Origin of the sequence: Pantoea sp. Nvir, from assembly GCF_009829915.1 — a bacterium.
GTDB lineage: Bacteria > Pseudomonadota > Gammaproteobacteria > Enterobacterales > Enterobacteriaceae > Pantoea.
Map to the genome: position 1 here is coordinate 173,014 of NZ_SZZW01000001.1, position 57,671 is coordinate 230,684.

The 57,671-nt window shown below is 38.5% G+C and carries 34 protein-coding genes and 2 pseudogenes; 9 read left to right on the forward strand and 27 right to left on the reverse strand.

What is annotated here, in order from left to right; genetic code table 11:
* Positions 1–471 precede the first annotated feature (471 nt).
* The 3 genes and pseudogenes from lolA to lrp all read right to left on the reverse strand — a co-directional run bounded on the left by lolA (position 472) and on the right by lrp (position 3,325).
* Positions 472–1,083: an outer membrane lipoprotein chaperone LolA gene (lolA, locus tag FD729_RS00655; RefSeq protein ID WP_159931374.1), complete on the reverse strand. Its 612-nt coding sequence runs from the start codon at positions 1,081–1,083 to the stop codon at positions 472–474.
* A gap of 1,022 nt (positions 1,084–2,105) precedes the next feature.
* A pseudogene (locus tag FD729_RS00660) lies at positions 2,106–2,702 on the reverse strand (DNA translocase FtsK 4TM domain-containing protein); the annotation flags it as partial.
* Positions 2,703–2,821: 119 nt separating this feature from the next.
* Positions 2,822–3,325 (reverse strand): leucine-responsive transcriptional regulator Lrp, encoded by a 504-nt coding sequence (gene lrp / locus FD729_RS00665; RefSeq protein WP_159931376.1) that lies wholly within the window; start codon positions 3,323–3,325, stop codon positions 2,822–2,824.
* Between the two features lie 606 nt (positions 3,326–3,931).
* On the opposite strand from lrp, the gene trxB reads away from it, so the two are divergent.
* Positions 3,932–4,900, forward strand: a complete 969-nt coding sequence (gene trxB, locus FD729_RS00670) for a thioredoxin-disulfide reductase (RefSeq protein WP_159931377.1) — start codon at positions 3,932–3,934, stop codon at positions 4,898–4,900.
* A gap of 1,902 nt (positions 4,901–6,802) precedes the next feature.
* The gene (gene infA, locus FD729_RS00675; RefSeq protein WP_159931378.1) at positions 6,803–7,021 is read left to right on the forward strand and encodes a translation initiation factor IF-1; all 219 of its coding nucleotides are present in this window, start codon (positions 6,803–6,805) and stop codon (positions 7,019–7,021) included.
* Between the two features lie 89 nt (positions 7,022–7,110).
* Here the strand turns inward: infA and clpA are convergent, their stop codons facing one another.
* The 3 genes from clpA to FD729_RS00690 form a co-directional block, all read right to left on the reverse strand.
* Positions 7,111–9,387 carry an ATP-dependent Clp protease ATP-binding subunit ClpA gene (clpA, locus tag FD729_RS00680; protein WP_159931379.1) on the reverse strand — a complete coding sequence of 759 codons (2,277 nt, stop codon included), beginning with the start codon at positions 9,385–9,387 and terminating at the stop codon, positions 7,111–7,113.
* A gap of 57 nt (positions 9,388–9,444) precedes the next feature.
* Positions 9,445–9,765, reverse strand: a complete 321-nt coding sequence (gene clpS, locus FD729_RS00685) for an ATP-dependent Clp protease adapter ClpS (RefSeq protein ID WP_159931380.1) — start codon at positions 9,763–9,765, stop codon at positions 9,445–9,447.
* Positions 9,766–10,856: 1,091 nt separating this feature from the next.
* Positions 10,857–12,056, reverse strand: a complete 1,200-nt coding sequence (locus tag FD729_RS00690; protein WP_159931381.1) for a serine hydrolase — start codon at positions 12,054–12,056, stop codon at positions 10,857–10,859.
* A gap of 1,575 nt (positions 12,057–13,631) precedes the next feature.
* On the opposite strand from FD729_RS00690, the gene moeA reads away from it, so the two are divergent.
* Positions 13,632–14,867, forward strand: a complete 1,236-nt coding sequence (gene moeA / locus FD729_RS00695) for a molybdopterin molybdotransferase MoeA (RefSeq protein WP_159931382.1) — start codon at positions 13,632–13,634, stop codon at positions 14,865–14,867.
* A complete protein-coding gene (gene moeB / locus FD729_RS00700) occupies positions 14,868–15,695 on the forward strand; it encodes a molybdopterin-synthase adenylyltransferase MoeB (protein WP_159931383.1) in 828 nt (275 codons plus the stop codon). It begins immediately after the preceding gene.
* Positions 15,696–16,631: 936 nt separating this feature from the next.
* On the opposite strand, the gene FD729_RS00705 is transcribed toward moeB, so the two are convergent.
* The 5 genes from FD729_RS00705 to FD729_RS00725 all read right to left on the reverse strand — a co-directional run bounded on the left by FD729_RS00705 (position 16,632) and on the right by FD729_RS00725 (position 25,010).
* A complete protein-coding gene (locus FD729_RS00705) occupies positions 16,632–17,033 on the reverse strand; it encodes an H-NS family nucleoid-associated regulatory protein (RefSeq protein WP_159931384.1) in 402 nt (133 codons plus the stop codon).
* Between the two features lie 448 nt (positions 17,034–17,481).
* Positions 17,482–18,936, reverse strand: coding sequence for a sugar porter family MFS transporter (locus tag FD729_RS00710; RefSeq protein ID WP_159931385.1), 1,455 nt, complete (start codon positions 18,934–18,936; stop codon positions 17,482–17,484).
* 482 nt (positions 18,937–19,418) lie between these two features.
* Positions 19,419–19,880, reverse strand: coding sequence for a manganese-binding transcriptional regulator MntR (gene mntR, locus FD729_RS00715; RefSeq protein ID WP_159931386.1), 462 nt, complete (start codon positions 19,878–19,880; stop codon positions 19,419–19,421).
* A 634-nt stretch (positions 19,881–20,514) separates the two neighbouring features.
* The gene (gene ompX / locus FD729_RS00720; protein ID WP_159931387.1) at positions 20,515–21,024 is read right to left on the reverse strand and encodes an outer membrane protein OmpX; all 510 of its coding nucleotides are present in this window, start codon (positions 21,022–21,024) and stop codon (positions 20,515–20,517) included.
* A gap of 3,404 nt (positions 21,025–24,428) precedes the next feature.
* Complete coding sequence (locus FD729_RS00725) at positions 24,429–25,010, reverse strand: DedA family protein (protein WP_159931388.1); 582 nt, start codon at positions 25,008–25,010, stop codon at positions 24,429–24,431.
* A gap of 943 nt (positions 25,011–25,953) precedes the next feature.
* Between FD729_RS00725 and FD729_RS00730 the strand changes: the two genes are divergently transcribed.
* Both FD729_RS00730 and FD729_RS00735 read left to right on the forward strand, forming a co-directional pair.
* On the forward strand, positions 25,954–28,341 hold the full coding sequence (locus FD729_RS00730; RefSeq protein ID WP_159931389.1) for a mechanosensitive ion channel domain-containing protein: 2,388 nt from the start codon (positions 25,954–25,956) through the stop codon (positions 28,339–28,341).
* A 2,245-nt stretch (positions 28,342–30,586) separates the two neighbouring features.
* Positions 30,587–31,501: pseudogene (locus FD729_RS00735) on the forward strand (L,D-transpeptidase family protein); the annotation flags it as partial.
* Between the two features lie 834 nt (positions 31,502–32,335).
* Here the strand turns inward: FD729_RS00735 and FD729_RS00740 are convergent.
* The 3 genes from FD729_RS00740 to moaD all read right to left on the reverse strand — a co-directional run bounded on the left by FD729_RS00740 (position 32,336) and on the right by moaD (position 34,967).
* On the reverse strand, positions 32,336–33,043 hold the full coding sequence (locus FD729_RS00740; protein WP_159931391.1) for a Bax inhibitor-1/YccA family protein: 708 nt from the start codon (positions 33,041–33,043) through the stop codon (positions 32,336–32,338).
* 1,233 nt (positions 33,044–34,276) lie between these two features.
* Positions 34,277–34,708 carry a molybdopterin synthase catalytic subunit MoaE gene (gene moaE, locus FD729_RS00745; protein WP_304622072.1) on the reverse strand — a complete coding sequence of 144 codons (432 nt, stop codon included), beginning with the start codon at positions 34,706–34,708 and terminating at the stop codon, positions 34,277–34,279.
* Positions 34,709–34,721: 13 nt separating this feature from the next.
* A complete protein-coding gene (gene moaD / locus FD729_RS00750; RefSeq protein ID WP_159931392.1) occupies positions 34,722–34,967 on the reverse strand; it encodes a molybdopterin synthase sulfur carrier subunit in 246 nt (81 codons plus the stop codon).
* A gap of 1,137 nt (positions 34,968–36,104) precedes the next feature.
* Between moaD and yvcK the strand changes: the two genes are divergently transcribed.
* A complete protein-coding gene (gene yvcK / locus FD729_RS00755) occupies positions 36,105–37,013 on the forward strand; it encodes a uridine diphosphate-N-acetylglucosamine-binding protein YvcK (protein ID WP_159931393.1) in 909 nt (302 codons plus the stop codon).
* 10 nt (positions 37,014–37,023) lie between these two features.
* Here yvcK and uvrB read toward each other — a convergent pair whose 3' ends face one another.
* Together uvrB and FD729_RS00765 are read right to left on the reverse strand one after the other, a co-directional pair.
* Positions 37,024–39,045: an excinuclease ABC subunit UvrB gene (gene uvrB / locus FD729_RS00760; protein WP_159931394.1), complete on the reverse strand. Its 2,022-nt coding sequence runs from the start codon at positions 39,043–39,045 to the stop codon at positions 37,024–37,026.
* An 867-nt stretch (positions 39,046–39,912) separates the two neighbouring features.
* Positions 39,913–40,074, reverse strand: coding sequence for a hypothetical protein (locus FD729_RS00765; RefSeq protein WP_159931395.1), 162 nt, complete (start codon positions 40,072–40,074; stop codon positions 39,913–39,915).
* A 638-nt stretch (positions 40,075–40,712) separates the two neighbouring features.
* On the opposite strand from FD729_RS00765, the gene FD729_RS00770 reads away from it, so the two are divergent.
* The gene (locus FD729_RS00770; protein ID WP_159931396.1) at positions 40,713–41,189 is read left to right on the forward strand and encodes a kinase inhibitor; all 477 of its coding nucleotides are present in this window, start codon (positions 40,713–40,715) and stop codon (positions 41,187–41,189) included.
* A gap of 426 nt (positions 41,190–41,615) precedes the next feature.
* Here FD729_RS00770 and pgl read toward each other — a convergent pair whose 3' ends face one another.
* Positions 41,616–42,608: a 6-phosphogluconolactonase gene (gene pgl / locus FD729_RS00775; RefSeq protein WP_159931397.1), complete on the reverse strand. Its 993-nt coding sequence runs from the start codon at positions 42,606–42,608 to the stop codon at positions 41,616–41,618.
* 2,178 nt (positions 42,609–44,786) lie between these two features.
* Here pgl and gpmA point away from each other — a divergent pair.
* Positions 44,787–45,539: a 2,3-diphosphoglycerate-dependent phosphoglycerate mutase gene (gene gpmA, locus FD729_RS00780; protein ID WP_159931398.1), complete on the forward strand. Its 753-nt coding sequence runs from the start codon at positions 44,787–44,789 to the stop codon at positions 45,537–45,539.
* Positions 45,540–46,053: 514 nt separating this feature from the next.
* On the opposite strand, the gene nadA is transcribed toward gpmA, so the two are convergent.
* The 10 genes from nadA to sucC all read right to left on the reverse strand — a co-directional run bounded on the left by nadA (position 46,054) and on the right by sucC (position 57,670).
* The gene (nadA, locus tag FD729_RS00785) at positions 46,054–47,115 is read right to left on the reverse strand and encodes a quinolinate synthase NadA (RefSeq protein ID WP_159931399.1); all 1,062 of its coding nucleotides are present in this window, start codon (positions 47,113–47,115) and stop codon (positions 46,054–46,056) included.
* Between the two features lie 2,009 nt (positions 47,116–49,124).
* Entirely contained in the window at positions 49,125–49,874 is a 750-nt protein-coding gene (ybgF, locus tag FD729_RS00790) for a tol-pal system protein YbgF (protein ID WP_159931400.1), read from the reverse strand.
* Between the two features lie 9 nt (positions 49,875–49,883).
* Positions 49,884–50,411 (reverse strand): peptidoglycan-associated lipoprotein Pal, encoded by a 528-nt coding sequence (pal, locus tag FD729_RS00795; protein WP_159931401.1) that lies wholly within the window; start codon positions 50,409–50,411, stop codon positions 49,884–49,886.
* A 51-nt stretch (positions 50,412–50,462) separates the two neighbouring features.
* Positions 50,463–51,758, reverse strand: a complete 1,296-nt coding sequence (gene tolB, locus FD729_RS00800) for a Tol-Pal system beta propeller repeat protein TolB (protein WP_159931402.1) — start codon at positions 51,756–51,758, stop codon at positions 50,463–50,465.
* 132 nt (positions 51,759–51,890) lie between these two features.
* Positions 51,891–52,796 (reverse strand): cell envelope integrity protein TolA, encoded by a 906-nt coding sequence (gene tolA / locus FD729_RS00805; RefSeq protein WP_159931403.1) that lies wholly within the window; start codon positions 52,794–52,796, stop codon positions 51,891–51,893.
* A 31-nt stretch (positions 52,797–52,827) separates the two neighbouring features.
* Complete coding sequence (tolR, locus tag FD729_RS00810) at positions 52,828–53,256, reverse strand: colicin uptake protein TolR (RefSeq protein WP_159931404.1); 429 nt, start codon at positions 53,254–53,256, stop codon at positions 52,828–52,830.
* Between the two features lie 19 nt (positions 53,257–53,275).
* Entirely contained in the window at positions 53,276–53,956 is a 681-nt protein-coding gene (gene tolQ / locus FD729_RS00815; protein ID WP_159931601.1) for a Tol-Pal system protein TolQ, read from the reverse strand.
* A gap of 454 nt (positions 53,957–54,410) precedes the next feature.
* Positions 54,411–54,536 (reverse strand): hypothetical protein, encoded by a 126-nt coding sequence (locus FD729_RS05330; RefSeq protein WP_255456210.1) that lies wholly within the window; start codon positions 54,534–54,536, stop codon positions 54,411–54,413.
* A 1,086-nt stretch (positions 54,537–55,622) separates the two neighbouring features.
* Positions 55,623–56,498: a succinate--CoA ligase subunit alpha gene (gene sucD, locus FD729_RS00820; RefSeq protein WP_159931405.1), complete on the reverse strand. Its 876-nt coding sequence runs from the start codon at positions 56,496–56,498 to the stop codon at positions 55,623–55,625.
* Positions 56,486–57,670: an ADP-forming succinate--CoA ligase subunit beta gene (sucC, locus tag FD729_RS00825; RefSeq protein WP_159931406.1), complete on the reverse strand. Its 1,185-nt coding sequence runs from the start codon at positions 57,668–57,670 to the stop codon at positions 56,486–56,488. The genes sucD and sucC overlap by 13 nt, the downstream gene beginning before the upstream one ends.
* Between the last annotated feature and the right edge of the window lies 1 nt (position 57,671).

Sequence of the window (57,671 nt, forward strand, 5' to 3'; positions counted from 1 at the left end):
ATTACTCTTCTCCTTAACTTAGGCATATATATTTCGTCGGGTGAATAGGAGTATTGCGTAGATGCTCTAGTGCATCTCGTAAAAAAAAGGAATTGCGTGTACTTACTGTACACAGTGCATTAAATACTTGGCCACGGACCACGTTATAAACGGCAACTCAGAATCTTTTTAATATATAAAGTCAAGTCTGACAAACACTCCAAAAAATAGATTACTATAGTGTATAGAAACAGTGTATAGCAACTTCCTTCACATAATTTTATCAGTGTCAAATTTGAGTTCATAAAAAAAGAATTAAGTGCAGATGTCCAAATGCAAGAGTGTGTGTTACAGATGTTGACTAACATGCCGGTAAATACAGAATTCTAATTCTGCTTTGCCCGATATACTTCTTAAGTATTTCAGAAAACACACATGCTCTAGGAGATTTAATTATTAAAAAATAAGAGTGATGTCCATAAAGTATGGACGTCACTGACGCTGATCGTCTATCGTAACATTTTTAGGTGGCGTAAAAGTAAACTTATCGGAACTGATTATAATATTTTTTTGATTTTTAAGATGATAATCAGTGTACTGTCCATTATGCTCAGTAGCGCTAAAATGATTGATGATACCGGCAGAAGTAACGGAAATAGTGAATCGTTTCATGTTGCCGTCGCTGTTCTTTGGCGTTAGCTCAAAGGAATCACCATGCTGTTTAATATTGTATTGCTGCCATTCACTCTGCTCGTTGTGCATAACCAGCAGAAATGGCGTACTATTCGTAGTACTTTGCAATAAGCTGACACTTACCTGTTCCACAAATGGATTATAAAACCAGAGATTCTTACCGTCGGAGATGATCACACTTTCGTCAGGTGTCATTAGATGCCAGTTAAATAAATTAGGGCGTTTTACCCACAATTCCCCTTCTCCTTCCTGTAAATTAGAGCCGCTACTGTCGGTAACTTTTTGCGTAAAGCTAGCATAGAAACTGCGCACCTTATTAAGGCGTTGTTGTAGATCAACAGACACATCTGCCATTGCTCTAACAGAGGCAAAAAGAGCAAACACGACAGGGAGAACTGTACTCCATTTCATCAGCTTCAATTATTTATTTGATCTTTATTTAGTTAATATTATTTTAATTTTGCATGCCATTTCTACATCACGCAAGAAGAAAAATAACTGCATGATTTTTAATCATAAAATATGTTATTTTACTTTTCTGGTAATGATGAAGAAAGGCACTTTGCAGTTACCATACCGTCCTTAGCAAATAACCAAAAATGTTACGCGAGTTGATTGCATATGAGAAGGTAAAAACAGCACGCATTGAAGATATTGGTTGTGTCAAACTGGTGGCAAATCCATTGCCAGACTTTAAGTAACAAAAATAAGAAATACCCGTTGCATTTATTTTCTTTTCTCCTAACGTGCCATTAGCTCTTAAATTTCGTATACATACGGTCATAAAAGTGGCAAATTTACCAACTAGTATTAGGGCTTACATTAACTTGCAACGACATGCTACATCGATGCTGATTTGGATCAAAAAGCATCTTACATATCAGATACAATTTTATAAACAAATTAGACAGCCTTATTGTAATATATTGCTTATAGCGAATGGCGGTTCTTTATCTCTACCGTACAGCACTAATATTTCATTAAATTCCTTAATGGTAAAGGCAATAATTAATCATTCAGACCGAGATACGGTTTTTATATTGAGAATTCAACATAATATTGATTCCCTCTATACTTACTTCTGCCTCTGTCATACTATTTAAAAGCAGTTTGATGCCATAAAAGGCTAATTAAAGACAATTGGGTATCACTGAATTAGGGCGCGGCTGTGATGATGCAAAACTTTGTTTTACCTCTGTAGTGAAATCTCTCTTTCAGGTAAAATATCGCATAGTATCTTAGAGGAAGTATTAGTTTCAGCTGGTGTCGAAGCCTAGTTTGTAGTTTCCAGACCGCTCTTTTCATATCTTCTGCTATTTATCCTCAATAAATTCGGTAACTTTAGAGGTAAGATTCGGCGACGTGTTATTCACCACTACAGCTTTCTTCTTATTTTTCGAAAATTCATTGTCACACAAACAATTATCACAATGTAGTATATACACCACCACTCTGCCAATGTGCTCTACAATGGTCATCCATGACCATCCGGTATAAATTGTAATGCCAGCTGCCAATGTGCAGAGCAGTATCAATGTACCAGTCAACGGACTAAAACGAAGTGCGATAATATAGCTCACCAGACTTCCAATAACTCCGCCGGATGCAAAATAAAAAATATCATTAGCATTAAGAGCAGCCAAGCCACAGGTAGTAAAAATTAGCAATAACATACCAATTAAACGCAATCCGATCTCGAAATAGTCGAAGCCACTCTGCTTTTCGTACTGTCGAGAAATAATCCAAAAGAGACTAATGATAACTAACGGAATAACGTAAGCTATAATGCCAAATATGAAGAACAGCGTATCTGCCAACCAAGCTCCGATCCTTCCGCCAAAATTGGAAATTTTTTTGTTCCAAGCAGTTTGCAACCAGCTTGGATCTGAAGGATTAAAACTTACAAGAGATACCATTAGATAGACAGATAAAAGCAAGAAAAAAACAAAAAACAACCCTCGCAGAAAACTTCCACTACCGAGTAATTTTGACAAAATACTTTTCTCGTATTCTGTGTGTTCCTGATTCAAGAGAATTCTCCAGATACTTATAAATTATGCGGAGCTCAACATCGCGCATGCCAAAAGATGGACTTGTACGAATTTAGGAAAGTGTATTAAAATACTCACTGGTTTTCATGTGCACTACTTTATAGATTTTTAATTATTAGCCGATTGCTTTGTTTAACTTCTTCCATCACTACGTAAGTACGAGTGTCATTGACCCCTGGCAAACGCAACAGGGTTTCACCGAGTAACTTACGATAAGCCGACATATCCGACACGCGTGTTTTCAATAGATAATCAAAGTCACCAGAAACTAAGTGACACTCTTGGGTTTCGTCAAGCTTTTGCACAGCGGCATTAAATTGTTCAAATACGTCAGGCATACCACGATTTAAAGTAATCTCAACAAATACCAGTAGTGAAGCATCAAGATAATGGGGGTTTAGTTGAGCAACATAACCAAGAATAAAACCTTGGCGCTCCAAGCGACGTACACGTTCAAGACATGGTGTAGGAGATAATCCTATGCGTTTAGAAAGTTCAACATTAGAAATACGACCATTTTTTTGAAGTTCATTTAGAATATTTCTATCGATTCTATCGATTCTATCGAGATCTTTTCCTGGGCTTTTTTTGTTTTCTACCATTATCACGAGCTCTCTTAACTCTTTTCTTTTACCCGCCATGCCCTCAAACATTCACTTTTAAAAGTATTTTTGTAAAGTGAAGAATCAGAACCTGTGATTTATACTGCATGAGGTGCATGTTGTCTGTCCACGCTAACCGTTATTACTTATGTCAGACTGTACTTTATTTAGGGAAAAGTAGAATGTAGAATAATACCTTGTTTTGTCTTTTCTTCTCCCCTTTCGCTTCTATAAGTTGTTTTCGTAAAAGGGTAGGCAACTGTCAAAAAAAGACCCAGTTCAGTACAAGGTGTCAGAAAAACAACCATTTTAATATTTTTAAGGAGTTATTTTATACTTTTGCACTAATTTGCATCAATAGTAAAGAATGATTATTGTTTCCCATTAGCACTTAAAGCAAAATGAACGCAAGATAACTTTACTTAGTGAATAAAGTACGCAAAATAATTAAAATATTAAATAATAACGTAGGTATTCCTTATTAAAACAACTTATTAAGCCGATTACAGTTTATCATTAACAAAATTTCTCAGCTTTTTAGATTGTGGTAGATTCCCCCCCTACTCTCCTAAATCGTATCTCAGTTAAATGAAAACGAGGATTAGTATGAGTGCAATTAAACATAGTAAATTGCTTATTTTGGGGTCCGGTCCGGCTGGGTATACTGCAGCAGTCTACGCTGCACGTGCTAACCTAAATCCAGTGCTTATTACCGGCTTTGAAAAAGGCGGTCAGTTAATGAATACTACTGAGATAGAAAACTGGCCCGGTGACTCTAAAAATCTTACTGGTCCCTTGCTGATGGAACGGATGCAAGAGCATGCTGAGAAGTTCAATACGGAAATTATCTTTGACTATATCCATCATGTTAATTTGCAAAATATTCCATTTTTATTAACTGGCGACAGTGTTAAATATACCACTGATTCACTAATTATTGCCACTGGTGCTTCTGCGCGCTATCTAGGGCTACCCTCTGAAGAAGAGTTTAAAGGCAAAGGTGTCTCCGCCTGTGCCACCTGTGACGGTTTCTTTTACCGCAATAAAAAAGTTGCAGTAATTGGCGGTGGTAACACCGCAGTAGAAGAGGCACTTTACCTGGCAAATATCGCCGTAGAAGTACATCTAATTCATCGCCGTGACAACTTCCGAGCTGAAAAAATTCTGATTGATCGCCTAATGGGGAAAATACATAGTGGCAATATTTTGCTGCACACTAACCGTATTCTCGAAAAGGTTATTGGCAATCATATGGGTGTCACTGGTCTGATACTACGTTCAACGCTTAATAAAACGGAAAAAGAGTTTCTGGAGGTATCCGGTCTATTTGTTGCCATCGGTCATAACCCGAATACAGAAATTTTCAAGGGTCAGCTTGATTTGGAAAATGGCTATATTAAAGTACGGTCTGGTTTGAATGGAAATGCAACACAGACTAGTATTCCTGGTGTGTTTGCTGCAGGAGATGTAATCGACCATATTTATCGCCAAGCTATCACCTCTGCTGGTACTGGCTGTATGGCTGCATTAGATGCTGAACGCTATCTGGATAGCTTAGTTAAAAACGTTCTATGATTTTCCAATATTTTTATCTTCAATTTTGAAGTATATAAAGATAGATTAGCTATTTGATCCCCTCTGCATTATTGCATACTGCTACATTCTATGGGAAAAATTCCGTTTTTTTAGTGATTGATAGTGCTGATTGCCTCATATAAATAAAAATCAGTAATAAGGATTATATGGTTATTTGTAACTGACAATGCTATGATATCTCCAATAGATACCTTGGTATCTATTGGTCCAGCTTAGAGTTATTGACTTTTTGATATAGGCACTACCTGTCGAGAAACAGGTGCGCTCAGTGTGTTTTTTCTTTTTTTATTTTATGTTACGTGGTATTTACTTAACTCCTCTTACGCAAGGTTATATGCTTTTCGCCAGGATAAGTACTTTTGGTAAAGAGCTGTATCAGCAGGTATTTGATTATCTTCAAACAATACTTAACCAAGTATCTACTCACGAGAAATCTGCGGGAACCTTGGATAAATTTATCGTGAGAATAAAAGTTCATACAACGGGGGGATGGAGATATTCTTAACCGCGTTATATAAGAGTTTCTATGGCTTAAAAATTGCTTTGGTTGGCCAAGATCATAGAAATAGATTCCTATGCCATGGTCACTCAGTATTTAATTACGCGAACACAGATAATTAAAGTTTCGAGTAACCCATTTTTGTCATTGACAGGCAAAAAATTACATTAAGACCGTTCTAACGTGCTCTCTGTGTACGCTTTATTGTATATGATTGAGTATGTGTGAGATGAATAATTTGTTTGGTAGGATTGGATAGAACTCTTAATTGCCCGCTGGTTTTTTACATGAGAATATTATCATTGGTAGGGTTTCTACATTTATTCATGTGGTTAGATTAACTAGCAAAGACGGTGTAATCGTATTTTTAGAACCTCATTTTTGAAATGACTTGCATGTTACGTAGGCAAGAAGGATGATTCAAAATTTTCTGAATGCCGACATTTTCGTTCCCTGTCTTGTTACCTCTTCTACCTGTCTTATTATTCATAATCATAAGGCAGATACTACATATCAATTTCGCAAATGAAAAATTACTGTTACTTGCGTAGTGCGGCAATACAACTAATCATCTACGTTTGTGATTTCGCGTCGTTACCATAAATCACACTTTTTTTGACTTTATTAAGAATGATGCTAGTAATTGTCGGAAAACCATAATCATATCTAAGGTAAAAATTTGTAGCATAATAGCTTACATACTAATAGTACTATTTCCCCATTGCAGTCTAGATAACCAGTACTGGTAGGAAGGCAATAAACATTGCGCTCGACTTGATTTTCTGTAAAAGTTGATACTCAACTGTTGCGGCAGAAGTATCTCTTAAAACTTTATTTTTGGTATTTTTTTTAGTATTGTATTAAAAATCATGGAAAAATGGTGTATTGCTAAATTTGAAACCTATACAAATCTCATAATACGCAATTAAGAATATTCTAAGTTTATCTTTAAAATATACACAAGATATTTTCCCTATTAGGTAGTTAGTTAAGATCGTGATAGAACACAAACTATTTTAATATCTTAATGAAATATTTAACGCGCAATAATACATAAAATATAGTATATTAGTTGCGTTTTAGTATGTCGTCCGCGCGTAGTAATGCGTATGCCTGAATTGTTAGAGAGTGAATCACATCAATCTCCAATGTTTTTCAGGTGATCGCGTGTCTCCCACGACTTGACTTAAATTCTTAGCTATCTTACCTCCCCCCACAGACGTCAAATAAACAACTTATTTTAACCACAATATTGGTTAACCTATGATATGAATAAAGCAAAGAGAAGTATGAGCCTTAAATACCAACATTTCTTTACATAAATCGTGGAATTAGGCATTATCTTGCCGGTTCACTGAACGCTAGTCTACCCAGAGGATTCAATGGCTAAAGAAGACAACATTGAAATACAAGGTACCGTACTAGATACGTTACCTAATACTATGTTCCGTGTAGAACTTGAAAACGGACATGTTATTACTGCTCATATCTCCGGTAAAATGCGTAAAAACTATATCCGCATACTAACGGGTGACAAAGTAACTGTTGAGTTGACACCTTATGACCTGAGCAAGGGCCGCATTGTCTTCCGTAGTCGCTAAGCAGCTGTAATTTCTTTCCCTTTCACCCCTGAGAAACTATAAAAAAGGCCAGATTTAAATCTAGCCTTTTTTATTTAATACTATCGTTCCTAGTGAACCGTACCTTCTACTTTGCGTTTCTCTGCGCTAAAGAAATCGTAGATTAATCGGTGCTTTTCTTTATCGAACACGACAGATACTGATCCACCTTCCACCAGGGAGCCAAAAAGTAACTCGTTAGCCAGCGGTTTTTTAAGGTTTTCCTGCACGGTACGCGCCATAGGACGTGCTCCCATCGCCTTATCGTAGCCCTTTTGTGCCAGCCAGTCTCGCGCTTCATCGCTGACTTCCAGCGAAACGCCCTTCGCATCTAGTTGTGCCTGTAGCTCAACAATAAACTTGTCTACAACCTGATGAATAACGTCCGTTGACAAATGGTGGAACCAGATAATGTTGTCAAGACGGTTGCGGAACTCAGGCGTGAAAATTTTTTTGATTTCTTCCATTGCATTAGCGCTATTATCCTGCTGGATTAGCCCTATTGATTGACGAGAGGTTTCAAGAACTCCTGCATTAGTAGTCATTACTAGTACTACATTACGAAAATCGGCTTTACGACCGTTATTATCTGTTAGCGTACCGTGGTCCATTACCTGCAGCAAAAGGTTAAAAACGTTCGGATGTGCTTTCTCAATTTCATCGAGTAATACTACCGCATGCGGATGTTTGATAACTGCATCAGTCAACAGACCCCCCTGATCAAAACCAACATAACCTGGAGGTGCTCCAATTAAACGGCTTATCGTATGATGTTCCATATACTCGGACATATCAAAGCGCAACAGTTCAACGCTGAGAGCTTTTGCCAGTTGCACTGTAACCTCGGTTTTCCCTACTCCAGTTGGGCCAGCGAAGAGAAATGAACCTACTGGTTTACAATCCTGCCCCAACCCTGCACGACTCATTTTAATTGCCTCAGTTAGCGCTTCAATCGCATTATCTTGACCGAATACCAGCATTTTTAGTTGATTACAAAGATTTTTTAATGTGTTACGATCAGTTGCTGAAACTCTTCTTTCAGGTATACGTGCAATACGTGCTACAACTGATTCAATGTCCGCCATTTTGATAATTTTCTTACGCTTGTATACAGGAATCAAACGTGCCCGAGCACCTGCTTCATCAATTACATCAATAGCTTTATCTGGCAAATGACGATCATTGATATATTGCACAGCTAACTCTACTGCAGCTCGTACCGCTTTAGCGGTATAACGCACATCGTGGTGTGCTTCATATTTCGGTTTTAGACCGGTCAAAATCCGCACGGTCTCATCCACAGACGGTTCAGTGATGTCAATTTTTTGGAAGCGCCGTGCTAGTGCGCGTTCTTTTTCAAAGATATTGCTGAACTCCTGATAAGTAGTTGAGCCCATCACACGAATTTTGCCGCCAGACAGGAGAGGTTTAATTAGGTTAGCTGCATCTACTTGGCCACCGGAGGCTGCACCAGCCCCAATGATGGTATGTATTTCATCGATAAACAGGATGCTGCTCTTATCTTTTTCGAGCTGTTTAAGTAGGGCTTTAAATCTCTTTTCAAAATCACCGCGATATTTAGTGCCTGCTAGCAATGAACCAATATCTAGCGAATAAATAGTGCAATCCTGTATAACTTCTGGAACGTCGCCTTGCACAATGCACCAGGCCAGTCCTTGCGCAATAGCGGTTTTACCAACCCCCGACTCCCCCACTAACAACGGATTGTTTTTAAGACGACGACAGAGTACTTGAATAGTACGTTCCAACTCTTTGTCACGACCGATTAGCGGATCTATTCCGCCAATGCGAGCAAGTTGATTAAGATTGGTGGTGAAATTTTCTATATGTTCTTCCCCACTCATTTGCTCTTCGTTAACAGGATTCTCATTATTTAGAGGCTGATTAAGTTCCTCTTTGTGTGTACCATGAGAGATGAAGTTCACCACATCGAGGCGGCTCACTTCATGTTTCCGTAACAGATACGCAGCTTGAGACTCCTGCTCGCTAAAGATGGCGACTAGTACATTGGCACCTGAGACCTCGCTACGACCTGATGACTGGACATGGAATACTGCGCGCTGCAGTACGCGCTGGAAGCCGAGCGTGGGTTGAGTATCGCACTCTTCTTCAGTGGCGGGTAGTGCCGGTATAGTTTGTTCAATGAAGGCTTCGAGTTCTCGCTGCAGTGCAACAGTATCGACAGTGCAGGCTTCCAGTGCTTCTCCAGCCGACGGGTTACTGAGCAATGCCAGCAATAGATGCTCGACGGTCATAAACTCATGACGGTGCTTACGCGCTCTGGCGAAAGCCATGTTTAAACTGAGTTCCAGTTCTTGATTGAGCATTAGGCACCTCCCCAATTATAGGTCTATCACCCTTCCTTTTATTACATAAGGGCGAATTTAGGCTTTTTCTAGCGTACACAGTAATGGATGCTGATTTTTACGTGCATAATTATTCACTTGAACAACTTTAGTCTCCGCTACTTCGGCAGTAAAAAGACCACAAATCGCTCTTCCGTGGTAGTGAACTTTCAGCATCAATTGCATTGCACTTTCAACCTCATAAGAAAAGAACTTTTGCAGAACGTCAATAACAAATTCCATAGGCGTATAATCATCATTAATAATAATGATTCTATACATACAGGGCGGATTCAGATCCTTCTTTACTTTATCTCGCGTTAAATGTTCAAAGTTAATCCAGTCGTTAATATTTGCCATAATATTCCATTAAAATTCTGCACATCGGTACCAATGATTTATTATCAATATATGGATTTTAATACGCTTGCTAAGCTTTCTTTTGCCACATCAGATATTCGTTAAAAAAGCTGGAGCTGCCTATATTAAAAATTAATAATAGATTGAATCTTATATGATAAAGATTATTTTATTACTATAATCATCGATAGTTTATTTTGATGCCAATATACATTTCAAACAAAATCCATCAAGAGCTACAATGTACTCACTGAGTTATCAACTATCTTGTGAGAGAAGTAAAAAGATGAAAAAATGCACTGTTAAAGTGCTAAATAAAAATTGCTAAAAATTTAGCTTTATTTGTCAGAGTGGTGGTAGAAAGAAAAAAATATCTTTATACATGTTCCACCTTTCAGAAGGAAAGGTATAGAACGTTGTAGTTTACTAACTATTTTTTAAACATTATTTATTAAAATCATGACATACAATCGTGCCAGTTGCATGTTTATTTCTTCCGCACTGGTATCAATTCCATTTTAAACACCCCTCCATAATATCAGTGAGGGGCTGATTTTTATTTTATGCCCCGTACTACGGTTAATGCGTTTGACACGCGTTAACCATATCATGGAAGAGTGTAGGAAGTAATTTATATCTTCTTTCCTATAGCGCACTCAAAATTAGGAGTATAATTACTACTAGTTAAAGACAAGATGATAGTCAAATTGTGATTATTAACAATAATAGTATTAATATAATGGTATTGAGGGTCGCACTTACTGCTAGATTGAATAAAATTTCAGAAGCATTTAATAAATCAACCATCGCATTAGAAACGAAGTCCACTGAAGAAGAGTGAGTACAAGCAGTAAGTAGGTGTGTAGGCGTCAAAGGTTGACTTATGCGCTATCTCCTATCATTAAGGCAAGCGGATAGATAGACCTCGAACAAGCAGATCAAAGGCGATATTACATGCACAACTATTCAATGAAGTCTATATTATGAAATAATTGCCTATATTTATCATGATTCTAAATTAATCGTCAGGACTAGAGCATTATGAATCAAGCATGCCACATGTGATATATGGCTTTTAGTCCCTCATTTTTTTAATTAAACCAATTATCAAACAACGTATGGAGCTGCATAAAAACAAAATCGATGAGTTGTCTAAACAGACTTCCTTCTAAAACGTCCTCTATTACGATAAGAGGACACTGCTCAATAATTTTGCCGTCAAGCTGAAAATCAATTATCCCTACAACCTGATTTTTCTTCAGCGGTGCTTCTAACCGAAGTGTAGTTAGATTATAACTCGTTTTTAAATTCTGCATCTGTCCTTTCGGTAGAGTCAGGACCACATCCTTTTCTATGCCTAGATTAACCTTTTTACGATCACCAAACCAAACGCGCTGCTGAGTGAACGGCTTGTCCATTTTAACGGGCATAACGGTTTCAAAAAAGCGAAACCCCCAGGTCAGCAACTTTTCGCTTTCGCTGAAACGTGATATATCATTAGTAGTGCCTAGAACAACGGAGATCAGCCGCATATTGTTTTCGGTAGCGGAAGCAACCAAATTATTACCCGCACCCGAAGTGTGACCGGTTTTGATTCCATCCACATTAAGGTGAGTGTTCCAGAGAAGCCGATTACGGTTCATTTGACGGATGCGGTTAAAAGTAAACTCTTTTTCCTTATTCAGAGTATACTCCTCCGGTACATCCCGGATTAACGCCTGGCCAATCAGCGCCATGTCACGTGCAGTGCTGTATTGTCCTTTAGTATCTAGACCATGTACTGTCATAAAGTGAGTATTTTTTAACCCGAACGAGTTAAGGTAATTGTTCATAAGGTCAATAAAAGCCTCCTGGCTACCGGCAACATAATCTGCCAAAGCAATACAAGCGTCGTTGCCAGATTGGATTACAATCCCTTTATTCAGTTCTGAGACAGGAATTTGATCACCAGGCTTAAGGAACATTAGCGACGAACCCTTCAGTGTAGGATTACTATTGACCCAAGCATCATGACCTACTGTGACTATGTCGTTGAGTTTAATTTTGCCAGCTTTCAGCGCTTGACCGATCACATAGCTGGTCATCATCTTAGTTAGGCTAGCGGGATCAAGTCGGTCATCCGCATTACCTTCCGTCAGCACCTTACCGCTGGCATAATCCATTAAAATCCAAGCTTTAGCATTAATATGAGGTGGAATAGGAGCGTCCATGGAAAAAACTGGTGTAATAAAAACCAATAAAAAGGCGGCAGTTGTATATCTTAAAGAGTAAGAAGAGTACATGGATATCATATGCGAGAAAATTCCATATTAAATCGCGGCATTAAGGAAACACTCACAGATAGAAAATCTGTTCCCAGAAAAGCATTTGAATTATCTCAAAATAATTTGATATAAAACTAAAGTCACAACATGGCGCGTAGCGTTACGTATTGACCTTTGCGGAAAGGCCTGTGATATTTCGAGTGTCTTAGAAAAATCTGACTGATGTAAAATTCAGTATGATAGAAATCATTTAAGAGATCTACCATCGGCTTTACCATATTTGATAAGAGCACATCACTGGATCTAGTTCAACAACTTGATATGCGTCTATCTCAAAGAGAGTAAGCTGATTAAGTGGTACTAATAATACATGAGGAAAGGCCTGCTTCCTCTAGCAATATTCCACTACCGTACTATTCTTACCCTGAGTTTTATTCGGCTAATAAAGTGTCACCCCCTCTCTAACTGACTCAGTTGGTCGTCATAAAAATAATTTTCACTCTCTAAAAGCGCTATAAACTGCATGCTAAATACTAGCAGTAGAATCAATTCCTCGTTCATCACTCTCAAGTAGTGATTAACTAACAAGTTCATCTACTCTCCAAAAGTAACAACTTACGGAATTATAATGTACTTTCTAACTTTTACGGGATTTACCAACAGTCATTTGCATATTTCTTATAGCGAAGTGATACATATAATATTCACACATTCAGTGATACTGGGAATAAACTTTATCCTGCGTATTTGATAGAGGCTCACTTTATGGTTACTATCTTAAGTAATCTTCATGGCATGAGATGGATTTTTATCAGATAGCATTCTTTTTAAGGTTACTGCTGATAGTGAAGTGAAAGTAAAATAAAAATGGCTAAGAGCAAAATTAATTAAATGGATAAAGGTAGGCTACGTGTTTCTAACACGTAGCGGAGACATAGGTGTCTCATCGATTTTTAAGGAGTAGTATTCGCGTTAAAATTGTATCCTTACTTCACAGCCTAGGTGATTTATCCTAAAAAGGTCCACACTCAGCTAGATTGTCTTAGGCATTACACATCACCAGCACCAGTCTTATCACTGGATAGCGTACTGTATGGATGAGACCGAAGTTCTGTTCTAATAAGAAATAATCTCTAGTGGCAATTAAAGAGGACATTACATAAGCAGAATGTATCCTAGACCCACCTCCACAGAGTAACATTATTCATCAATCCTAGCATCTAGCTTACGGATGCCCTAACAAGTAAGGATAATGATTCTATCAGAATTGAATTAAAAACTCTTTAAGCAGTTAGCAGTTGTACCTGTCTTGCTAACGGTATGTAGAGTTTTCTCTTATGTTTTTAGAGTGATTATATTGGGCGAACATAGCTAGCTATGTTCGCCCTTCCATTAATAAAATAAATAATCGAAAGCTCCCATGTTGTAAATAACAAAGTACTTTTAGAACTATCCTTATGCTCTTTCACAGAAATATTCATATTGAAAAAAAGAGTTACATATAATTTAATCAACCTTGATTATTGCGTTCTTGTTAAACTGTTTAAATCTTAAACTCTCTTTATAATAAACAGTCACTTTTTTAACTCAGGTTAAAATTACATGGTACCCTTTACCACAGAGTTAATTTCTCTAGAGAAGGCAAAGGCAGAAATGCTGGGGCAGCTCCGTCCTCTCCGTGATCACCTTAGCGTACTGCTAGAGGATGCGGTTGGCTTTATCACTGCATTAGTGATCACTTCACCGATCAACGTACCATCCTTTGATAACTCTGCGATGGATGGTTATGCCGTACGTCTATCTGATCTTCAGTCTAATCAGCCGTTAAAAGTAGCGGGTAAGGCTTGTGCAGGTACGCCTTTTATCAGCGACTGGCCAATAGGTAGTGTGGTGCGCATCATGACTGGTGCACCCGTGCCGACTGGCTGTAATGCAGTAGTAATCCAAGAAAATGCCCTCGAAGTGGAGGGCGGGGTTTTAATTAATGCACCTGTGCAACCTGGACAAAATATTCGTCGTATAGGTGAGGATATTGCTTGTGGTCAACCAGTTCTAGCAGCAGGAGTTCGCCTTGGAGCAGCCAAGCTACCGCTGCTCGCTTCGCTTGGTATTACTGAAGTGAAAGTATTGCGCAAGCTACGTGTTGCAATTTTTTCTACCGGCAATGAGCTACAAGAAGTTGGGCAGCCTCTAGAGGATGGGCAGATCTATGACATTAATCGATTTGCTATCTCACTGATGTTGCATAAACTCGGTTGTAAGGTAATCGATCTAGGCATTATCAAAGACGACAAGCATGCAATACTCTACGCCTGTGAAGAGGCAGATCGTCAGGCTGATATAGTAATTAGTACTGGTGGCATGTCTGTAGGAGAAACAGACTTTACTAAAATTCTCCTGGAGGAGTTGGGATTAATTACTTTTTGGAAGTTAGCAATAAAACCTGGTAAGCCTTTTGCCTTTGGCCGTTTTGCCAATAGTTGGTTCTGCGGACTTCCAGGCAATCCCGTTTCGGCTGTTGTGACCTTTTACCAGCTTGTGCAACCCCTTATTACCGCGTTAACTGGACAAAGCGTATCACCGTTTCCCCCACGCTTACGGGCACGTGCAACAGTACGTCTAAAAAAATCACCAGACTACCTTGAGTTCCAGCGCGGCATCATGAAACGCGGCACGGATGGAGAGATTCAGGTCCGTAGTACCGGTCATCAAGGTTCGCACATTTTTAGCTCTTTTACAGCTGCAAACTGCTTTATCGTGCTGGAACGCTCGCGCGGCATAGTTGAACCAGGCGAATGGGTTGATATTGAGCCCTTCAACGCATTACTGGAGGAGTAAATGTTATACGAACTCAGCAATGAAGAAATATTGCGCTATAATCGTCAGATTATGCTGCGTGGTTTCGACTTAGACGGTCAGGAGAAACTAAAAGCAAGCTGCGCGCTGATTGTCGGCCTCGGTGGTTTAGGCTGCGCCGCAGTGTCTTATTTAGCTGCAGCAGGCATTGGTACCTTGACTCTGCTCGATTTTGATACAGTATCTCTTTCGAATCTTCAGCGTCAGATCCTGCACTATGATTCTGATGTGGGCCGCAGAAAGGTGGCTTCTGCTGCAGAGAGCATTGCCGTTATTAATCCCCATGTACATATAAATACGGTTGACACTATGCTCGAAGAAAATGCTCTTGAGCAGCTTCTCGCTGAGCATAATGTAGTTCTTGACTGTACAGATACAGTACAAATACGGGAACAACTCAACCGGCTCTGTCGGACACAACGTGTGCCGCTAGTGTCAGGAGCAGCGATTCGTATGGAAGGACAAATTAGCGTCTTTAACTGGCAGCCAGGAACGCCATGCTACCGTTGTATAAGCTGTCTGTTTGGGGAGCAAACACTAAGCTGTGTTGAATCTGGAGTAATGGCACCGTTAGTTGGAGTACTTGGAGCGATGCAAGCAATGGAGGCGATCAAAGTTCTGACAGCATTTGGTACTCCCGCTGCATCACGGTTACTAATATATGATGCGATGAGTGCTGACTTTCACAACGTGAAAGTAGCGCAGAATGCAAATTGTGAAGTATGCTGTGCAGAGGGCATGAAGCCAATTACTTTAAAGATAGGTGGCATAGACAATAAACACAGTGTTCTACAGAATAAGCGTATATGATAGCACTTGACCTAAATATTAGGTATCCTTCTAGCTAGATATCACTTTCCTGCCTATACTGATTCCTCTAATAAAACACGTGCTGCATTCCTTGGTAAGAATAAGGAAGTAACATAATCTTACTAAGACGTTATCAGTACGCTCACAGCTATTTTTCGTCCACTGCCAATGAAAGTTTTAAAATTTAACATTCAAATGATCAACCTTTACTCAGTATGAATATTACCTAGCGGCTTGTAGAATAATTTCTACCTTTTTAAACCCAATAAAGGTGTGTTTTGTTAAAAACTTTTACTGTATCTAATTTAATTTTATTAATTTGTTTTCTGCATAATGCTATCCAAGGCGATTTATTAGTATGAGTATTAACACTAGAAATTATCTGGTAAAAGAGCACAAGTCTATACTTTACCTGTTTCTTTAAATTTTCCGTAAATAATCGCTCTTATGCATACCTTAGCTCACTCATATAGTAGTCATAATTGTATTGTAAATTTGTAATTTGTCGAAATGAAGAGTGACGATCTTATTTTAAGAGATATAGCAACATAATTATAATTCTGTTCTCATATTAACAATATAACTATTAGGGATAGAAGAATATTTCTGCTATTTAGCATATGGGTATTTTCATAAAAGTATGATTTATTACTAGTGTTTGCTTCAATTAAACTTTAACGATGCTTGCAGCTAAATTTAAGAGCAATTTTTTTCAAAAAAATATTAAAAGCGAATTACATGTTAGTATTACTAATTATTAAGCAGGTATTGTTTTATAGATAAGTCGTGATGTAATCTTTATGCCAGAAATCGAACTACCTTATATCAGTCTTAAACATACAGTTTGAGGCAATTCACTGTTGTGGAGTAAAAATCGAAAAGCCGGTGGCTTTTAAACCGCCGGCTACCGCTTTCAAGGATGAGAGAGAATTTTTATTAGCCAATTAAGAAGTCGTCGAGGCTTTTACCCGCGTTTAGAGCCTTTTTAATTGCTGCAGGAGTACGGCCCTGACCTGTCCAAAATTTTTCTTCACCGTTCTCATCGGCGTAAGAATATTTAGCTGGACGCGGCGCTCGTTTCACACGTTTTTTACTTATTTCCAATGCTCCTAGTAATTCATTTGGATCGATGCCATCCGCTAACAACATTTCACGATATTTAGAAAGTTTTTCTTCTTTTTCTCTGTTCTGTGTTTCTTCAGCTTCTACTTCTTCACGACGTTCTGTGACTACTACTGTTAATTTTTCTAGAATTTCTTCCAAATCGTTTAATGGAAGTTCACGTGCCTGTGCACGCAATGTGCGAATGTTGTTCAGAATTTTAAATGCATCATTCATTATAATGTCCTTGATTATAAGGTTTTCATAAAACTGAAGAGATAAGATTAACCAATTTAAATAAAAAAATAAATTAATTTTTAAGTAAACAAATTCAGAAGCTCTAGCATAACTTTTTATTTGACATCTTGAGCTAATACTCAATATATCATTAATAATGAAGTAATAACGACCGTCAAAAAATAAAAACTCCAAACCCTTATATTATCAGTTACTGTACTTAATTTTGATAGTTATCATAGAAAATTTAAATAATCAAAATCATCATATTTTAAAAAAATATTTTAGATATATATAATTCTCTTTTAACCCTTATGTTAACTGGCAGATAAGATGAAAGAAGAAAAGAACAGATGATAAATAGATAAAAAAACCGGATTCTATACCGGCTTTGAATGTAATAGATAATCTATTACTAGGATAGTCTATTCGTATCACTATGCAGTATTTATCTGACAACTCCATGATTGCTAGAGAGCTTTGCGTGTAGATAATGTTCAATTTGCTCCAGACTACAGTTGCGAGTTTCTGGTACGTATTTAATCACGAACATCGTTCCTGCGATCCCCACTAATGCAAATATAAAGAAAACACCTGCTAACCCAATTCTCGCTAGCAAAATTGGGAACATAAATGAAATAAGAAAATTGGCAAGCCACATTGCGAATACTGCGCCACCCATAAAAGTACCGCGTAGGCGTGTTGGAAAAATTTCTGATAACAGCAACCAAGTCACTGGCGATAGAGTTCCTTGCTGGAAGCTTAAAAACATCAGCATACCGAGCAGTACCATATAGCTACGGAGCATATCGAGTTGGCCATGAATAGTTTCAGGTATGAAGAAAGTCACTATACCGATAAATACTAAACAGGTAGTACAGCCTAGCTGACCAATAATAGTCATAGTACGACGGCCTATTTTTCCTAGCAACCACATACCTACAAAAGTCATTAACACGGATATTACGCCGTTGGAAATAGTAGCGAATAGAGCGGAGCTATCATTCATGCCAACAGCTTTTAACATAGTTGGAGCATAGTACATGATGGTATTCACGCCAGTCAGCTGCTGAATAACCGCAATTCCTATACCGATAAGAAATAATTTAAAGAGCCATGGGTTACGCAATGCGTTTAGATGTAATCGTTGGTGTTGTGCTGTAGCTAGCGTTTGTTCGATCTCTGTTAGTTCCCACTCAACATCCTGTCGGGCGCGAGTACGTTCTAACACTTTGCGCGCCTCTGCTAAACGACCTTTCATTACATACCACCGAGGTGTGTCTGGCATAAAAATCATTCCACAGAAAAGCAGTACAGCTGGCAATGTTGCCACCGCCAACATCCATCGCCAAGTATTTTCACCGCCCCAGACAGAATTGAAGCTAGCATTGGAAATATAAGCAAGCATTTGGCCGAAGACAATCATTAGTTCTTGAAGAGTGACTAATTGTCCCCGTCGGTTAGCAGGCGCAATTTCTGCAATATAGATAGGCACAGTAGCCGCCGAACCACCTACCGCTGCGCCCAAAACCAGACGGAAGAAGATCATCGATCCTACATTAGGCGCTATTGAAGTACCTAACGCTCCGACAGCAAAGATTATTGCTAGAATTAGAATAATTTTTTTACGCCCGGCAGCCACACCAAAATATCCAGAAGCTAACGCACCAAACGCCGCGCCGAAAAGTAAACTACTAGTTACTAGACCGGTGGTGAATGGTGTTAGATTAAGTTCTGGTCCCATAAACAGCAATGCGCCAGAAATTACGCCAGTATCGTACCCGAACAATAAACCACCCAAGGTGGCAACTACAGCAATTACTTTTACAAAAGGTTCAGTGCGTGTATTGCTGCTGCTAAGCCTTAACTCCTTATTTAGTATAAGGTGGTTTTTTCTGGACATAAAATCTCCTGATAATATCCAATCGTAAAGCGACGATAGATTATTCCTATGGTACATATAAAATATGAAATATAAATTTTGCAAGATGCATCAAATATTCCGATTCAATGCATATTGAAAATCACTACTATAACCGGAAAGAATTTTAATAAGCATGCTAAGATGCCGTGTTCTTTGACGTATATCAGAGGCAAAAAAATTATTTCATTAATAATAGCGTAGGTGCATGACACGCAGAGGTACAACAGAGTGGTCGAAAATAAAGGCTGAGTGTAAAAGAAAAAAAAGTTAATAAGCTTTCATTTTGTTTTTATCAATACATTAAAATCTAGTAATAAACACTATGTATTAAATACTTTCATAAAAGTAAATCTATTCTGCTTGAGTACACCACTGGCCATAACAGGACCATTACATCGTTTGCTTCTTAGTGCTACTAAAGTAGAAAGTATGCAGTATTTCAACATAGCAATACAGGTTAATTAGCTGCAGCTTTCATAGAATATCTGGAAAACCGCCAAAGTTTCATCGCTGACGTGATGTTCAATTCCTTCGGAATCACGACGAGCAATTTCTGGACTAATGCCTAGCGCAAGTAGAAAAGTTTCTACAATATGATGACGAACACGGCTTTCAGATGCTAATTTTTCGCCTGCTCCAGTAAGAAATATGCCGCGATAAGGTACTTGATCTACAAGTCCGGCACTAATGAGTTTCTTCAACATTTTGGCGACAGTAGGCTGTGAAACTCCTAAGCGTGCTGCCATATCAACTTGGCGTGCTTCACCAAATTCGCTGATTAAGTCTGATATCAACTCAACATAATCATCAATTAATTCGCGACGGTGCGCTTCGCGTACTTTTTGAAAGCCTTCGACATGTTTTTCAATATCTTTTAGGGCTCCTTGTAGAAGGGAGGTGCCGTTTTTAGAATAATGATTCATTTAGCTTCCTCTTTATTATTTCTTGTGCTCGCGCTATAATGCGCATTCACTGCGCTTATTACAAAATAAGCACACAGAAGCTCAAATTCTTCTTAAAATAATTTACTACGTGGTATATAGATTTTTCGCTTAGTTGAGAAACTTTAATAGGGTTACGCAATATAATATAAAGCTGATAAGCTCTATCATTATAAAGTATTACTAATATTTTTTCTTATTTATCAATTTGATTACCTTTTTCTACAATAGCACTGATTATGCGGTTCGTCATGATTAAAATGACACGCTGATTTGTTATAAATGTTTCTGGGTAGAAAACATCTCTCTATCCACAGTTTCAACCTTTAAAAGTTTTTCTACTAAGATATTACCTTCCTGTTTTCTCTGGTGTTGATAAAAAAATGCTAAGCAAAAAAATACAATGATTTTATGATGGTACAAATTCTACATCTCATGTGGTTCAATGTCTCTTTTTGTTATTTTTTTCTTATATGAAATATTTTGCTTTGTATAAAGAATCTTGTTTGCACTTTTAGGAAAATAACTTTCGATTCCTTATCTGTGGTTTAGGCCAGTTGCATAAAAACGGCCACGGAGGGCCGTTTTTATGCAACTGGCCTAAACAAATTAAAGCTTAGAAGCGGTAACCTATGCCAGCCATCCAAGTACTAACATCAATATTACGGATGCGACTTTGCTCGTAGCCTAAGTCTATAGCCAAGTTTTGAACTGGGTTAAACTGTAGACCGGCACCATAAGAAAAACCTAAGTCGCTATTACTGAATTTATGTCTAGAACGGTAAGTCATTCTTTCCTTCTGAAATTTACCATAGCCACCACCGACCACACCGTAAATGCTTACCCAATCATTAAAACGATAAACAGGACCAGTGGTCAAACTATAGTACTGATTTTTGTGATAGTAATGAGATGCAGACTTCCCTCTTTCAGTAAAGGTGAAAGAATTGCTCCAACCAAATGGTTCCAAGTTACCTTCGTAACGGTATTTCAAGTTTAAACCATTAGCTCTGTTAGCCATTCCATGATAGTCTGATTGAGCAAAGCCACCGGTGATTGTGCTCTGCGCCATTGCAGAACTTGACAAAATACAAGCCAATGCTGAAAGACATGCAATTTTTTTCATAAACACCTCAAATATAATAATACTTCTCTCATGACAATCTTAAAAATATCAAACTGGCAAGAAAGGTTGCCTAAAATTTGCCTAAAAATTGCCATACAATAGAACATTAGGTGTTACACAACGTCAATATTTTTTACTATCCTGTTAATTTTTTAATTAAAAACGATCTTACCCAACTCTTTTTAATTTTTAAAAGAAACTTTACAGTCAAGTCTACTTTTAACAAGTTAGACATTTGTTTACAAAAATATCATTAAGAAGATAATTCATCACTTGACATTGCTTCTCCTTGATCACTGTATCTTTATTACATTAATTGACACATTGTACATATGTTGATGACCAAGATACATTTACAAAATATCTTTCCCTCCCTTCAATAAATATTCGATGCCGATATTCCTTATTACCACTACTAGTAGTAGATAATATTAACTAAGCGTGGCTTCTCTCACTAGAGAAGCTCTTTTTTTTGCTAGCTACAACATTTATTACCGCACTACGTTCGGGATTCAGTAATCTTTTACTCTATTTTTTTAAAATCTGGCTACATATTCTTCATATGTGAGCCATATTAGCTGCATCGGCTATGATTTTTAGTATTTTTTTGTAAGCACATGCAGATCTTAAATCCTAAGAGAACAGCAAATACCAACTACCTTAATACACTGTACATTAAAAATGATTGAAGAAAAATCTTCTGAGAGGCCATTATTGAATAATATCTCAAAATATCATGAGTCTAGGACCTCTCCGTTTTTATAACCTGATTCACTCATTTAGAGATGTAAATATACCAAGAATACCGTCCATACTAAAGCCACCTCTTATGTTAGTAAGAAGCGCCTCCTAAAAAGGAAATTTTCAACATTTAAGATTAAATGTATTAATTTAGTGCACAATAAAAAAATTAGCACAGTTTTTCTTTATCTCCTTACCATAAAGCGGCCCCAACCTAGGCAGGCAACTCTTCTTCCAAATCGGAGCCAGAGCGCTTGTTATCTTCATTACTACAAGTAATCAAATGGATTAAGAACCACGGCAACATGTCTATTATAGACTACATGTTGCATTAAGCCTTGCTCAACAAACAATGATAACAAATTTATAATTTGCTATATGTAATTTCCGCCTTCCAAGAAAAATTAGAAGCCAATCGCAATATTGATTACACATTTTATCACTTGTTTATGGTACGCCCCTAGCACAAAGAACATCAATTACCGCATCTAGGTAACAAAACTGATTGTAGAAACGGTCACTCTTTAAACAACTACTAGACACCATTTACTTTTATAATCTCCATCAAACCTACTCGCTCTCTCCACAATAGGGTTTTCTATGAATTTTCTATAAAAGACCCTATTGATGGATGACGCGTACGGGTCTGAATCGATACTGATTGTTTCCGTTACACACACTTTAGTAAGTTATAATGCGTCATTAGTCTAATAATTAAAAATGTGATTTAGCCTTTATCATCATTATTGATACTTTTTATTATAGCTATAATCACCCGAGATGACCTTTTATGAAATTAATTACAGTGTTGATCTGTACAGTTTAAAAAAAAGAGAATTTAATTTCTTTTGATTACAGTTCTCTTACTATATTATGTATTATGAGTTCTAAGATAGTAGTGACTTCTTTTATCCTTGACAGTAAAAAAACTTGTTGAACAACATTGCAGCTAGTTACGAGCTTAGTGCATTGGAGATAATTTTCTAAAAGAGTAATATCAGGAAGATAGCATTCGTAAATTTTAGAAAACTGAGGGTTTCGGCATACTAAATATATTAAACGCTGAATCGGGAGGACAGCATCGTAGGTAAGGATGCGCCAAGTATTTTTACTGAAATAAAAAATCCATATCTATGCCATATTCTATGATAGTTAGGTAAAGCTTCAGAAAAATCTCTAGTTAAATCTGTTACACTATCGTCAAGTCTACAAAATTACCTGCTAATATTAACTTCAATAAGATACCAAAATTTAAAGGGAGAGGAATACGCTGATCGGTTATGTGACTAGAGCAGAAGTTGGTTTTGAATTAAAATATTTCACCTACCTGTGCCTAGCGCGAGTGATTAACGCACTAGGAATCACTAGAATTCCCCGAAATAATCTGTAAAAAAATGCTTTCAGTAAATACAAGTAGAGGTATTTCTGCCTTCAAATGCCTACCTGTCTATGTAGTCACCTAAACTTTCTAGCGCTTCTATCATATTGTTCATGAACTGGCGAAAAACTTTCTTCACAATACTTTTTTTCATTATAGCTATAGGTGGCACAGTAGGACTGTTATTGGTAGGCTACACTCTTGTTCTTTACTCATGCTGAGCTAGATGATTAAGCGGTTGAATATGTATTGAGATCACCGAGTTTACCTAATCCGGCTAATATTAATAAATAAAATAGTGAGTTACTCTGTAATGAGTACAGAATGTGCTACCAACGCTTTTATTTACAAATGTTGTTCAACGTATTAAATCAGTTGTATCGCTAATCGAGGAAACGGAAATCTAATATGGTCTTGAAGGATAAGTACATTCTATGCGGCTATAGAATGTTAATAATTAAGTAAATGAGGATAAATTAAAGTACTACGCCTAGTAAGATTTTAGGTACAGTTACCTGGTCACAAGTAGTATGATAATGCTAAATTGGTAGCATTAGCTGCAGTGATGTTTTGGGCTAGTATAGCATGATTTATAATCATCTCTTATTGTATAAATTGAGTACATGGGGCGGGGGTTACCGAGATGCTACTGTAGATAAAATCATCAATCAATAGAACTCTTCGTATATTACAGAATTTCTATTATATATTGCATCAATTATGCACTTACCATAGCACCCTAGAAAAATTGTACACATATGCCTAATGTACTATGCCAACTAGTTTGGTACCTTTCCGCATTCCTTATCATCTTTTAGATCCTCTATTAATAAGCTTAATATCAATATTAGTTAGGGACGCTCTTATACAGCGTCTTTGTACTATTGGAATTTTGAGATCCGCATACAAATACCAGTTAATAAACGTGTTTTTTAAAAACTATGCCAGTATCCATGCAATAATATACCTTTTAGGTAGGACTCCCTACTAAGGATAAGTCACGATTATTTGAAATCTTTTTTTAAAACGAATACCATATATTATATCTGGTAATTCAAATAACAGCACCGATAACCAAATATCTAGTTATCTATAATCTATGAAAAACCTCTAAAATGAGGCAGATTATAAAAAATTAATTTTTCTATTTTATATAGAATTCAAGTCTATTATATAATATATTTAACATGGGAATATGAGTGGCCCAACTATATAATAGAACAATCCTTTTATTGTCGATGACCATTTGTGACATCTAACCCGCTATTTTACAGACGAAAGACATTTAACCAGCACGATGGGTGCTGGTATTCCAGTACCGAATTACCCAGCGCGTAATAAATGCGAATACTACCGCTGCGACTAGCCATATGATCTGTTTCAGATGATCATCTAGCTTATGTATCCAAAACATCATCATACCGTCTGCAAAGTAGCCCAGAGCCACAAATGTTATAGCCCAGATTACAGCGCCGACAATATTAAGTATAAAAAATTTCATTGGCTTCAGGTGACTTGCACCAATAATAATTGGACCAATGATACGGAAGCCGTACATGAAGCGAACACCAATAACAAATGAACTAGGATAACGCTGGATTAGCCGGTTAGCTTTCATAAGCTTATCACGGTGCTTTTTCATTTTGAGAAAAATTTTTGTGCCGTAGCGCCGTCCAATCCAGTAAAGAAGTTGATCACCGATAATGCCGCCTCCCATCGCTGCCAGTACTACACCCCCAAAATTTAGTAGCCCTTCATTCGCTGCTACACCACCCAGCAGAGTAAAAGTCTCACCTTCAGCAATACAGCCGATGAGCATAGCTAAATATCCGTATTTCTCAATTAATAGATTTATATCTAAATGCAAAATTAAACTCCTCTATTCTGCATGCGGTATCTACATTTTATACTTCTTAGACCTATACTTCAGGTATTAAAATCTAACATAAATATTTTTGTCGATTGCAAGCGTACTATCCACAAATGTAAAAACTCTGCTTAAAGACTAGTTTACATTGGTAAGGTACTCTTCTGCATATACAAGATAATGTTATAAAACATATTAAAGATTTTACGAAGAATTCAAATATATAAAAAAAGCACTGTATCAAGTAAAATAATAAAGTAGTGTACGGTACTATTGTAAATCCATTTTTACTGATAACAGAATCCTAGTTATTTTAGTCTATTGGCATAGCTAGTTATGATAGAATATAATAAGCATTAGATTAGATATAATCTAACTAGACATTAGACAGTATTGTCTCGTTACATGAGGATAGTTTGTATATTCTTTTCTAGCATCCGTATAATCTTTTCTACATTTGTTTTATGGACAATGCACTCTTTTTTTAATTCTAGCTATTTAGCGGGTAACAAATTGTCCATAAAACAATAGTTACGTCAGCACGATGGATATCTACCTGAAATATCGTTAGGTTTCGCGGAAAGCGTTTTTTCAGTTATCAAAGCCATGACTTATGTTCTGCAACACTAACTTTCTTGTGTAAAATACCGATAACGGAGTCACTTACCTGACTAAACAAATAAGTCATATGATTATCATTAATAATGACAGGTAACACCTTTAGTATAGTATATTAAAAAACATAAAAACTTGACAAATGGCAATTAATATCCGCAGTTATATTATAGTAATACTAGTTTTTAACAAAACCAATCTCAGGCATACTTCAACAACTAACTCGACGATAATTGCATGCATTCCTATAGTTTCACAATATATTTATCCTAAATAATGCGCGAATCTATGATTATTCAAATCAAATCCGTGCTGGAATAGTAATCTTATGTTGAACTTACGCTTCTTTTCCTTGCTGTTAATGCTACTAGCGATAGTAGCCCTCTTCTCCTCGTATAATTTAACAAACGCTGATACACAAAACTCAGACGTGGTGTTCAAAGTAAATGAGGTGATTGAATTGACAAAAATGCAGAAGATTCTCGACAAAATTAAATATCAAGTTTTGCAAAAGATTAATGAAGACCAAATGATTCATCTGAAAGATATGGCACTGGAGCTTGTGGATAAATCCAATGCTCTCGCCACGTCCCTGCAGCTGAAACTTCAGCAACTCGACTCACAGCTAACAGTGCTAGGTCCTGAAACTATAGTAGATGGTGTGGTGAAAGAAACGCCAGAAGTAACCCGTAAACGCCACTTCTTGAAGAATCAAAAAAGTACACTAGATAGTCAAATCAAACAGGTGGAAGGGATTAAATATGGCGCAATGATGTGCTCATCACAGATTAGCACCCTGCACCACAATTTAATGAAAACCCAATTAGCTTTTAACTCTGGCAGTATTTTCAGCGCTAGATTTTGGGCACCGCTGTTTATGAAAAAGGATATCGATAAAAAAAAGATCGACGATTTCTTACATGCTTTAAAAGATACCGCTACGCTGTCATGGGAATCAGATTCCTGGTTCAGCACTATCGCTTGGTTGCTAGGGGCTCTGTTAGTAATGATTCTGGGATGCGGTTACAGCGAAGATTTTGTCACCTGGATTAGTATTCACAAAATTCCTGCGGGACATCTGCGCCGTAGTTTTCTGGCATCAGCCATTGTACTGACCAACCTCACATCAGTAGTGCTAACCGTAAACTTCATTGCACTAGCGTTAGTTCGCCACGACAAAGTATCCAATAATGTGCAAAATTTTGTGAGCAGCTTATTAAATCTTAGCTTTTTCTGCGGCATGATTGTTGGTCTGGGACGCGCCTTTCTATCTATGCGGAGGCCAAGCTGGCGTCTACCTGCTATTTCAAATGAAATGGCTATAGCATTGAAGCCTTTTCCATTAATTACAGCGGTGCTGATATTTATCATTCAGACGATAGAGTACTTTAACTACATTGCAGGGACTAGTTTTAGTAGTACTATATTTACTAATGGCCTGACGGCTTTATTGATCGGGAGTACCGCGCTGGTAATTATCATACGCACTAACCGAGTGCAACGCTGCGTAGTGCACGAAGAAAACACTCCGACACCCTCAACATTAATAGGGATCATTCAAATGGCGCTGATACTAACGACGGTCGTCATTCTAATGTCACTGACTATTGGTTATGTCACCTTCGCGCGCTACCTAAGTTATGAAATGATTTGGTGCGGCATCATGTTTGGCTCTTTTTATTTCCTTAGTCATTTATTTAATGACGTCTGTAAAATTTTTTTTTCTATCAATAGTTTTACAGGCAAATGGCTGCATCATTCTCTAAATATTCACGAGCGCCATCTCCAACAGGCAGAAACATTGCTAGTAGCGCTGGGTAAAACCATGTTAATTAGCTTTGTAGCTCTAGTGTTATTAACAACAGGTACCTTCTCTTCTTTAAATCCGATAGAAGTGCTTCAGAAAGCAATTGATTTTTGGTGCGGCAAAGGTCTGGAATCATTAAATATTATTCCTGTAAACATGGTTAATGCTTTTATCACTCTCGTGGTAGGTATATATGTGCTGCGTAGTGTGTGTCGCTGGCTCGACAGTAATTTTTTACCAAAAACCACCATGGATACTGGCATCCGCGTGTCTTTCGTGACTCTTTTCAGCAATATTGGCTATGTGCTAGTGATTTTACTGACACTCTCTATAATCGGAATTCAATGGAATAAGCTGGCATGGATTGTCAGCGCGCTGTCAGTCGGTATTGGTTTTGGTTTACAGGAAATTGTAAAGAATTTTATTTCCGGTCTAATACTACTAACTGAACGACCAATAAATGTCGGAGATTTGGTTACTATCAGCGGAATTAAGGGGGATATACATCGCATCAATGTACGTGCTACCGAAATTCGGCTGAGTGATAAATCAACGGTCATTGTCCCAAACTCGCAATTTATTTCTCAGAATGTGCGTAACGTTACCATGGGTAATGCACAGGGAATAGTAACTATTATGTTGACCTTCCCGCTAAATATTGATCCGGTGATTGTGCGCAATCTATTGCTGAAGGTCTATAAAGAAAATCATCATATTCTTGATATACCAGAGCCATCGGTTTCATTTAAAGCTCTAACGTCTCAGGGCATCATGATTAGTATAACCGGCAATGTCGTTAGCCAGCGCCACATTTCAGTTGCTAAGAGCGATCTGTTGTTTGAGATTCTAATGCGTATGCGTAAAGAGGGAATTGTGTTATCAACGCCACAGAATACGTTCATTGAATGACGTTAATATTTACTGGAATAGTCAATGAATCTATAATCTTAAGACAGAAAAATGTTTCTGAGAGGAATGGGATCTGATTCGAAAAATTGTTTAATATATTAATATCTCGCTAACCCTAAAAATGCTGTCTCAACTTCGAAAATCACTTTTCTTGAGGAAAAGTACACCCGTCTAACTTTTCCATTTACCAGGGTCTGGTATTAGATAAAAGTTATAACGAGGATTAGGTGTGTTATGAAAAATTGCTAGATGTGCGGATAAAGTGACAAAAAAAGGTGCTAATATATCGCTAATATTATAAAACTTGGCAAAGCCAACCAGGAATTAATAATTGCCTTCCTCAGGATAAAAACAGTAATTTTCCAATGCTAAATATTGCCTACTATCACAAAGATATCTTTGTGATAGTCTCTGATCTTATTCTTTATCAGTTTACATAAAGTGCTAAAGCTGACGAAATAAATCGAGATTAATGTAGCATTATGTTACATCCATTATAATGACATAATATTTATTAATATTTAAGATTTATTTAAAAGAATTTATCTAATGTAATAAATTTACTCTGTTTTACTATCTTACTTTCTCTGTAAGTCGTGCTAGCTAAAGAGATGAAGAGCTGCTGTCTCATGAACACGCAATCGCGCGATGATTTTGTCAGCTATTTTTTCATCCAAATAAAGTTGAATGAGAAAATTGACTAGCCAGACTGAGTCTGATTAGGCTGGACAAATCAAAAGAAGTAGTTCGTGTAATTATTCATAAAAGTCAAGTTGGCACAACTTTCAACACTATGATGAGGCAACAAAATACCTGTAACATACAGACGCACGGTTAGGAGGTGGAGACGGCATGGTGGGAAACAGGTAGGTAAGCCTCTGGTCATTGTGCTCATAAATAGTATGATGACCTCTTACTCTGCTCGATGAAGATTAGATAGGATCTGTACTGGTGGAAACTTGAAGTAGTACGGAGGACTATAAAACTATTGCCGATGTACTGTGCAGTGACTATAATGTGTCAGGGAAACTACCTATAACTTCTCATTTCAGTAGGTCATATTTCATTTATTACAATCATTTATCGACTGCATACCCTTAAAAATTGTCTAAAATTAAACATACATTCAATGACTATCATGTAATGAAAGGACCCTTCTATTCTTTCTGTTCTTGACTGCACTATATTAAATTCAATATCTCCCCAGTCAAAATGTCTTGAAAAACCAGACTAAGAAAAGAAATGGTAGAAGCGAGCTTAACACTCACCGATATCGGTGATATGCGCTAGAGAGCCACCAGTGTAATTGCATCTTAATTATCTAAATATCTCTATGAGCCGTCCCGAACACGAACTGCAAAAAATATTGCAATGCACATAACTTAGCAAAAATATTAATCTCCATGCCGTATTTTAAATAAAGATATGACAACTAAGATGACCCTTTCTCTTACATTCATATACCACTCGATAAAATTATAAAACGCCAGATGCACAACTCAAAACTATCGCATACTCCTTCCTAGATGAGCGATACGTCTTCAATATGGGTGCACTGAAGCTCTTGACTATTGCAGATTAAAGAAAGTATTTTACCTGCTAGTAAAATCCTCCCCACTTACGGTATAAATAACCATCATCACCAGATGAAATTACTAGTAGGAATATGTCTATCTTGATATCGGGAATTAAGCTACGAAAAATCAAACTTTTGAATCTTTCCGGCTAAGCCGGTTCACTTATAGATAAGCACTAGTAATGATATTAGTAATCGATAAAACCGGATATTAATGCGGTATACCTAGCCAATAAATATAACAAAGTACTTTTTCATACCCGCTTATTCATTCATTAATGAATTACTTTACACCGTAAAAATTAAACTAGTTAGTATAATAATATGATGCTTAACTACAATACTCTCTCCTAACGGCTTAACGGACTCAGAAGGAACCTTCGATGCCTATGAATTGTAGGCGTACTTAACACACACTGGATAATACTTCGCAAGAATGACTCCATTTTAGTTTAATTAGCGATATTTTTTACACTCTTAAATTGATGAGTAAAGTACCTTTATATAAACCCAACGACTGCCTACATAAATAGGGGAATTAATATAATCTGTTATTTAGAATCTATAATAAACGTAAGAGATTAATAAATGATAATTGCAATACTGCATATCACTCTGACTGGTATATTTTCAATAAATTTATTAAGTTTTAATAAAAAGTTATAAAATATGAAAATGATTAGTGCGTTTATTTTAATAGTTCTATTGCTTTCTATATCTATGCAATCGCCCTTCGCAATAGTGTATCCCTTACCAGCAGCCACCAGTCGTCTAGTTGGACAAAATATTGAGATTATCGTCCCACAAGACAGTAAACTACCGCAGGAGTCTTTTGCAACGCAGTACCAGATGGGAATCAGCAATATGCTAGAAGCTAACCCCGGTATAGATGTTTACTTACCTCAGGCAGGTAAAAAAATGATTATCCCGCAGCAGTTGATTCTACCTGATACACCGCGCAAAGGGATTATCATTAACAATGCAGAGATGCGTCTCTACTACTATCCGAAAGGTACTAAAACCGTTGTAGTACTGCCAATCGGCATTGGAAAGTTAGGCAAAGACACCCCCATTAATTGGACAACTTCTGTGAAAAGCAAAAAAGCCCGTCCGACCTGGACTCCTACCAAAGCAATGCACTTAGAATATGCAGCGCGCGGTGAGAATCTTCCTAAGGTTTTCCCATCTGGTCCAGATAACCCAATGGGTCTTTATTCGCTCTATCTCGGTCACCTTTATGCTATCCATGGGACTAACGCTAATTTCGGCATTGGTCTACGTGTCAGCCATGGTTGCGTGCGTCTACGTACCTATGATATTAAATGGCTCTTTGAGAACGTGCCGATTGGCACGCGTGTACAGTTTATTGACCAACCTGTGAAAGCAACTGTAGAGCCGAACGGGTTGCGCTATATTGAAGTGCATAGCCCACTTTCTACTAATAAAGAGCAATTTAATTCGCGTGAACTAGTGCCAATTACACTCCCTTCCTCCGTCATCCAAGTGATTACCGATGCTAGCGTTAGCCAAGGTAAGGTGAATACTGCGATTCAGAACCGTACTGGTATCTCTACTAAAATTAACTGAGTTGTAAACAAGGTACAAATCGCATAGCACAAAGGTAAAAGAAGGCATCACAAGCAGCTAACTAAAATTAAAAATGATAACGCATCAAAATACTAAGTTATTGATCAAATATCATGCCGCTCGATTCTGTCAGCAACAGAAACTTTTCCGCTAGAAACGAAATCAGCTCATCAGCTATGGCTAAAAAATAAAATAGGAATTGGTAATAGAAGTATAAAAACAGATTATGGTTTTCTATCCACCCCCCGGATGTACCAAGCAATGGACAATGAAGCCGTAACGTGGGATGGTATAAGACAAGGCTTAAATTACTATCCTTTCATTAAAACTATATAGATAAAACTTCAGTACTGTTAGTCTATTGTGATCATGGCAGTATGGTATATTAAGTCGATCAATAAATTCGCTAACCGTACATGGTAAAATTGCACTAGAAGATTAGCATGGCTCATACATTAAGTCTAGAAACCTTAAAACTCATCTTATGAGTTATTTACAACCGCGATTTTAATTAAATGCTGTGTGATAATTGAAACATCTAATAAAATATTGCTGTAGTGTAAAATTCTATATTAACCATCTACATTTGACTACATCTAACAAGATAATCATTAGTTAACTCTAGGGCTAAATAGCGGATACTATAAGGATAGAATGTAATATAAGGTTTATCTTTAAGTTTGGAAAACTTACTCGTGTATTCTTTCATTTGAAAATAAAACCGCGCAAAATATCTGCGCGGGGGAAAATGAGCAGAAACTGTATAAAAGTTCGTAAACCTGAACAGCACCATCTCAATAAAATTAAAATAATATACTAAAGTGATTTGAATTAGCGACGATTCCCTAAAATTCGTAACAACGCCAGAAACAAATTTATAAAATCGAGATAGAGCTTTAATGCGCCCATAATCGAATATCGGCGTAACGACGCATGATCAACCATATCAATTTGATCGCCCATCTGGCGTAGTTGCTGAGTGTCATAAGCCGTTAGCCCTACGAATACTATTACGCTAATGTAGGTAATCATCCACATTAACATCGTACTTTTCATCCAGAAGTTGACCATTGACGCTAATAAAATACCTACAAGAGCCATAAATAGCAGGTTGCTAAAGCGGCTTATATCACGCTTAGTAGTATAGCCATAGACGCTCATCACACCGAACATACCAGCGGTCACTAAAAAGGTACTGGCTATAGAACTATAGGTATAGGTGAGAAATACGCTCGCCATAGTCAGGCCAGTCAACCCCGAATGAAGCATAAACAAACTAGTAGCTAATGTGCTGCTCAGGCGATGCACTAAACCAGATAACACAAACACCACTGCTAACTGTGCAATGATGAGACAAAAAAATGTCATTCGATTAGAGAAAATAAAAAACATAATACGTTCATTATTAGCCGCATACCAAGAGACGAAGGCAGTCAGCAGCAACCCACAGGTCATCCAGCCATAAACCTGGGCCATAAATGTCTGCAAATCACTGGTTGCATTCTGCACTAAAGAACCATTACGTGGATATCGATCCATGATGCACCTCATTTTGATAAAAATGTTAGTGGTCCCGAAGGACATTTCTAATGTGTAGCATAGCATAACTCAACTATGCTACATAATACGCATTATTGATGCAATCAACCTTGTTGATTGCAGAGGTTGACACGCTACGCGAACCCTAATAATAGGTAAGTTACAGGTAATTTTTCAGCCTTACGGCTTAATATTGAGCAACCATCCCAAACAGGGCCTGACAATCGGATATTTTTTCACAAAAGTGAATACTTACTTTCGTAAAATACTATAACTGCATCTACTACTACCGGTGTCCTTATCTAAATTGCTCCGCATAAGTATAAATTATTCTCGAAGTATTAGCCCACAGTTTAAAAAGTCCGCGAAAAGATAAAGAAACTTATAGCCATCCGCTGAACGGCCAAGAAAAGATCTCTAACCTACGATAGACACTTTTATAACAGGCGAAGACTTTACACATTTTTAGATCTCGAAATAAGAACTTTCCACATATTTGTAGGGAGAGCTGAAAGGTCATCTACACCGAGTGGATAGTATGTATTCGATGACAGTTTTCTGAACAGAATCTGCCCAATCAATAGATTCATATCATCATCAATAAAATAATCTTAAGATAGTCAATAATTATTTCTTGACAATTGCTTTATTAAGCAGAACCCCGTACCTTTCCTGTTAGGAGATCTTATTGGTAGTGTTGCAAGTCGTTCACACCAAAACTGGAAATAAACAATCTTCATCGCACGACTCCAATTTCATCACCTTTGTGATTGCGGACAGGCTAGGCTTTTAACTAAATGTAAGGCAATATTCGTATGTGCTACTGAGTTTTTTATCAAAAATTCTCAATCTTAATTATGGGCTCAAATTCCATTATATAAAAAGAAATAATGTGTAAAAGATTTGAGGCAACGAAGCTGAAGCTATACTTATAGTAGTAGTTGCTGCGTAAATAATACTCTTACTCATTCCGGGTTCCCCTAGTACGCCTTACTCAGTAATAATTAAAATCTTTCTACCATGTGCCAATATACTTAACAGCTAGATGGAGTAATTACTATACATTGACGACATTATTTATCTAATGAGCTACAACGGTAACATAAAAACTGACGCGCGGCTAACTGACAATTGTCAGATAGCCGTAATAGCAGAGTAATCTCCCCCAATAGTATCAGCGAGGTGTTCAGCTATGATGTGTCTGCAAGGATTTAATAAGATTGACTCCCAAAGCTATTTGTTCTTATAGTTGTTGTCACAGGCGTTAACCCAATAATCTCCCTTTTGTTCCGTCGCCTCATACTTCCACAGTGGTACACGGGTTTTTAAGTAATCCATAATAAATTCTGCAGCAGCAAATGCACTACAACGGTGTACGCTAGTCACGCCTACGAAGACTATCTCATCACCTGGGAAAAGCTTACCAGTGCGGTGAATCACACTAACATGCCCAAGAGGCCAGCGGCGGCGTGCTTCATCGACAATTTCCTGTAGAACTTTTTCCGCCATGCCTGGATAGTACTCTAGTGTCAACGCAGTGATGCTACTCCCTAAATTATGATTACGAACCTTCCCGGTAAAGGTCACCACCGCACCATCTTCATGTGATGTAGAGAGCCAGTTGTACTCGTTAGCCATGCTGAACGGCATAACTCCAATACGGATCTACGTTGCCATTTTAGCCTCCCGTTACCGGAGGAAAAAACGCCACTTCGTCACCCATTTTTAAGGAGTGTGACATCGGCACCAGTGTCTGATTAACAGCGGTAAGCAATTTGCCAGAGGAGAGTGCAAGCGCCCAGCGATCGCCTTTTTTCACCAGTGCCTTGTGCAGTGTTGCTACGTCGGCAAAATCATCGGACATTACTAGTGCGTTAATACCGACCAATTCTCGTATCTGTGCGAAAAACAATATCTTAATCATAGTTTACACCTAAAAGTTGTATTACTTTAAGTATTGTATTTTTTATTTTACACTCTTACTATCATGGATTATCATCGTTTGTATATGTTCACTAGCAAGCCAATGTAAAATATTAATCTTAATAAAGCAGTGCCCTCGCTAAGGAGGGCGTAAGAACACCGCAAGATTAAGATATGTTCGCGGCGGCATGTAGATAGTTCCGAAGATACAGTTTTTTGGTATCGTATCAATTAAAAAAAGTCAGTATTACTAAGGCAAATATAATTAATTTACGCAAAAATTTTCACATGCCTTACTCCTGAGTTTATCTGCCAAAGAAATTTCTACATCATATATTGATGTCTCCCTCGTGTATTAAAGTCCTCTGCTTTTTTCTAAGCTAGGTATAAATACGCCCATGCTATTGGTTATTTCAGTAGCAAGAAAATTACGTATTAGTATATATCATCGCTAAATAGATAAAAGTAGAGACCAAAAAATATGTACCAAATTACGTAGTAGTTACTTACTTTTATCTATCATAAAAGTCGCTTTAATATGATAAGGACTTCCTTGACTAGATTTAGGTGTTCTCGATTCAACTGTGATTTTAGACACCCATGGATGCAGCTGGGGATGGAGCGTGAACACGGTGGTAAAAATATCTGAACACAATTTACTATTATTTTGTGATCTCCTGTATGTCTGATGAGATCAAGCATATTACAACGCAAGATGTATCCAATATTATGTACAAAAGAAAGATCCGCTTATACATAACTTCAATCTATTACTGTAGGTAATAAGTGCTTGCGCATAAAAAAGAAAATTACATATATCTGGCTTCAACAGAAGCAGACAATATAATCGACATACGTACAAATATGTTATTAAATTTTAATATATTACATATTTCCAAATATTGGAGAGATACGAGCATTACTTTCTTCACCTTAGCAGCAGCGTATCAGTTATTACTATACATCCCCTATATTTCGACTTAGACATTCAGGCTCGTGTTTATATAGCCCAATGTAGCCAATATTACCAACCCATGATAGCACGGAATTTAGTTTCACCATATTTTTATAGAAATAGCAATTCGTTCGCTGCAGCTGAAGCGCAATGTTCGTTAACAGTAGGTTTTAAAGAGGAAATATGAATCGAACTTTGTCAGACCTTGATTGCGTGGTGGCACTAGGCGGCGGACATGGTCTGGGGCGTGTGATGTCAGCGCTATCGCCTCTAGGATCGCGCTTAACTGGTATTGTCACCACAACAGATAACGGCGGCTCTACCGGGCGTATCCGGCGATCAGAAGGCGGCATTGCCTGGGGAGACATGCGCAACTGCATCAACCAACTGATTACTGAACCCAGCATCGCCTCAGCGATGTTTGAATATCGTTTTGCCGGAAATGGTGAGCTTTCAGGACATAACCTAGGAAATCTGATGCTTAAGGCCCTTGATCACCTGAGCGTACGGCCGCTTGAGGCTATCAATATCATACGTAATCTACTAAAAGTAGAAGCTTTTTTGATTCCGATGTCAGAGCAGCCTGTAGATCTGGTAGCATTAGATAATGAGGGAACCATAGTTTATGGAGAAACTGCTATTGATGCTATGTCTCTACCACCTCAAGAATTAATGCTTTCCCCTAATGTCATGCCGACGGATGAAGCTCTGAATGCAATCGATGAAGCGGATCTGATCCTTATCGGTCCAGGAAGTTTTTATACTAGTCTAATGCCTTGCTTGCTGATAGGGGATTTAGCGTGCGCGCTACGCCGTACACATGCCCCCATGATTTTTATTGGCAACCTAGGACGCGAACTCAGCCCTGCTGCAGCCAATATGACAGTAGCGGACAAATTATTGATGATGGAAAAACATATTGGTAAGCAGGTCATTGACGCACTAGTGGTCAGCCCTTTTGCCGATACATCCGGTGTAGAAAAGCGTTTAATTGTGCGCGAACCGCTGGAAGCAGTAGATATTCTTTATCGTCACGACCGCCAGCTACTACGCGTAGCGCTAGAGCATGCTATTCAGCTCATTGTTAGTTAGCTATCCTTCTCTATGAAATTCTGATAAACAGCTCACGTAGTTCGTGCAGTTTATCGCGTAAGTTAGCCGCTTCTTCGAACTGCAGATTCTGTGCGCGCTGTTGCATCTGGGTCTCCAGTTGATGGATCTTCATCTGTAATTCCTGTGACGTCAGCTGCTCATAGCTTGTATTAACCTTAGCAGTCCTGCTAAGAGCATCTTTAGATTTATTGCGTGTTTTTATTACTTTATGACTTAACTCGAGGATATCGGTGATCTTTTTTTTAAGGCCCTGTGGCACAATACTATGTTCCTCATTGTACCTCTGTTGCTTTTCGCGTCGGCGCTCAGTCTCTTCAATGGCACGTGCCATTGAAGAGGTAATTCTGTCAGCATAGAGAATGGCCTTGCCATTTACATTACGCGCGGCTCGGCCAATAGTCTGGATCAATGAACGCTCAGAGCGCAGGAAACCCTCTTTATCTGCATCCAGAATCGCCACGAGCGATATTTCCGGTATGTCTAGTCCTTCGCGCAGTAGGTTAATCCCCACTAGTACGTTAAATGCTCCGAGACGTAGATCACGGATAATCTCCATACGTTCTAAGGTATTAATATCGGAATGCAAGTAACGCACCTTTTCACCGTTCTCCTCCAGATAATCAGTTAAATCTTCCGCCATGCGTTTGGTCAGCGTGGTCACCAGTACGTACTCGTTGATAATTACGCGCTGACGGATCTCTGACAGGAGGTCATCTAATTGCGTTGCTACAGGACGTATCTCCAGCAGCGGATCAAGTAGCCCGGTTGGACGCACCACCTGATCGATTATTTGACTGCCTGATTTCTCTAGCTCATAGTTGCCCGGTGTTGCCGAAACATAGATTGTCTGCGGAGATAATAATTCAAACTCTTCAAACCTAAGTGGTCGGTTATCCATAGCAGAAGGTAAGCGGAACCCATAATCTACTAGAGTCTCTTTACGCGCACGATCGCCTTTATACATGCCGTTAATTTGCGGTATAGTAGCATGGGATTCATCAACGATAAGCAGTCCGTCAGCAGGTAGATAGTCAAACAGCGTTGGCGGAGGCTGACCTTCCTCTCGCCCGGAAAGATAGCGAGAGTAGTTTTCGATACCAGAACAGTATCCTAGCTCTTGCATCATCTCCAGATCGAACTGTGTACGCTGAGTGAGGCGCTGCTCTTCTATTAATTTATTATTACTTAGTAGCACCTTACGACGATTCAGAAGTTCCTCTTTAATATCCTGTACTGCCTGTAAAATGCGTTCACGCGGCATCACATAGTTCGTTTTTGGATAAATGGTATAGCGCGGTACGGTGGATACAATTTTTCCAGTTAGCGGATCGAACAGTGATAGCCGCTCTACTTCCTCATCAAATAATTCAACGCGCAGCGCTAGATCCCCCGATTCTGCAGGAAAGATATCTATAACTTCTCCCCGTACCCGAAAGGTTCCATGTTGGAACGTCTGGTCATTACGCGTATACTGCAGCTCCGCCAAACGCCGCACAATACTGCGCTGATCGATAATCATGCTGTGGGTCAGATGTAACATCATTTTCAAATAGAGTTCCGGGTCGCCCAGACCATAAATTGCTGAAACAGAGGCAACTACGATAACGTCACGACGCTCTAGTAAAGATTTAGTCGCTGATAGGCGCATCTGCTCAATATGTTTGTTCACTGATGTGTCTTTTTCAATAAAGGTATCAGAACTTGGCACATAAGCTTCAGGCTGATAGTAATCGTAATAGGAAACGAAGAACTCTACTGCGTTATTGGGGAAAAAATCTTTCATCTCGCCATAAAGCTGTGCTGCTAGGGTTTTATTCGGTGCTAACACCAAAGTAGGACGGTTAAGATCAGCTATAACGTTAGCTATGGTAAAAGTCTTACCTGAACCTGTTACACCTAACAGCGTCTGATGGGTAAGACCATCTTCCAGCCCTTCTTTGAGACGAAGAATGGCTTCTGGTTGATCACCCGAAGGTTTAAAGGCGGAATTTAGTTTAAAGATTTTACTCATGACTGACAGTTCCTGCTTATCGGGTAACCGATGTATTGTACTCTGCCATGGCGCATTTGCTAGAAATTCATATTGAATAAATAACCAGGAAGGCAGGACCTTCTGCTACAAAGAAATGCAATGACAGGATATTTTTTCATTACATTATATTATCCATAGTAACAATAGATACCTGAATATAACTTTTATACGTAGGTCCTGTAGATAATTTCCCAATTAAATTTCGCGATAAACCAAGTGATTAGCTAACACTTTAAGGACATTGCTATATGTTACACTGTCGCGTTCATTCATAAATGACTCAATATAAATAATACAACAAGTTACTTTATTAAGCTGTGTATCTTCACAATTGTGAAACATATATCTCCTAGATAATGGACAAATCTAGAGTTCTGCAAGCAGTGACTAGTATTCAATACCATTTAAGCTCGGTAAATTATTACAATTTTTTATGGATGGAAACACACAAAAAAATTATATTACCGTCACTGTCGATAACTCGTTTTCTAAAAGTTAAATATCAGTAGTGTTTTTAAAAAAATCTGACAGAAGAGATTCAAATACTAATTTGATTTACGGCATACATGTTTTATATGGTCAGGCGACAAAAAATATTTTGCATAGTAGGTTTGTTAACATAACACCTGTACTAGTTCCAGAAATCATCCAATGATAGAAGTATACTGGTTACTGTATTTATTATTTAATAAATATTAAGGACTAGATCAGTAAGTTAGCTAAAGAAAGTGATTGGTAATCTGGTCCACCATCTATTTCGTATGGCTAAGATACAAATTTAAGGCAGTTTAGTTGAAGGTAATATTAAAAAAATACTTCAGCTAAGTTATTCTTAGCTTGGTAATATCATAAATTGTCCGCAGTCCACGCGCTGTGCTGCATTAAACAACAAGGGATTTCACCAAGAAATAGAGCAGAAATGCGCTGTTTCAGTATCGAAATATAGGATAAATGGTATTTGTCCGGCGACTCTTCGATATCGTTGGCAATCCAACCTGCCAATCGCAAGCCACACACCTGTACTGCATCCGCGGTAAAAGTTGCGTGATTTATTATGTAGCCTAACCTGACTCCAACCACTAGGAGAACAGGCAGTTGCTCTTACATCACCCACTCGGAGTATGTTTGTGTATCTAATAGCGGCGTACATTGACCACCTGAGCCTTCCACAAGAATCCGCTCCGCCTGTTTTTCCGGGGAGTGCAGTCCTTGGGACATAATGTTAAAACGATCGATCTGTCATACTTGACGAACGCCATTGGCGCAAGCAGGTAGCTTGTATTGATTGAGCAACAGCTACGCGCGATGAGTTACTGCCTCTCCGCTTGTCACCTCAAGTAGTGGATATACGCTTCCTAGGGCGCTATTGGCGTAGTAGAAACTCGTCAACCTGTTAATATGTTAGTATTACAGCATTTTTTTGTTGAGCATGGTGTCTGGATCCTTTCTTTTAGGAATCTGACCTACTTTATGCCGACTTATATCATTAAACCCGAAGCGCTACACAAACTGAAACAAGCGATTACTGAAGTGTTGATTCATGAGATACATTTTAATGCTTGACAAGTGTTAACTATTAACAGGTACTTTGTTATTAGATAATAATGTTCTTACAATAAATAGTTTCTAACAATCGAGGATATGTTGTGCGTATATTCAGCAACGACTTTAAAGATGGAGATAAGATGCCAAAACGTCAAGTATTCAATGGAATGGGCTACCAGGGCGATAATATCTCTCCGCATCTTGCTTGGGAGAATGCTCCCCAGGACACAAAAAGTTTTGTGGTAACATGCTACGACCCTGATGCACCAACCGGTTCCGGTTGGTGGCACTGGGTCGTAGTTAATATTCCAGCGAGTACTAGATTTCTGGAACAAGGTACAGGCTCAGGTATGGCCATACTACCCCCTGGCGCACTGCAGACACGTACCGATTTTGGCATGTCAGGGTATGGTGGTGCAGCTCCACCTAAAGGCGAAAGTCACCGATATATTTTTAGCGTACATGCGCTAGATGTAGAGAAGATTGAGGTGGATGCTGGAGCTAGCGGAGCAATGGTAGGCTTTAACGTGCATTATCATGCACTGGCGCATGCCAGTATTACAGTGAACTATGTATGATAACAAGGAAAGTTAGTCGCCCCATACATAAATTCGCTAAGCTCTAATCCTTAGCACAGAAGGAGATAAACGACTTTGATTATGATATTTATGTGGAAAAATACTTCTAATATTCAACTGCTCAAGCATATATATATAGTGTACTAGAGAAATTATGTGTAATAAAGAGAGATACCTGGTTAACAACGTAGATATTCATTCCAGAATTTCATGTTAAGATTATAAACATCTTACTCCATTTAGCTAGAATTGTAGTATCATGTAAGCTTACAGTTTTTCTTCTTTATCATTTTTTAATTCTGGGGAATTATTTTCTCCATCTATCCTCTAGTTAAATAAAACTAATATGGCCACCTATGGGGGAATTACTGTTCTTTTTCCTTAATAGGATGCTGTGGCTGTATTAGCCCGCAGTGATCTGTTGACTTAGTCTAGTTTATGAATAACCACCCATATTGGACCTTGCCCTACTGCATAGCGTCCCAATGGTGTTAGCAGCCCTTGACGATCATTGATACGGTATACTACAATGTGGTGCGAATTTTGCCCCGCTGCTACTAAATAGCGACCGCTGTTATCAATACTAAAGCCGCGAGGTTGGTTTTCCGTAGGCTGATAGCCTTCAATGGTCATCAAGCCGCTATCTTCACGAATGCTGAACACGGTAATAATGCTGCTAGTGCGATCGCATGCATAAAGAAAATGGCCATTGGGCGTTATGTGAATATCTGAAGCCCAGCGTTTCTCATTGGAATCAGGCTTCATCATATCCATAGACTGCACATGTTCTACTTCACCGTGCGCATTATTTAACACCCATAAATCGACAGTACTATTTAACTCATTTACGCAATATGCATAACTACCATTGGGATGAAACGTGATATGGCGCGGGCCAGCGCCTTCTAACGTCATTACCTGTGCATGTGGTACCAGTTTACCGTCGGTACTCAGAGAGTAGAGGTAGATACGGTCTTGCTTCAATGCTGTTACGAACAGCATTTGGTTAGAGTAATCAATATTAGCAAAGTGACAACCATCCAGATCGTGGATCACCTGAGTTGGTGACCGCGGTAGCCCGTCTTTTCCGATCGGGCTGATGCTAATGCAGGCGTTATTGTAGGAGCTACAAAAAAGATAGTGGCCTGTACGATCGGTGGAAATATAAGTAGGGCTGCCCGGTAGTGGGGCTTTACCTGCTTCTTTTAGAGTACCGTCTGCAGCAATACGGAATGCTAGCACACGAAAGTTTGGACGTACACCGATATACAGAAAATCTTTCTTCGGGCTCACCACCATAGGCTGGATATGGCCGGAGACTTCCATCACTTGTAATAGAGAAAGTACACCATCCTCCCTTAACTGCCAAATATGAATCTGCTTGCTCTCGGGACTAGAGATATAAACGACTTGTTTCATGCATTATCCTTGTTCACTTCATGGAAAAATTAGACTACGGTATGCTGGAATTATTTTTTCGCTACTTTATTTTTCAAAGCTGTGTTGAGTAAATATTATAAATTCGACACCTGATATTCATTTAAGACAGTATGAGTCATGAATGAGCTGGTTAGAGTAATTCTGCTATACCGAGTAGTTTAGAGGATATCCTTACCTTTATACGATAACAAAGACATAACAGTATTAGAAAATGCTCTGGTTAAGTGAAGTAATCTAGCCAACTGATTGTTGCAATTCTAATCTTCTTGTATTACCAAACTTCTCTAATAAAGGTATAGCTATACCTTTATTAAAAGACTACTAATATAGGAAAGGGAACTTTTTCAAAAAAGAAAGAATACTTATGCTCATACCCAATGCAAAATAAGCGCTTGTAGCTCCTTCCTGACATAGATATACCCCTACCAAGGGGTCATGAATGTGATATGTCGACTGCTTGTTGTCTAGTGCCAGTGCACTCATAGATTAATTGTACTATACTAAGGTTACAGGTTGCCGCTGATAATCTTGATGAACTATGTTTTGCTTACTTGACTTACATGGAACACATCTCTAGCCGTTAACCTAATGATATACATGCCCTATAAGGGGCAGGATAGTAATTATAAATACTAGTTATAAACAACACTGAAACCAAAAAGAGTTATAAAGGGTTGTGTTGTACCGACATAGTGCACCACGATCATTGCGCATATTTCCGATTCGCACCTAATAGTGTGAGGGGAATGAACTTATAGGCATTTTTTACAAAAGTGCCTACGTCAGAATATACATAAGAGGAACTAGCAGTCAGATAACATGCTAGTGGGACACGGTGTTACCAGCGCAATAGGTCTTTATGTTGGGAAGAACACTACGACTATACTACGGTCGGTGGCTGATCTAGCTGCTACAATGTCTAAAGCATACCAACAGAAATCCTTTCAACTATCTACAAGATTCGGAGCCTCCTCCCAACAAGGTAATGGTACACGATGATAAAGCAGCACCACATTATTCGCAAAACGTGATGAGAGCTAAGTACACATATTAGAATTAGATTCTCATAATTAATGAGATACATGGTAATTTGATCGGAGAATCTTACTCCTAAATGTACGAGTAATGCGAGATCACCGTAACGACGCTCACTGCGATAATAGAAAATTGTTCAGGCTGACATTGACGAGCGCGGTGGCGTGTACCTGGCTAAAGGCGGGTTCATAGAATGTGTGCTTGCCTTTGATATGGTGGATCCGATGAAATCTGTAATATCAAACATAGTAAGAAGCTCAAAGAGGCCTTTTTTTGTCTGTACCGCTTTAAAAGAAAATGAATAGTTTTGAAAAAATACCCATTCATTAACATAAGTCTGAGGGGCAACCACGGCTTATTATTATAATTCTATATAATATCAAAATTATAATAGAGTTATAGAATAAGAGTGACTGAGCTTTTAGGGGGGGCAAGTTGTTGATGGGAACACTGGTGTATAAAAAGCGATATATCGAATAAGAATTCTCTCTAACCCTTTTTGATAGCTTATACTATAAGTCCGACAATACTTGATACTTATCGATTAGCTACTAGTCTACAATTGACAAGGACTGTCTAATGAATTTAACAATTTATGTCTACCTCAATCTAGAAGGACATAATGGCGATATGAACCAATCTCGCTTACAATTACTGGCTAAGGAATCCCTGCGAGTTGATGAGGGCCCTAACATACATGATGATTTGCTCAAAATGTAGGCACCATCTTCGATTTGCGTAAAACGGATTATCCTAGTCGATAAAGACTTAGCGACGTTAAATGGTACGATCATATTCCTCTACTCAATAGTACCGAAGGCATTATAAATGCTAACTTGATTTCTAGAACGTCGTGCTCAACAAAAAGTTTTTAATCAATTAGTCTAATTGTCCTGAATAATTGTAAACATCGGACTGACAGTAAAGAAAAGAGAACAGCCTGTTGGTGACAGGCTGTTCTTATACACCGTAATGATATGTAAAACAACAAAGTTTATTGTTTTGTATATAGGTTTAGTATATAAACTTATGCAGATTTATTTTCTTCTATGTGGCCACGGCCACGAGCTATCCATGAGGGGTTAATTACACTAATATTAACTAATATTTAAGGAGTGAAATATGAACGTAACTAAACTTGTTCTGATTCGCCACGGCGAAAGCCAGTGGAACCAAGAAAACCGCTTTACTGGATGGTATGATGTAGATCTGTCTGATAAAGGTCATACTGAAGCTAAAGTAGCAGGTCAACTTTTGAAAAAAAAAGGTTTTTCATTTGATTTTGCTTACACTTCCGTGCTGAAACGTGCCATTCACACTCTGTGGCACGTTCTTGATGAACTGGATCAAGCTTGGCTACCGGTAGAAAAATCTTGGCGTCTAAACGAACGTCACTACGGTGCCCTACAGGGTCTCAATAAAGTGGAAACCGCAATTAAATATGGCAACGAACAGGTAAAACAGTGGCGTCGTGGCTTCTCTTTTAATCCACCCGAGTTAGATCGCAGTGACAAGCGTTTCCCTAGCCACGATCCGCGTTATATGAAGCTGAGCGCAGAACAATTGCCTACTACTGAAAATTTAGCATTGACCATTAATCGTGTTATCCCTTATTGGAACGAGAGCATTCTCCCACGCATTAAAAGCGATGAAAAAGTGATCATCGTTGCACATGGCAACTCATTGCGCGCTCTTGTGAAATATCTTGACAATATGAGTGAAGATGAAATTCTAGAGCTGAATATCCCGACTGGAGTACCATTGGTGTATGAGTTCGACAAAAATTTCAAAGCCATTAAACATTACTACTTGGGCGATTCTAAAGAGATTATAGCAAGAGCTGCAGCAGTTGCCAATCAAGGTAAAGCGAAGTGAGCTTCTGTTAAAATTTAAAGTGCTATCAAAATATACATCTTCTCTAGAAAATTATATTATTATTACTATGGCTAACGGCTAAGTTAGTGTAAGAAAGTACACTAGGTCAGGAGTCTTGCATTCATCACAATGTCTTGCATTCATCACAATAATGAATAACGGCATGAATGTGATAAAAGGGAGAATACTACACATTGAGCTACTGGAAAAAGTAATGCACTTACATAAAATACTGTTCTCTGCAACAGGAAGATAAGTGAATACTCTAGGTTCGTTCGTATGTCTATCTGACGGATCTCTGCACTTACCCCATGTAAGTATAGTAGTAAAATGATAAAAAAGATCTGTATCTTGGCAAACTACTTTGTAACTCGATATGAATAAAATTCAAGAGAAAAGCGTGCCGCTAAGTAATCAAACGATTAATTAGTGAGTGCTGTTTACCTTTTCCCTACGATAAGTAATGCAAATCAAACAAATTTATATTTATTACGAATAATTAATGATTTGTTTCTTAGGCGTTCCCTTTTACCTCAAGGTTGAGTGCTCTTGCAAAAGCGAGCATGCGGTTAAGGGGTAATAATGCTGCCTCGCGCAACACAGTATCCACTTCTATTTCATGCTGAGCGCCGTCTTTCTCTAGACCTTCCGCAATTGTTTTAAGACTATTCATAGCCATCCATGGGCAATGTGCACAGCTACGACAAGTCGCGCCTTCGCCCGAAGTAGGAGCTTCTATCAATATTTTATCGGGCACCGTTTGTTGCATTTTATAGAAGATGCCACGGTCGGTGGCCACGATCATTTGTGGATGCGGGAGTTTCTGCGCTGCCTGAATGAGTTGGCTAGTGGAGCCAACGGCGTGTGCTAGATCGATAATCGCCTGAGGAGATTCTGGATGTACCAATATTGCTGCGTCAGGATATAATAATTTCATGCGCTGCAATGCCTGAATTTTAAATTCATCATGTACTATGCAGACTCCCTGCCAGCATAATACGTCGGCACCGGTTTTTTTTGTGACGTAGTGTCCCAGGTGGCGATCTGGTGCCCAGATGATTTTTTTGCCTAAACTATCAAGATGGTTGATTAGCTCCACTGCAATACTGGAAGTTACTACCCAGTCGGCACGCGCCTTAACAGACGCCGAGGTATTAGCGTAAACTACTACGGTGCGATCGGGATGAGCATCGCAAAAGGCGTTAAACTCCTCAATAGGACAGCTAAGGTCAAGAGAGCATTCTGCCTGGAGTGTGGGCATAAGTACTGTTTTCCCTGGGCTGAGGATTTTAGCAGTTTCGCCCATAAAGCGCACACCCGCTACTAGCAGCGTTGAGGCGGGATGAGTGCTACCAAAACGTGCCATTTCTAGCGAGTCCGCCACACAACCTCCAGTTTCTTCCGCCAGCAGCTGAATTTCTGGATCGGTATAGTAGTGTGCCACTATTACTGCATTTCGCGCTTTTAATAGATCTTTAATTTTATTTAGGTAAAAGACCTTTTCATCTTCACCCAGGCGAGACATCTTTTTTGGGAAAAGATGTCTCGCGCGCGCTACTTTGAATATGACACTCATGACACGACCGCTCTTGTTTTATAAATTAAACCAAGTTTTCTCAAAAAAGCAAAAAATTTTTTTGATCCCTCATATAATGTTTTATATGTTAAACATCATAACTAAAATAGCTTGGTTCGTCGACTAAAAATCTTATTACACTCCGCTTCTTATGGACTATCAAGATCGAGAATTAAGGCTTTTTACCTTGAAAACACCCATAAAAACTATTTCAGCACTGGCCGTTAACGCCTAAAATATGATGGTACGGAACAATACAATTATAGAAAATTTCTTCCTCTAGCTGCTCTGACGGCGAGTCACCGCCTATAATTGGTCACTCATCCAGAGTAAGACCCCGTAGGGGCGTATTTTGCTGAAGAGAAGAGATATCATCCTATAAAGACCTTTTTTTGGAATTCAGTTCTAATTAAATTATGCCCTCTTCTGAAATCTATTATGGGGCCTGACCTAGCACAATACCCGTTCTGACATCCTATATATATTTAGCATAGCCTTGATTGACATCAGCATTTGTACTATCTATGCAGTTAAAAACTGCACTATATTAAAGGAATTAAATATTTTAGCTTTTTGCACTAGTATTGAAATCTTGTAACATTGTAGGTGATATGTTTTTCTTATACCTGAGTTATTCATCCTGAACTTTTACGCCACACAATGCATAGTTTGGCATCTTCAAGAACGCTCAGCAAATTAATCGTATTATCAAATATGGCATACTGAAGAAAATTGCCATCAAGCTTTTATTATATTATTCCGTATTGTCTACCTCGCAGAGTAACCCCAAGAGTTTACTACTGGCAGTAAACTCGATTTGCATCAGGTTGAAAAACTATTTCAAGCGCACTATCAAACAGTGCAAAAAAAGCTATGCAAACGCATATGCACACTGTGTCTTTTTATCAACTGACGTATGACTTACTGGTTAATTCTGTATTTTAAATATGAATGGATATTATATTATAAGAAATCAAGGTGGTACAGATAGCGCTTAGTACCTATTTATAGGTCGTTTAGAATAGCATCTAGAATATGCCACCGAAAAAGCATATTTTACTGAGGTAGCGTTGTATCCTACAACTCCACTTAGTTTATACTGTTTGATATATCGTTTCATACGTGTTCTTAGCAATGTAATTTAATTCATAGAGGTCTTAATTTATCTCATAAACGCCCATACGCGCAGCTAGAACGTCACAATTTTAGCTTACACATACTGAGTACTTTCGATGATTGCGAACTTTAGTTAAACGTTATTATCAACTAACATAGTGGCAGTTAAAATCGTCAACTATAACCAAGTCCTATTGGTTCTAGCGCACCTCTATATTGATACATATTTATATCTTTCACCTGGTTACCATGCTACGCCGCGCGTCCTATCAGCATTCCTTTCTTATGCATTAGATAACATTCTCTACTGTATACTTCCTCCGTTAATGCCTGTGTTATCAGGAAGTTAGCATAAGCATGTACTGACCACACTGTACTGAACCGTGTAGTTGTCCAACAAGGTAATATGAAAGCTGGTCATTTTGCTTAAAATGCTCTTAAATTACTATCATATTAGATACATACCCGATGTAAAAGTGGGTTTCTTCCTTTACAAGGATATCATGATTTACAATAAAATTAATCATATAACACCCTTATAACAGTGTAAGTGAATTTAAGTAAGTACACCCTTCTTTTACTGAAGGGACTGTATCAGTCATACACCGGCGAAGGGTTAACAAAAACTTAATCTTAGTGAATTGTCGTCTAGTCTCGCTGTGTTATTGATTTAAGAAATGGCTATAAAACAGAAAGGAGAGAAGCGCCTATCAACGGCGCTTCTCTCCGAACTAATAACTCATACATGAGATAATGTGAATCTGCAGTCAATTAACTAAAGTACATTGCTCTACCAACGAAGCTACTATTACTTTCACGATTTTAAAAAATTTCTATTTTCAGTTAGTAACTGAACAACTATATTATGTGAAATCCAATGCTAGATGAAAAACTTATAACCCGGTGAGGCGTTTTTGTGCCAGCTTTGCTGAAGTAGTATTAGGATAAAGTTTGATCACTTCCTGGTACACTGCTTTAGCTTTTCCTTTGTTCTTTTCCTCCTGCATGAGGATACCAACTTTTAGTAGTGATTCTGAAGCTTTCTGAGACTTTGGATAATTTTTGACGACAGTAGCGTAATAATAGACAGCATCATCTTTTTTACCCTTGTTGTAATTCAATTGTCCCAACCAGTAATTCGCATTCGGTTGGTATATTGAATCAGGGTAGCGCTTTACCCATGCTTGGAGTGCTATGATTGCTTGATCATACTGTTTTTTCTCTATGATCATTGATACTGCAGCGGTATAGTCGCTGTTAGCATCGCCGTTTTGCATTGGAGAGGCTGATGCTGCCGTATCACTGCTACTTTGTATCGCATTATCTGCTTTACTACTGAGGTTATCGAACTGCTGATAAAGATGCTTCTGCCTCTCAATCACCTGATTAAGTTGATGACTGTTGTTTTGGATTTGTCCACGTAGCGAATCGATGTCGCTTTGGTTATCGTTTATCTGCTGCTGTAGCAACTGCAGTAGCTGAGCTTGAGCATTAGAAATTTGTTCGAGAGTGCTAACACGTTCTTTGATCGAGCTAGCAGATCCAGTGCTAATGATTGACGCTTGCGCATTAAAGTGCCAAGGAGCCGCTACACCAACTAAAAAAGACAGACTTAACAAAAAAAATCTAAAGTTACTAATCATATAATTTTCTTAGTACACAAGAACAGCACGACGATTTTTCGAGTAAGCAGTTTCGTCATGGCCTAGTACATCTGGTTTCTCCTTACCATAAGAGACAATAGACATTTGCTCAGCGGAAACACCTTTACCTTGAAGATATATCTTCACAGCGTTAGCACGACGCTCGCCTAGTGCAATGTTGTATTCAGGAGTACCGCGCTCATCTGCATGACCTTCGATTGTTACTTTGTACGATAGGTTGCTTCGCAAAAAGGCTGCGTGCTCGTCTAGTATCTGAGCATATTCAGACTGGATATTATACTTATCCAGTTTGAAGTAGATTATTTTGTTCTGCTGTAATTGCTGTACCTGTAGACGCGCCTGTTCATCAGAAAATAAGAGGCCGTTGCTATTCATATTAGCACCTTTACCATTAGCATGATTGGAATTCATGCTATTTTGCTCGTTATTGCTTTTTTTATATGAGCTACAGGCAGCAACTATAACCAAAATAGGTAGCGTCAATATTAACCCTTTTAGTACTTTATTAATTTGCATTGCAAAATCCTATTATTGTCAGATAGCGTGCTATACGCGCTTGCACAGAAATCATAGATATGGTGACCAAGCAGGAAACTTAATTTCCCCATTAGTTAAAGGAAATCGTGCTTTGAAACGCCCATCGGTGGAAACCAACTGTAACACGGAACCAATCCCCTGAGTAGAGCTATAGACTACCATTGTACCATTCGGTGATAAGCTAGGAGTTTCATCCAAGAACGTGCTCGTCAACGTCTGAACAGCACCCGTTTCTAGATCTTGTTTAGCAACATGCTGCTCACCACCATTAGTACTGATCATAACCATCGACTTACCATCATTAGATACATCAGCGTCCTGGTTTTGTGCGCCTTCCCAGGTTATTCTCTGTGGTGCGAATCCATTGATACTGATTTTATAAATTTGCGGTGCACCCGCCTGATCAGAGGTATAGGCCAATGTTTGGCTGTCAGGGAACCAAGTGGGTTCAGTACTGTTGTAATGTCCGTCAGTGAGCCGACGTATCTGACCCGATCCCAAATCCATGATATAAAGGTTCAGACTACCGGTCTGCGACAGTGCGAAAGCTAGCTTAGTGCCGTCCGGAGAAAAAGCCGGCGCACCGTTATGACGTGGATAAGAAGCGATCTGACGTATATTTCCGTTAGAAAGCGTCTGAACTACTAGCTCTGATTTGCCGCTTTCAAAGGTTACATATGCCATTTCAGATCCGTCTGGAGACCAAGCTAGTGACATTAGTGGCTGCAGCGACCGGTGAACCACGAACTTATTGTAACCATCATAGTCCGAAACTTGCAGCTCATACGGGAACTGCGAGCCTTTGTTATGTACTATATAGGCAATACGAGTACGGAATGCACCTTTAATGCCTGTCAGTTTTTTGAATACCTCGTCACTGGCGGTGTGTGCTGCATAACGCAGCCATTGTTTGGTAGTTTTATAGGAATTCTGCTCGATAACTTTGCCTGGAGAAACTGCGGTATCAACTAACTGATAAGATACCTGATAGCTACCGTCCAGATTTAATTGCACTTGCCCGATAATTACTGCATCAATGCCTAATGCAGTCCATGCCGAAGGTTGAACTTCTTGAACGCTAGTCGGTTGCTGAGGTAGATGGGAAACATCCAGTGGATTAAATTTACCGCTATTACGTAGGTCTGCGCCCACGATGCCTCCGATATCTTCCTGAGCAACGCCAGATCCGGTCCATTTAAACGGCACAACACCAATAGGACGAGACGTATTAGCACCCTGTGTAATCTCAATACGCACCTCTGCACCCAGTATGCTCGTCCAAAACAGCATACATAAGCTTAATGTAACACAAAGAACTCGCTTCATATTATCTCTCTTCTCTCACTCCCCTTACTTAAATTTTCGGCTGAGATAATTTACACAGTTTCTAGAAAATCAATACTTCCTTTTATTTACAGCGTAAAAATAGATTAAGTACCGTTAATGTATAGCATATTATTATGGCTTGAAATCAAGTGGCGCGTTCTTAAAGATGTTATAAACCTTATTTGAAGGAGGCTGAGGAATACGAGCTTGCTGCACGGCTACCAGCGCCGCCTGACACAGAGAAGGATCACCTTCTTCTGCTTGAGCATCTATCAAAAAACCATCCGATGCTAGATTTATGCGTAGTGTACAAGTACGACCTTTATAGTTTTCCCAATCGTAAAACTTATTTTGGATCGCTGTTTGGATTTGGGCTGCATAATTAGTGATGTCTGTGGTGCTGGACTTACCAGATTTTCTTACATTACCCTTCGCTACCACACTACCACTATTAGCGTTAGAACTATTAGGTGAATTCTTTCTTGATGTAAGTCCTCCAAGTAAATTATCTACTTCACTGCTATTGTTCTCTGCTTTCGACAGCCTCTTTTTTTTCACAGTGTCTAATTTATCTATTGTATCAGACTTGGGTTTCATTTCTGCTGTAAGCTTTTCTATGACTATTGCTTTTTTCAGCTCAACTTTGGCTTTTTTTTCTGCTTTTTGCTTTGCCTGAAAAAGATCCGCTTTAGTGGTTGTTTTATTTTCCTGTGCTGATTTCATAGCTTGCTGCACTTTTAAGTGCTCTTTCTCTAACACTTGCAGAAACTTTTGCTTGGAAGTTTGCTCCTGCTTTTGTTTCTGCAACTGTTGCTCTGCAAGCTGATTATCTCTTTTCTGGTTTTGCTGACTTTTATATTCTTCTAGTATGGCTCTGGTATCGACCATTATCGCACCAATATCACTACCTTGATCACTTACCTTAATATTCTCATCGAATGAGCTCCAAACTAACAGCGCGAACAACACGATATGCAGGGCTACTGATGTTATTACCCCACTTTTTAATCTCTCATTTTGCTCAATTGCCGTCAACACACTCAGTTCCTAAAAACAGATTGATTTTAAATCAAATCGGTTGCGTCATTAAACCAACAGATTTTATACCTGCCTGATGCAGTAGATTAAGAACTTTAATAATTTCGTTATAAGGTACATTTTTAGCACCACCAATCAAAAAGATAGTTTTTTGATTCGCCTTAATGCGACGCTGTGCTTCGCTTACTACCTGTTCCGGAGGCAACTGTTCCATGCGATCGTGCTCTACCACTAAGCTATACTGGCTGATACCAGCAACTTCTACAATCACAGGTGGATTTTCATCACTGGATACTATTTTAGATTTATTAACATCCGGTAAGTCTACTTTTACACTCTGAGTAATGATTGGTGTCGTCGCCATGAAGATCAGTAACAACACTAGTAGAACATCGAGTAGCGGAACGATATTTATTTCTGATTTAAGATCTCGACCGATGCGATCACGTACTCTTACCATAATTCACCTCCGCTTACTTCTATTTTTTACTAGAGAAAGCCTGACGGTGCAGAATGGCCGTAAACTCTTCTGTAAAATTATTGTATTTCTGTTCCAGGTTATTAACACGCTGGTTTAGTCTGTTATAGGCTATAACAGCCGGAATTGCGGTGAATAAACCCATTGCAGTAGCGATAAGTGCCTCGGCGATTCCTGGTGCTAGCATCTGCAGTGTTGCCTGTTTTACTACGCCGAGCGCGACAAAGGAATGCATAATACCCCAGATGGTTCCGAATAAACCTATATAAGGACTTATAGATCCAATAGTACCTAGAAAAGGAATATAATTTTCAAGTGTTTCAATCTCACGGTTCATTGAAATATGCATAGCACGTCTCGCCCCTTCAACCACTGCTTCAGGAGCGTGGTTGTTAGCGCGGTGTAAACGAGCAAACTCTTTGAAGCCGGCATAAAAAATTTGCTCTGCACCGCTCAGCTCTTCACGACATCCTTGGCTCTCTTGATAAAGGCGTAAAATTTCAATGCCGGACCAAAATTTGTTTTCAAAATTTTCTGTCTTTTTCCCCGCCGTATTCAAAATACGAGTACGTTGAATAATGATGGCCCATGAGAAAATAGAAAACCCTATCAAAATAAAAATGATAATCTTCACTAAAAGGCTTGCATTCAAAAATAATATAAAAATATTTATATCAGTCACTGCTTGGACTCCGTAAGAATAGAGTTTAAAGATAATGATTTGACAGCGTCGCACAACAGTTTCCAGAACGAATAGCCCGTGATAATTAGTCTTAAGATGAGCGAAAAATCATGCAATAGCCCTTTGTTATTAAACAATATTGAATGCATAATACACGATTATATTCCGAGATCTATTCTTGATGTATTCCAAATACTAGCCAGTAATAACGTTACAGGCGTATGTCAGTAATAAGAAAAAGATACAGACAAGACACATATTTGTTACCTTCATCATCAGTAACCTACGCTTAAAATATTATTTAATGATATGCTAGTATATTTTGGAATACTACCAAATATGTTACTGCTATGACGATTCGTAAAAATATGATAGCGCTTAAAGTCATCATACGTTACCGTATGCAGTTTTTAAGTCAAATTATCAGTAGTAGTATACTTAGGTTATTAGTATATTATATGTATACATTCTCCATTCCGCCCTTTTCTCGAAACACGATATTACCTAACAAACAGATTTGAGACCACTTCATGGTCAGCCACTTTAATGAAATATCTGCGACGTTAATGCCGTACTTCATCTAATCTCCTATCTTCCAGCATTACTACACAGACTCTTATCATTTAAAAATCACACCCACCAAGCGCGCACAGAGGCGATAGTAGGGTTTTGTATCTAATTGTTCACTACTAAGAAGATACAAAGTGCAGAGAGTGTAGAGAAAGTAGGTTCTTGTATCCACTGACTAAGTAACTGGCCAGTTACTGGTCATGTCTTAAATCACTAGTCACAAAGTAAAAAGATAGACAAGGAATATATGTATGTATTATACAAAGAACACATAACGTTTTACTATTGAGTGTGTACACAAAGGTGTCATTAGTACAATGAGGTAGTAAGAGCAGTTAATGCGAAACTAGCATTCGGCAGACAGATTAGTATAATAATTAACATATAATTACTTAACGTAAGATGTTATTATGTTTTATGAAATGATTCACCTCTCAAAAAGTTAAATGTTCTGAATAATTAATAGCTAAAAATAAAGAAATAGCACATCAGACTTAAGGAACCCTGATGAATACAACATAACTACAATCCATAACATAAAGATTTTTTGCTTTTATAAACGACATTAGCTATTAATAAAAACGAAAAATCTAACTACATTTTATGTAAAAATTACTTGTAGGAAGTAAGTATTGATATTTATTTTATCCTTTTACCATGGATAAATATAATTTGTGACCTGATACAAGCACGTAATGGTTATTAACATCAATAGAAAAATATCATTATGATTTTTTAAAAAAATCAATTTTCTCACTGAGAAAATGTTAGAATTAATACATTATTATTTATTTCAATTTTATTGAGAACGACTTAGATGTAATTTAATTATGGCCTCTCGATATTCAAGTTGAAGCTACACTCTAAAAAATTATTAATTTGGATCGATGCTTTAATTTTTCATTGTGAATGATATTATCTATAATACTTTTTCTTAAAGAAAGTACTATACTGTCAATTATATAATATTTTATAATTGGGTAGCATCCCTTCTTCACAAATGATCTCTTCCACACCTTTTATGTTACTTTATTTATTTTGTGTAGGTAAATAACTCACCCCGTAGTGGTGACCTACTGGCTAATACTGAGCTAGTTTATTTTACGGGTAGGAGCTCTTTTACTGCATCACCGATATCTACTAGACTCCGCACAGTTTTCACGCCCGCTGCTTCTAAGGCAGCAAACTTTTCTGCCGCCGTGCCTTTAGTACCTGCAATGATGGCGCCTGCATGGCCCATACGCTTGCCTTTTGGTGCAGTAACACCTGCGATATAGCCAATAACTGGTTTGGTAATATGTTCTTTAATGAACGCCGCTGCCTCTTCTTCCGCGCTACCACCAATCTCGCCTATCATGACAATTGCTTGTGTCTTTGGGTCATCTTGAAACATTTTAAGTATGTCAATAAAATTAGATCCTGGGATCGGGTCACCACCGATACCAACACAGGTAGACTGGCCATAACCAATATCACTGATCTGCTTTACTGCTTCATAGGTTAATGTGCCTGAACGTGATACAATACCGATACAACCAGGCAGGTGAATATGACTCGGCATAATGCCAATCATACATTCACCTGGAGTGATAACACCCGGGCAATTTGGACCTATCATACGCACGTCCGTTTGATCCAGTTTCATTTTGACTATCATCATATCTAGCGTTGGTATGCCTTCAGTAATGGTGATAATAAGTTTGATACCTACGTCAATCGCCTCCAGGATACTATCCCTACAGAATGGAGCCGGAACGTAAATCACTGTCGCAGTCGCACCGGTAGACTCGACTGCCTCTCGCACAGTATTAAATACTGGTAACCCAAGGTGCATGGTACCACCCTTACCCGGTGTGACGCCTCCAACTAGCTTCGTGCCGTACTCTAGTGCCTTCTTAGAGTGAAAAGTACCTTGATCACCAGTGAAACCCTGGCAAATGACTTTAGTATTTTTATTGTTTAGAATAGACATTTGTTTATTTCCCCCTTTGCAGCAGCGACAACACGTTGTGCCGCATCGGTCAGGTTGGTTGCTGCAATGATATTTAATCCACTATCTGCTAGTTTTTTCGCGCCTAGTTGAGCGTTGTTTCCTTCCAGGCGTACTACAACCGGTACGTCAACACCTACTTTTGCGACGGCACCGATAATTCCCTCAGCGATTAGATCGCAACGTACAATTCCGCCGAAAATATTGACTAATACTGCTTTTACAGCTTCGTCGGAGAGGATAATTTTGAAGGCTTCGCTAACGCGTTCTTGAGTTGTGCCGCCACCCACATCGAGGAAGTTAGCCGGACGGCCTCCATATTGCTTTATGATATCCATGGTGCCCATCGCTAGACCTGCACCATTAACCATACAGCCGATGTCGCCTTCTAAAGCTACATAATTAAGTTCTAACTGATTCGCATGCTCTTCACGGAGATCTTCCTGGCTTGGATCATGCATTTCACGTAATTTACGTTGACGGAACAAAGCGTTACGGTCTACGCGTATCTTACCGTCGAGGCATACTAGGGTTCCCTGCTTAGTGATAACCAACGGATTGATCTCAATTAACGCTAGGTCACATTCTAGGAACATGGTAGCTAAACTAATAAAAATCTTAGTAAAGTCACTAGCTTGTTTACTGGTCAAACCTAGTTTAAACGCTAGTTCTCTCCCCTGATAAGGCTGCGGACCTGTCAGAGGATCAAGCGCTATTTTATGAATTAGATCAGGTGTTTCTTTGACCACCTTTTCAATGTCAACACCTCCTGCGGGCGAGGCTATAAAGACTACACGACAAATTTCACGGTCAACCAACGCACCAAGATAGTATTCCTGCTCGATTTCAGTAGCAGCCTCTACCAGAATCTTGTTTACCAACTGACCTTCATCATTTGTTTGATTGGTTACTAAGCGCTTACCTAGCCAACTTTCAGCGAAACTACAGACATCTTCCTTTCTATTCACCACTTTCACGCCACCTGCTTTACCGCGTCCACCAGCATAAACTTGACATTTCACTACCCATGGACCTGAACCAATTTTAGCAACTGCTTCTTCTGCTTCACGTAGCGTAGTACAAACGTAGCCTTTTGGTACTGACATCCCATACTGTACAAATAGCTGTTTAGCCTGATATTCGTGTAAATTCATG

What these genes read in the sequence shown, in the direction of transcription:
- FD729_RS00705 (WP_159931384.1), bottom strand. Translation starts at nt 17,033, where the DNA reads ATGAATGATGCATTTAAAATTCTGAACAACATTCGCACATTGCGTGCA.
- FD729_RS00690 (WP_159931381.1), bottom strand. Translation starts at nt 12,056, where the DNA reads ATGATATCCATGTACTCTTCTTACTCTTTAAGATATACAACTGCCGCC.
- uvrB (WP_159931394.1), bottom strand. Translation starts at nt 39,045, where the DNA reads ATGAGTAAAATCTTTAAACTAAATTCCGCCTTTAAACCTTCGGGTGAT.
- pal (WP_159931401.1), bottom strand. Translation starts at nt 50,411, where the DNA reads ATGCAAATTAATAAAGTACTAAAAGGGTTAATATTGACGCTACCTATT.
- moaD (WP_159931392.1), bottom strand. Translation starts at nt 34,967, where the DNA reads ATGATTAAGATATTGTTTTTCGCACAGATACGAGAATTGGTCGGTATT.
- tolB (WP_159931402.1), bottom strand. Translation starts at nt 51,758, where the DNA reads ATGAAGCGAGTTCTTTGTGTTACATTAAGCTTATGTATGCTGTTTTGG.
- FD729_RS00740 (WP_159931391.1), bottom strand. Translation starts at nt 33,043, where the DNA reads ATGGATCGATATCCACGTAATGGTTCTTTAGTGCAGAATGCAACCAGT.
- FD729_RS05330 (WP_255456210.1), bottom strand. Translation starts at nt 54,536, where the DNA reads ATGAAGTACGGCATTAACGTCGCAGATATTTCATTAAAGTGGCTGACC.
- trxB (WP_159931377.1), top strand. Translation starts at nt 3,932, where the DNA reads ATGAGTGCAATTAAACATAGTAAATTGCTTATTTTGGGGTCCGGTCCG.
- tolR (WP_159931404.1), bottom strand. Translation starts at nt 53,256, where the DNA reads ATGGTAAGAGTACGTGATCGCATCGGTCGAGATCTTAAATCAGAAATA.
- FD729_RS00710 (WP_159931385.1), bottom strand. Translation starts at nt 18,936, where the DNA reads ATGTCCAGAAAAAACCACCTTATACTAAATAAGGAGTTAAGGCTTAGC.
- gpmA (WP_159931398.1), top strand. Translation starts at nt 44,787, where the DNA reads ATGAACGTAACTAAACTTGTTCTGATTCGCCACGGCGAAAGCCAGTGG.
- clpS (WP_159931380.1), bottom strand. Translation starts at nt 9,765, where the DNA reads ATGGCAAATATTAACGACTGGATTAACTTTGAACATTTAACGCGAGAT.
- lrp (WP_159931376.1), bottom strand. Translation starts at nt 3,325, where the DNA reads ATGGTAGAAAACAAAAAAAGCCCAGGAAAAGATCTCGATAGAATCGAT.
- ompX (WP_159931387.1), bottom strand. Translation starts at nt 21,024, where the DNA reads ATGAAAAAAATTGCATGTCTTTCAGCATTGGCTTGTATTTTGTCAAGT.
- moeB (WP_159931383.1), top strand. Translation starts at nt 14,868, where the DNA reads ATGTTATACGAACTCAGCAATGAAGAAATATTGCGCTATAATCGTCAG.
- pgl (WP_159931397.1), bottom strand. Translation starts at nt 42,608, where the DNA reads ATGAAACAAGTCGTTTATATCTCTAGTCCCGAGAGCAAGCAGATTCAT.
- clpA (WP_159931379.1), bottom strand. Translation starts at nt 9,387, where the DNA reads ATGCTCAATCAAGAACTGGAACTCAGTTTAAACATGGCTTTCGCCAGA.
- FD729_RS00730 (WP_159931389.1), top strand. Translation starts at nt 25,954, where the DNA reads ATGTTGAACTTACGCTTCTTTTCCTTGCTGTTAATGCTACTAGCGATA.
- mntR (WP_159931386.1), bottom strand. Translation starts at nt 19,880, where the DNA reads ATGAATCATTATTCTAAAAACGGCACCTCCCTTCTACAAGGAGCCCTA.
- nadA (WP_159931399.1), bottom strand. Translation starts at nt 47,115, where the DNA reads ATGAGTGTCATATTCAAAGTAGCGCGCGCGAGACATCTTTTCCCAAAA.
- infA (WP_159931378.1), top strand. Translation starts at nt 6,803, where the DNA reads ATGGCTAAAGAAGACAACATTGAAATACAAGGTACCGTACTAGATACG.
- ybgF (WP_159931400.1), bottom strand. Translation starts at nt 49,874, where the DNA reads ATGATTAGTAACTTTAGATTTTTTTTGTTAAGTCTGTCTTTTTTAGTT.
- sucD (WP_159931405.1), bottom strand. Translation starts at nt 56,498, where the DNA reads ATGTCTATTCTAAACAATAAAAATACTAAAGTCATTTGCCAGGGTTTC.
- moeA (WP_159931382.1), top strand. Translation starts at nt 13,632, where the DNA reads ATGGTACCCTTTACCACAGAGTTAATTTCTCTAGAGAAGGCAAAGGCA.
- yvcK (WP_159931393.1), top strand. Translation starts at nt 36,105, where the DNA reads ATGAATCGAACTTTGTCAGACCTTGATTGCGTGGTGGCACTAGGCGGC.
- sucC (WP_159931406.1), bottom strand. Translation starts at nt 57,670, where the DNA reads ATGAATTTACACGAATATCAGGCTAAACAGCTATTTGTACAGTATGGG.
- lolA (WP_159931374.1), bottom strand. Translation starts at nt 1,083, where the DNA reads ATGAAATGGAGTACAGTTCTCCCTGTCGTGTTTGCTCTTTTTGCCTCT.